At 73.0% G+C, this 43,257-nt stretch carries 42 protein-coding genes, 7 tRNA genes and 2 pseudogenes; 15 read left to right on the top strand and 36 right to left on the bottom strand.

The window, feature by feature from the left end:
• From VIW71_RS06885 to pgsA, 12 genes and pseudogenes are all read right to left on the bottom strand, one after another.
• A pseudogene (locus VIW71_RS06885) lies at window positions 1–209 on the bottom strand (protein translocase subunit SecD); the annotation flags it as partial.
• A gap of 1 nt (window position 210) precedes the next feature.
• The gene (gene yajC / locus VIW71_RS06880) at window positions 211–549 is read right to left on the bottom strand and encodes a preprotein translocase subunit YajC (protein ID WP_331621092.1); all 339 of its coding nucleotides are present in this window, start codon (window positions 547–549) and stop codon (window positions 211–213) included.
• Between the two features lie 132 nt (window positions 550–681).
• The gene (ruvB, locus tag VIW71_RS06875; RefSeq protein ID WP_331621091.1) at window positions 682–1,740 is read right to left on the bottom strand and encodes a Holliday junction branch migration DNA helicase RuvB; all 1,059 of its coding nucleotides are present in this window, start codon (window positions 1,738–1,740) and stop codon (window positions 682–684) included.
• A gap of 106 nt (window positions 1,741–1,846) precedes the next feature.
• Window positions 1,847–2,461: a Holliday junction branch migration protein RuvA gene (ruvA, locus tag VIW71_RS06870; protein ID WP_331621090.1), complete on the bottom strand. Its 615-nt coding sequence runs from the start codon at window positions 2,459–2,461 to the stop codon at window positions 1,847–1,849.
• Complete coding sequence (gene ruvC, locus VIW71_RS06865) at window positions 2,458–2,997, bottom strand: crossover junction endodeoxyribonuclease RuvC (RefSeq protein WP_331621089.1); 540 nt, start codon at window positions 2,995–2,997, stop codon at window positions 2,458–2,460. Before ruvC ends, ruvA begins: the two co-directional genes overlap by 4 nt.
• Window positions 2,998–3,183: 186 nt before the next feature.
• Window positions 3,184–3,933 carry a YebC/PmpR family DNA-binding transcriptional regulator gene (locus VIW71_RS06860; protein ID WP_331621088.1) on the bottom strand — a complete coding sequence of 250 codons (750 nt, stop codon included), beginning with the start codon at window positions 3,931–3,933 and terminating at the stop codon, window positions 3,184–3,186.
• A 57-nt stretch (window positions 3,934–3,990) separates the two neighbouring features.
• Window positions 3,991–4,614, bottom strand: coding sequence for a pyridoxal 5'-phosphate synthase glutaminase subunit PdxT (gene pdxT, locus VIW71_RS06855; RefSeq protein ID WP_331621087.1), 624 nt, complete (start codon window positions 4,612–4,614; stop codon window positions 3,991–3,993).
• A 7-nt stretch (window positions 4,615–4,621) separates the two neighbouring features.
• Window positions 4,622–5,533 (bottom strand): pyridoxal 5'-phosphate synthase lyase subunit PdxS, encoded by a 912-nt coding sequence (gene pdxS / locus VIW71_RS06850; protein ID WP_331621086.1) that lies wholly within the window; start codon window positions 5,531–5,533, stop codon window positions 4,622–4,624.
• Between the two features lie 161 nt (window positions 5,534–5,694).
• Window positions 5,695–6,246, bottom strand: coding sequence for a hypothetical protein (locus VIW71_RS06845; protein ID WP_331621085.1), 552 nt, complete (start codon window positions 6,244–6,246; stop codon window positions 5,695–5,697).
• 51 nt (window positions 6,247–6,297) lie between these two features.
• On the bottom strand, window positions 6,298–7,458 hold the full coding sequence (locus VIW71_RS06840; protein ID WP_331621084.1) for a glycosyltransferase family 4 protein: 1,161 nt from the start codon (window positions 7,456–7,458) through the stop codon (window positions 6,298–6,300).
• Window positions 7,455–8,483 (bottom strand): phosphatidylinositol mannoside acyltransferase, encoded by a 1,029-nt coding sequence (locus tag VIW71_RS06835; RefSeq protein ID WP_331621083.1) that lies wholly within the window; start codon window positions 8,481–8,483, stop codon window positions 7,455–7,457. Before VIW71_RS06835 ends, VIW71_RS06840 begins: the two co-directional genes overlap by 4 nt.
• The gene (gene pgsA / locus VIW71_RS06830) at window positions 8,480–9,157 is read right to left on the bottom strand and encodes a phosphatidylinositol phosphate synthase (protein ID WP_331621082.1); all 678 of its coding nucleotides are present in this window, start codon (window positions 9,155–9,157) and stop codon (window positions 8,480–8,482) included. The genes VIW71_RS06835 and pgsA overlap by 4 nt, the downstream gene beginning before the upstream one ends.
• A 319-nt stretch (window positions 9,158–9,476) precedes the next feature.
• Here pgsA and VIW71_RS06825 point away from each other — a divergent pair, with 319 nt between their 5' ends.
• Both VIW71_RS06825 and VIW71_RS06820 read left to right on the top strand, forming a co-directional pair.
• Complete coding sequence (locus VIW71_RS06825) at window positions 9,477–11,696, top strand: elongation factor G-like protein EF-G2 (protein ID WP_331621081.1); 2,220 nt, start codon at window positions 9,477–9,479, stop codon at window positions 11,694–11,696.
• Window positions 11,697–11,870: 174 nt separating this feature from the next.
• A complete protein-coding gene (locus VIW71_RS06820; RefSeq protein ID WP_414720680.1) occupies window positions 11,871–13,553 on the top strand; it encodes a hypothetical protein in 1,683 nt (560 codons plus the stop codon).
• A gap of 79 nt (window positions 13,554–13,632) precedes the next feature.
• On the opposite strand, the gene VIW71_RS06815 is transcribed toward VIW71_RS06820, so the two are convergent.
• Window positions 13,633–14,190, bottom strand: a complete 558-nt coding sequence (locus tag VIW71_RS06815) for an HIT family protein (RefSeq protein ID WP_331621080.1) — start codon at window positions 14,188–14,190, stop codon at window positions 13,633–13,635.
• Window positions 14,191–14,256: 66 nt separating this feature from the next.
• Here VIW71_RS06815 and VIW71_RS06810 point away from each other — a divergent pair, with 66 nt between their 5' ends.
• Entirely contained in the window at window positions 14,257–14,916 is a 660-nt protein-coding gene (locus VIW71_RS06810; RefSeq protein WP_331621079.1) for a potassium channel family protein, read from the top strand.
• 39 nt (window positions 14,917–14,955) lie between these two features.
• Here the strand turns inward: VIW71_RS06810 and thrS are convergent, their stop codons facing one another.
• The 5 genes from thrS to VIW71_RS06785 form a co-directional block, all read right to left on the bottom strand.
• On the bottom strand, window positions 14,956–16,938 hold the full coding sequence (gene thrS / locus VIW71_RS06805; protein WP_331621078.1) for a threonine--tRNA ligase: 1,983 nt from the start codon (window positions 16,936–16,938) through the stop codon (window positions 14,956–14,958).
• A 227-nt stretch (window positions 16,939–17,165) separates the two neighbouring features.
• Window positions 17,166–17,237: transfer RNA gene (locus tag VIW71_RS06800), tRNA-Val, on the bottom strand.
• A 38-nt stretch (window positions 17,238–17,275) separates the two neighbouring features.
• Window positions 17,276–17,743 carry an SRPBCC family protein gene (locus tag VIW71_RS06795; protein WP_331621077.1) on the bottom strand — a complete coding sequence of 156 codons (468 nt, stop codon included), beginning with the start codon at window positions 17,741–17,743 and terminating at the stop codon, window positions 17,276–17,278.
• A 112-nt stretch (window positions 17,744–17,855) separates the two neighbouring features.
• Window positions 17,856–17,927, bottom strand: a tRNA-Val gene (locus VIW71_RS06790).
• Between the two features lie 75 nt (window positions 17,928–18,002).
• The gene (locus tag VIW71_RS06785) at window positions 18,003–18,401 is read right to left on the bottom strand and encodes a TIGR02611 family protein (protein WP_331621076.1); all 399 of its coding nucleotides are present in this window, start codon (window positions 18,399–18,401) and stop codon (window positions 18,003–18,005) included.
• 190 nt (window positions 18,402–18,591) lie between these two features.
• Between VIW71_RS06785 and VIW71_RS06780 the strand changes: the two genes are divergently transcribed.
• Window positions 18,592–19,005: an SsgA family sporulation/cell division regulator gene (locus VIW71_RS06780; protein ID WP_003959770.1), complete on the top strand. Its 414-nt coding sequence runs from the start codon at window positions 18,592–18,594 to the stop codon at window positions 19,003–19,005.
• Between the two features lie 208 nt (window positions 19,006–19,213).
• Window positions 19,214–19,774 carry a CGNR zinc finger domain-containing protein gene (locus VIW71_RS06775; protein WP_331621075.1) on the top strand — a complete coding sequence of 187 codons (561 nt, stop codon included), beginning with the start codon at window positions 19,214–19,216 and terminating at the stop codon, window positions 19,772–19,774.
• A gap of 41 nt (window positions 19,775–19,815) precedes the next feature.
• Here VIW71_RS06775 and VIW71_RS06770 read toward each other — a convergent pair whose 3' ends face one another.
• Together VIW71_RS06770 and VIW71_RS06765 are read right to left on the bottom strand one after the other, a co-directional pair.
• Window positions 19,816–20,085 carry a hypothetical protein gene (locus VIW71_RS06770; protein WP_331621074.1) on the bottom strand — a complete coding sequence of 90 codons (270 nt, stop codon included), beginning with the start codon at window positions 20,083–20,085 and terminating at the stop codon, window positions 19,816–19,818.
• A gap of 149 nt (window positions 20,086–20,234) precedes the next feature.
• Complete coding sequence (locus VIW71_RS06765) at window positions 20,235–20,669, bottom strand: hypothetical protein (RefSeq protein ID WP_331621073.1); 435 nt, start codon at window positions 20,667–20,669, stop codon at window positions 20,235–20,237.
• 135 nt (window positions 20,670–20,804) lie between these two features.
• On the opposite strand from VIW71_RS06765, the gene VIW71_RS06760 reads away from it, so the two are divergent.
• A complete protein-coding gene (locus tag VIW71_RS06760; RefSeq protein ID WP_331621072.1) occupies window positions 20,805–21,314 on the top strand; it encodes a DsbA family protein in 510 nt (169 codons plus the stop codon).
• A gap of 185 nt (window positions 21,315–21,499) precedes the next feature.
• Here the strand turns inward: VIW71_RS06760 and VIW71_RS06755 are convergent, their stop codons facing one another.
• The 3 genes from VIW71_RS06755 to VIW71_RS06745 form a co-directional block, all read right to left on the bottom strand.
• Complete coding sequence (locus VIW71_RS06755) at window positions 21,500–22,330, bottom strand: GNAT family N-acetyltransferase (protein WP_331621071.1); 831 nt, start codon at window positions 22,328–22,330, stop codon at window positions 21,500–21,502.
• A 107-nt stretch (window positions 22,331–22,437) separates the two neighbouring features.
• Window positions 22,438–23,259 (bottom strand): aminotransferase class IV, encoded by an 822-nt coding sequence (locus tag VIW71_RS06750; protein ID WP_331621070.1) that lies wholly within the window; start codon window positions 23,257–23,259, stop codon window positions 22,438–22,440.
• The gene (locus VIW71_RS06745) at window positions 23,256–24,323 is read right to left on the bottom strand and encodes a chorismate-binding protein (protein WP_331621068.1); all 1,068 of its coding nucleotides are present in this window, start codon (window positions 24,321–24,323) and stop codon (window positions 23,256–23,258) included. The genes VIW71_RS06750 and VIW71_RS06745 overlap by 4 nt, the downstream gene beginning before the upstream one ends.
• A gap of 212 nt (window positions 24,324–24,535) precedes the next feature.
• Between VIW71_RS06745 and VIW71_RS06740 the strand changes: the two genes are divergently transcribed.
• The 5 genes from VIW71_RS06740 (at window position 24,536) to VIW71_RS06720 (ending at window position 24,986) form a co-directional block, all read left to right on the top strand.
• A tRNA-Gly gene (locus VIW71_RS06740) sits at window positions 24,536–24,608 on the top strand.
• 35 nt (window positions 24,609–24,643) lie between these two features.
• A tRNA-Cys gene (locus VIW71_RS06735) sits at window positions 24,644–24,717 on the top strand.
• Window position 24,718: 1 nt separating this feature from the next.
• Window positions 24,719–24,790 (top strand) — tRNA-Val (locus VIW71_RS06730).
• A 32-nt stretch (window positions 24,791–24,822) separates the two neighbouring features.
• Window positions 24,823–24,894: transfer RNA gene (locus VIW71_RS06725), tRNA-Val, on the top strand.
• Between the two features lie 20 nt (window positions 24,895–24,914).
• Window positions 24,915–24,986 (top strand) — tRNA-Val (locus VIW71_RS06720).
• Window positions 24,987–25,104: 118 nt separating this feature from the next.
• On the opposite strand, the gene VIW71_RS06715 is transcribed toward VIW71_RS06720, so the two are convergent.
• The 4 genes from VIW71_RS06715 to VIW71_RS06700 all read right to left on the bottom strand — a co-directional run bounded on the left by VIW71_RS06715 (window position 25,105) and on the right by VIW71_RS06700 (window position 27,474).
• Window positions 25,105–25,404 carry a zf-TFIIB domain-containing protein gene (locus VIW71_RS06715; RefSeq protein WP_331621067.1) on the bottom strand — a complete coding sequence of 100 codons (300 nt, stop codon included), beginning with the start codon at window positions 25,402–25,404 and terminating at the stop codon, window positions 25,105–25,107.
• Window positions 25,405–25,437: 33 nt separating this feature from the next.
• Window positions 25,438–26,457: a phosphotransferase family protein gene (locus tag VIW71_RS06710; RefSeq protein ID WP_414720679.1), complete on the bottom strand. Its 1,020-nt coding sequence runs from the start codon at window positions 26,455–26,457 to the stop codon at window positions 25,438–25,440.
• Window positions 26,458–26,729: 272 nt separating this feature from the next.
• Window positions 26,730–26,906 carry a hypothetical protein gene (locus VIW71_RS06705; protein ID WP_331621065.1) on the bottom strand — a complete coding sequence of 59 codons (177 nt, stop codon included), beginning with the start codon at window positions 26,904–26,906 and terminating at the stop codon, window positions 26,730–26,732.
• 331 nt (window positions 26,907–27,237) lie between these two features.
• On the bottom strand, window positions 27,238–27,474 hold the full coding sequence (locus VIW71_RS06700; protein ID WP_331621064.1) for a hypothetical protein: 237 nt from the start codon (window positions 27,472–27,474) through the stop codon (window positions 27,238–27,240).
• Between the two features lie 255 nt (window positions 27,475–27,729).
• Between VIW71_RS06700 and VIW71_RS06695 the strand changes: the two genes are divergently transcribed.
• A complete protein-coding gene (locus tag VIW71_RS06695; RefSeq protein ID WP_331621063.1) occupies window positions 27,730–29,052 on the top strand; it encodes a serine/threonine-protein kinase in 1,323 nt (440 codons plus the stop codon).
• Window positions 29,053–29,122: 70 nt separating this feature from the next.
• On the opposite strand, the gene VIW71_RS06690 is transcribed toward VIW71_RS06695, so the two are convergent.
• The 5 genes from VIW71_RS06690 to VIW71_RS06670 all read right to left on the bottom strand — a co-directional run bounded on the left by VIW71_RS06690 (window position 29,123) and on the right by VIW71_RS06670 (window position 37,675).
• Entirely contained in the window at window positions 29,123–29,932 is an 810-nt protein-coding gene (locus VIW71_RS06690; RefSeq protein ID WP_331621062.1) for a TrmH family RNA methyltransferase, read from the bottom strand.
• A complete protein-coding gene (gene cobA, locus VIW71_RS06685; RefSeq protein ID WP_331621061.1) occupies window positions 29,925–31,157 on the bottom strand; it encodes a uroporphyrinogen-III C-methyltransferase in 1,233 nt (410 codons plus the stop codon). Before cobA ends, VIW71_RS06690 begins: the two co-directional genes overlap by 8 nt.
• Before the next feature lie 466 nt (window positions 31,158–31,623).
• Window positions 31,624–35,322 carry a nicotinate-nucleotide--dimethylbenzimidazole phosphoribosyltransferase gene (cobT, locus tag VIW71_RS06680; protein ID WP_331621060.1) on the bottom strand — a complete coding sequence of 1,233 codons (3,699 nt, stop codon included), beginning with the start codon at window positions 35,320–35,322 and terminating at the stop codon, window positions 31,624–31,626.
• Window positions 35,323–35,657: 335 nt separating this feature from the next.
• Window positions 35,658–36,860, bottom strand: a complete 1,203-nt coding sequence (gene cbiE / locus VIW71_RS06675) for a precorrin-6y C5,15-methyltransferase (decarboxylating) subunit CbiE (RefSeq protein WP_331621059.1) — start codon at window positions 36,858–36,860, stop codon at window positions 35,658–35,660.
• A gap of 149 nt (window positions 36,861–37,009) precedes the next feature.
• The gene (locus VIW71_RS06670) at window positions 37,010–37,675 is read right to left on the bottom strand and encodes a GNAT family N-acetyltransferase (RefSeq protein WP_331621058.1); all 666 of its coding nucleotides are present in this window, start codon (window positions 37,673–37,675) and stop codon (window positions 37,010–37,012) included.
• 187 nt (window positions 37,676–37,862) lie between these two features.
• Here VIW71_RS06670 and VIW71_RS06665 point away from each other — a divergent pair, with 187 nt between their 5' ends.
• Window positions 37,863–38,666 (top strand): class I SAM-dependent methyltransferase, encoded by an 804-nt coding sequence (locus tag VIW71_RS06665; protein WP_331621057.1) that lies wholly within the window; start codon window positions 37,863–37,865, stop codon window positions 38,664–38,666.
• 86 nt (window positions 38,667–38,752) lie between these two features.
• Here the strand turns inward: VIW71_RS06665 and VIW71_RS06660 are convergent, their stop codons facing one another.
• Complete coding sequence (locus VIW71_RS06660; RefSeq protein ID WP_331621056.1) at window positions 38,753–39,811, bottom strand: methionine ABC transporter ATP-binding protein; 1,059 nt, start codon at window positions 39,809–39,811, stop codon at window positions 38,753–38,755.
• 453 nt (window positions 39,812–40,264) lie between these two features.
• Here VIW71_RS06660 and VIW71_RS06655 point away from each other — a divergent pair, with 453 nt between their 5' ends.
• Together VIW71_RS06655 and VIW71_RS06650 are read left to right on the top strand one after the other, a co-directional pair.
• Window positions 40,265–40,633, top strand: a complete 369-nt coding sequence (locus VIW71_RS06655; RefSeq protein ID WP_331621055.1) for a hypothetical protein — start codon at window positions 40,265–40,267, stop codon at window positions 40,631–40,633.
• Window positions 40,626–41,105, top strand: coding sequence for a hypothetical protein (locus VIW71_RS06650; protein ID WP_331621054.1), 480 nt, complete (start codon window positions 40,626–40,628; stop codon window positions 41,103–41,105). The genes VIW71_RS06655 and VIW71_RS06650 overlap by 8 nt, the downstream gene beginning before the upstream one ends.
• Window positions 41,106–41,197: 92 nt before the next feature.
• On the opposite strand, the gene VIW71_RS06645 is transcribed toward VIW71_RS06650, so the two are convergent.
• The 3 genes and pseudogenes from VIW71_RS06645 to VIW71_RS06635 form a co-directional block, all read right to left on the bottom strand.
• Complete coding sequence (locus VIW71_RS06645) at window positions 41,198–41,704, bottom strand: GNAT family N-acetyltransferase (protein ID WP_331621053.1); 507 nt, start codon at window positions 41,702–41,704, stop codon at window positions 41,198–41,200.
• A 204-nt stretch (window positions 41,705–41,908) separates the two neighbouring features.
• A complete protein-coding gene (locus VIW71_RS06640) occupies window positions 41,909–42,514 on the bottom strand; it encodes an RNA polymerase sigma factor (RefSeq protein WP_331621052.1) in 606 nt (201 codons plus the stop codon).
• Window positions 42,515–42,637: 123 nt separating this feature from the next.
• A pseudogene (locus tag VIW71_RS06635) lies at window positions 42,638–43,048 on the bottom strand (glycerophosphodiester phosphodiesterase family protein); the annotation flags it as partial.
• Window positions 43,049–43,257 lie beyond the last annotated feature (209 nt).

Genomic DNA, 43,257 nt, shown 5'->3' with positions numbered 1-43,257 from the left:
CGGTTGTCGATGATGTCCGCAGCCTCGCGGAGCGACTCGGCGGTGACGTCGTTGCCGGTGGCGGCGAGGCGGATCCGGGTGCCTCCCTCGAGGTCCAGGCCGAGCGCCGGCTTCCACGAACCAGCCAGCGCGACGAGCCCGTACAGCACCGCGACGGAGATGAAGAAGATCGTCAGGGTGCGCGCAGGGCTGCCGGGGCGACGGGCCATCTCAGCGCTCCTCGGTGGTGGTGTCGGGGTGGTCGGGGAGCGTCTCGGGCTCGTCCTGGTCGTCGGCGAGGGACTCCGCGGCCGGAGGGACCTTCGATCCCACGGCTCCGCGGACGACCTCGACGACGACGCCCGGAGCGAGCTCGACGCTGATCCTCTCGTCGTCCAACGATCGGAGCACGCCATAGATCCCCGAGGACAACATCACCTCGTCGCCGACCTCGAGGGACGACTGCATCTGGCGCAGCTCACGCTGGCGACGCTGGGCCGGCCGGATCATCAGCGCCCAGAACAGGACGGCAATGGCCAGGAGGGGCAAGAGGGAGGCAAGCTCCGACACGACAACAGACCTCTTCACAAGGGGTACATGGGATGCCAGTCCTGTGTGTGGTCACGCAGGACCGGCTCGACCAACGGTGAAGTGTAACCGCGGGTGCTGCACGTCACGGCATCGCCATGGCCTGCCCCCGGATCACTCCTCGAAGAGGGTCGCCTCGGCGGTCGGTGACGGCGGTGCGTCGAGCCCCAGGTGGCGCCACGCGGCGGGGGTGGCGACCCGGCCACGCGGCGTACGGGCCAGGAAGCCGATCCGCACCAGGAACGGCTCGGCGACCTCCTCCACGGTCTCCCGCTCCTCCCCCACGGCGACGGCGAGAGTGGAGACGCCGACGGGTCCACCACCGAAGTGCCGGCACAGCACCTCGATGACGGCACGGTCGAGGGAGTCGAGGCCCAGCTCGTCGACCTCGTACAGCTCGAGGCCGCGGCGGGCCACGTCGTGGGTGACCACGCCGTCGGCCTTCACCTGGGCGTAGTCGCGGACGCGGCGCAGCAGCCGGTTGGCGATGCGCGGCGTACCTCGCGAGCGCGAGGCGATCTCCGCGGCGCCCTCGTGGGTCAGGTCGACACCGAGCAGGCCGGCCGACCGGTGCACGATGCGGTCGAGGTCGGCGGTCTCGTAGTACTCCAGCCGGGCGGTGAACCCGAACCGGTCGCGCAGCGGGCCCGGCAGCAGCCCGGCGCGGGTGGTGGCGCCGACGAGGGTGAACGGTGGGATCTCGAGCGGGATCGCCGTGGCACCTGGGCCCTTGCCGATGACGACGTCGACGCGGAAGTCCTCCATCGCCATGTAGAGCATCTCCTCGGCGGGCCGGGACATCCGGTGGATCTCGTCGAGGAAGAGCACTTCGCCCTCGCCGAGCGAGGAGAGGATCGCGGCCAGATCGCCCGCGTGCTGGATGGCGGGGCCGGAGGTGATGCGGATGGGCACGCCCATCTCCGCGGCGATGATCATCGACAGGGTGGTCTTGCCGAGGCCGGGGGCGCCGGAGAGCAGCACATGGTCGGCGGTGGCGCCGCGCTGGCGCGCGGCCTTCAGCACGAGGTCGAGCTGCTGCCGTACGCGCTCCTGCCCGATGAACTCCCCCAGGTCCTTCGGGCGCAGCGCCGCCTCGACCGCCTGGTCCTCGCGGTCTGCGGCGGCGCCGACCAGTCGCTCCGGCGTCTCGTCGGTGGCGTCGTCCCAGTTCATGAGTGATCTCTCGGGTCAGCGGGTCGGTCGGCCGTACGGGTCCCGGCCGGGGCGGGTGCGGGTCGGTCGGCGGTACGGGTCAGCGGCCGGGGGCGGGTCGGGGGGATCAGCGCGTGCGGTTGAGGGTCTGGAGGGCGGAGCGCAGCAGCGCGCCGATGTTCGGCTGGCCGGCGGCCTCGGCCTGCGGCGTGACCGCGGTGACCGCCTCGTCGGCCTCGCGGGTGGCGTAGCCGAGGCCCAGCAGCGCCGCGTGCAGTTGCTCGCGCCACGACGCGCCCACCGGGGAGCCGACCCCGCGGTCGGCTCCCGCCGTGCCCACCGGCTCGCCCAGCCGGTCCTTGAGTTCGAGCAGCAGCCGCTGGGCGCCTTTCTTCCCGATGCCGGGCACGGCGGTGAGCGCTTTCTCGTCCCCCGAGGCAACCGCGGCCCGCAGCGCGTCCGGGGAGTGCACCGCCAGCATCGTCTGGGCCAGCCGCGGCCCGACCCCACTGACGGTCTGGAGCAGTTCGAAGACCTGCCGCTCGTCGTCGTCCGCGAATCCGTACAGCGTGAGCGAGTCCTCGCGCACCACCAGCGACGTGGCCAGCCGCGCGGGCTTGCCGATCCGCAGCGACGCCAGCGTGCCGGGGGCGCACTGGACGGCCATGCCGACGCCGCCGACCTCGATGACCGCGGCGTCCGGGGCGAGGGCGGCGACCTGGCCGCTGACGAAGGCGATCACGGGGTGGGCTCCTGGGCTCGTACGGTCCGGTGGGCGGCGACCGCCTGCTGGAGGCGGGTGGTGGCGGTGCCGCGCCAGATGTGGCAGATGGCCAGTGCCAGCGCGTCGGCCGCGTCGGCGGGCCTGGGCGGGGCGTCCAGCCGCAGCAGCCGGGTCACCATCGCGCCGACCTGGGCCTTGTCGGCCCGGCCGCTCCCGGTGACGGCGGCCTTCACCTCGCTGGGGGTGTGCAGGTGGACCGGCAGGCCGCGCCGTGCCGCGCAGAGGATGGCCACCGCGCTGGCCTGGGCGGTGCCCATCACGGTTCGCACGTTGTGCTGGCTGAACACGCGCTCCACGGCGACCGCCTCGGGCCGGTGCCGGTCCAGCCAGGCGTCTATGCCCTCCTCGATGAGGACGAGCCGGCGGCCGATCTCCGCGTCGGCGGGCGTGCGGACGACCCCGACACCGGCCATCGTCAGCGGACGGCCCGGCGCGCCGTCCACCACGCCGATACCGCACCGGGTCAGCCCGGGGTCCACTCCCAGCACGCGCACGCCTCGCCCCCTCCTCGGACCACCTGTTCCCGCAGGCTATCGGTCGGTACTGACAACGGCGGTGGGCCGGCGGGGTGTGTTCACCTCGCCGGCCCACGGATGGCCTGGGGACAGCAGCCATCGATGGAGAAACCACGACGGCGGGCGACCACCTCCGCGAGAGCGGCGGCGGTTCAGCCGCACAAGTCAGCCGACCTTCTCCATGACCTCGTCCGACACGTCGAAGTTGGCGAAGACGTTCTGCACGTCGTCGCTGTCCTCGAGCGCGTCGATCAGCTTGAAGATCTTCCGCGCGCCCTCCTCGTCCAACTCGACCTGCATCGTCGGCAGGAAGTTCGCGTCGGCCGAGTCGTAGTCGATGCCGGCGTCCTGGAGGGCCTTGCGGACCGGGACCAGGTCGGTGGCCTCGCTGATCACCTCGAAGGAGTCGCCGAGGTCGTTGACCTCCTCCGCGCCGGCGTCCAGCACCGCGCCGAGCACGTCGTCCTCGGTCAGCCCGCCCTTGGGGACGATGACGACGCCCTTGCGGTTGAACAGGTACGACACCGAGCCCGGGTCGGCCATCGAGCCGCCGTTGCGGGTCATGGCGACCCGGACGTCGGACGCGGCGCGGTTGCGGTTGTCGGTGAGGCACTCGATGAGGACCGCGACGCCGTTGGGGCCGTAGCCCTCGTACATGATCGTCTGGTAGTCGGCGCCGCCGGCCTCGAGTCCCGCGCCGCGCTTGACCGCGCTGTCGATGTTCTTGTTCGGCACCGAGCTCTTCTTCGCCTTCTGGATGGCGTCGAAGAGGGTCGGGTTGCCGTCCGGGTCGGCGCCGCCGGTCCGGGCCGCGACCTCGATGTTCTTGATCAGCTTCGCGAAGAGCTTGCCGCGCTTGGCATCGATCACGGCCTTCTTGTGCTTCGTCGTAGCCCATTTAGAGTGGCCGGACATCCGACTGTCTCCTTCGCGTCACCATTACCGAACGCCGCCGATCCTACCGGGAGGTCATCAGCTCCCGGTGCGCACCGTGTGCACGAACAGTTCATGTACGCGGTGGTCGCCGGTCAGCTCCGGGTGGAAGGAGGTGGCCATCACGTTGCCCTGCCGGACGGCGACGACATGACCGTCGTACTCGGCCAGCACCCGGGTCTCCGCGCCGACCGACTCCACCCACGGGGCGCGGATGAAGACGCCTTCGACCGGACCGCCCTCGATGCCGGTCACGTCCACGGACGCCTCGAAGGACTCGTTCTGGCGGCCGAAGGCGTTGCGGCGGACGATCATGTCGATGCCGCCGAAGGTCTCCGGCCCGCTGCTCGGGGTCTCCCCGGGCCCCCAGGGCCCGGGGGAAGGGTCGAGGATCTTGTCGGCGAGCATGATGAGTCCGGCGCAGGTGCCGTAGACCGGCAGGCCGTCGCGGATCGCCTCGCGCACCGGTTCCATCAGACCGAAGAGCACGGCGAGTTTGGAGATGGTGGTGGACTCGCCGCCGGGCAGGACCAGTCCGTCGAGCCCGGCCAGTTCCTCGGGGCGCCGCACCGGCCTGGCCGCGGCGTCCGCCGCGGCCAGCGCCGCAAGGTGCTCCCGTACGTCGCCCTGGAGGGCCAGGACGCCGATGGTGGGAATGCTCATGGCTGGACTACCAGCCCCGGTTCGCGTAGCGCTCGGTCTCCGGGAGGATGTCGACGTTGATGCCGACCATGGCCTCGCCGAGGTTGCGGGAGGCGTCCGCGATGACCTTCGGGTCGTCGAAGAAGGTGGTGGCGCGGACGATGGCCGCGGCGCGCTTGGCCGGGTCGCCGGACTTGAAGATGCCCGAGCCGACGAAGGCGCCCTCGGCGCCGAGCTGGCGCATCAGCGCGGCGTCGGCGGGGGTGGCCACACCGCCCGCGGAGAACAGCACGACGGGCAGCTTGCCCAGCTCCGCGACCTCCTTGACCAGCTCGTACGGGGCGCGCAGCTCCTTGGCGGCGGCGTACAGCTCGTTGTTGTCCAGGCCCCTGAGGCGGGATATCCCGCCCCTGATCTGGCGCAGGTGGCGTACCGCCTCGACGACGTTGCCGGTGCCGGCCTCGCCCTTGGAGCGGATCATGGCCGCACCTTCGGCGATCCGGCGCAGGGCCTCACCGAGGTTGGTGGCGCCGCAGACGAAGGGCGTGGTGAAGGCCCACTTGTCGGAGTGGTTGACCTCGTCGGCGGGGGTCAGCACCTCGGACTCGTCGATGTAGTCGACGCCCAGCGCCTGGAGGACCTGGGCCTCCACGAAGTGGCCGATACGGGACTTGGCCATGACGGGGATGGAGACGGCGTTGATGATGCCGTCGATCATGTCCGGGTCGGACATCCGGGCCACGCCGCCGTCCTTGCGGATGTCGGCGGGCACCCGCTCCAGGGCCATCACGGCCACGGCCCCCGCGTCCTCGGCGATCTTCGCCTGCTCCGGGGTGACGACATCCATGATCACGCCGCCCTTGAGCTGTTCGGCCATGCCGCGCTTGACGCGTACGGTGCCGGTCTCCGGGGTCGTGGCGGTGGACGCGGTGGTGGACAAGGTGACCTCACTCCTGACGAAACTGGGCTTTTCTCTTATGGTCCGGCGGCCCGCCGGTGGCGGAAAGGGCCAATCCGTCGCGGGTGGCTCCCCACAGCGGCCCGGTGGCCTGTGATCCGCGGCCGGACCTGTGCGCCGGTACTTGCCGGACCCGTGCCCCGTCACTGCCCGCCCGCGGTGAGCGCCGGCGGCGGTTCGTCATCCATCTCGAAGGCGAGCGGGAAGGGCGCGTGGCCCGCCAGCCGGAACCAGCGCACCACCCGGTGCCTGCGGACCGCGCGCGCGGCGCGTACCGCGTCGTTGTGGAACCGCCGGGCCATCGGCACCCGGCGTACCGCCTGCGTCAGTTCGCCGATCGCCGCGGTACCGCCGGGCGCCGCCCGTACCTCTGTCACGGCTCCCGCCTCGGAGAACACCGCCCGCAGCGCCTGGCTCAAGTCGCTCTCGGCGACTTCCCGTTGCTCAGGCTCCGCCTGCCGGGCCGCGTGCGCGGACTCGTACAGCACGATCGAGGCGGCCGGATCCAGGACGCCGGCGGTCGCCAGCTCCTGCGCGACCGAGGCCCGGCGCAGCAACTGCGCGTCCAGCGCCGCCCGCGCCGCGTCGATCCGCGCGTGCAGCCGGTCGAGCCGCCCCGCCGTCCAGCTCAGATACAGCCCGATGGCGATGATCGCTACCGCGACCCAGATGAAGGTGGTGGTCACGGGCGGCAAGGCTACCGAAGCCGGTGCCGCGCCGGGGCGCGGCAGGGGCGCGGTGGCCCGTCACTCCCGGGCGAGCCCGAACCGCGCGCGCAGGCTGGTGCGTTCGTCCGTCACCACGTGGGCGGCGCCGTCGGTGACCGTCTCGTAGACGGCGAGGATGTCGCCCGCGACCACGGACCAGTCGAAGCGGCGGACGTGGGCGCTGCCTCGGGTACGCAGTTCGGCGCGGCGGGCGGGGTCGGCGAGCACGCGGATCGCGGCGGAGGCGAGCGCGTCGGCGTCCTCGTTGGTGAACAGCTCGCCGGCCGCGCCCTCGTCGAGCACCTGGACGAACGCGTCGAGGTCGCTGGCGAGTACGGGGGCGCCCGCGGACATCGCCTCGACCAGGATGATCCCGAAGCTCTCGCCGCCGGTGTTGGGCGCCACGTACAGGTCGACGCTGCGCAGCAGCCGCGCCTTGTCCTCGTCGCTGACCATGCCGAGGAACTCCACCCGGTCCCGCAGGGCGGCGGGCAGCGGGGCCAGCGCCTCCTCGGCGTCGCCGCGTCCGGCGACCAGCAGCCGGGTGGCGGGCCGTTCGGCGAGGATCCGGGGCAGCGCCCGCATCAGCACGGGCAGTCCCTTGCGGGGTTCGTCGATCCGCCCGATGAAGCCGATCGTCCCTCCCTGCCACTCCTTCTTGGGCTCGGCGCGGGCGAAGAAGGAGACGTCGACGCCGTTGGGAATGACCACCGCGTCGCCGCCGAGGTGTTCCACGAAGGTGCGCCGCGCGTACTCGGAGACCGCGATCCGGGCCCGGATCTTCTCCAGCGCGGGTTGCAGGATCGGATACGCGGCGATCATCGCGCGCGAGCGCGGGTTGGAGGTGTGGAAGGTGGCCACGATCGGCCCCTGGGCGGCCCAGCAGGCGAGCAGGCCCAGCGAGGGGGAGGCGGGCTCGTGGATGTGGATGACGTCGAAGTTGCCGTCGTGCAGCCAGCGCCGGACCCGCGCGGCGGACAGGAAGCCGAAGTTGAGCCGCGCCACGGAGCCGTTGTAGGGCACGGGCACCGCCCGCCCGGCCGAGACGACGTACGGCGGCAGCGGCGTGTCGTCGTCGGCCGGCGCGAGCACGGACACCTCGTGGCCGAGGCCGGTCAGGTGCTCGGCGAGGTCCCTGACGTGGAACTGGACACCGCCCGGCACGTCCCAGGAGTACGGGCAGACGATCCCGATCCTCACGGTGTCTCCGTTCCGGGGGTTTCAGCGGCTCCGGCCGCGCCGGGGAGCCCGCCGGGCCCGGGGATTCCGGGGAGCTCGCCGGGCCCGGGCGTCCCCGGAAGCTCGCCGGGAGCCGCCCCCGCACCGTCCGCGTCCCGGCGCGGCACCAGATCCGCCAGCCACAACCGCTGGAGCATGTGCCAGTCCTCCGGGTGCTCGGCGATACCGGAGGCGTACGCGTCGGCGAGCGCCTGCGTCATGACGCCGGTACGGTACGCGCGGCCGTCGCCCTCGGGGATCCCGATCGGCGGATGCACCCGTCCGTGCATGACGGGCGAGTCGTCGTACCACAGGGTGACCGGGAGCAGCAGCGCCCCGGTCTGCTGGGCGAGCATCGCGGGTCCGGCGGGCATCCTGGTCTTCTCGCCGAAGAACTCCACCTCGACGCCCCGGGCGGACAGGTCCCGGTCGGCGACCAGGCAGACCAGGCCGCCGGCCCGCAGCCGCCGGGCGAGGGTGCCGAAGGCGGCGGCCCCGGTGTGCGGCAGCACCTCCATGCCCAGGCCCTCGCGGTAGGCGACGAACCGGTCGTACAGCGTCTCGGGCTTGAGCCGCTCGGCGACCGTGGTGAACGGGGTCTCCAGCGTGGTGGTGACCCAGGCGCCGGCCAGGTCGTAGTTGCCCATGTGCGGCAGGGCGAGGATGACGCCGCGCCCCGCGGCCAGGCCCTCCACCAGGTAGTGCACGTCCTCGGGGTCGAAGCCGCCGCGGATACGGTCCTTGCTCCAGGCCGGCAGCCGGAAGGACTCCATCCAGTACCGCAGGTACGAGCGCATGCCCGCCCTGGACAGTGCGCGCAGCCGCTCCGGGTCGGCGTCCGGCACGACCCGCGCGAGGTTGGCCTCCAGGCGCTGTACGCCCTTGCCGCGCCGCCGCCATGCCAGGTCGGCGACGGTACGGCCGAGGGTGCGGGCGGCGGGTTCCGGCAGCGTCTTGACGGCGCTCCACCCGAGGCCGTACAGACCGTCGGTCAGCCGTTCCCTCACGCGCCGCTCCCGTGACCGACGGCGGTGGTGGTGGCCGCCGCCGCGGCGTCCGCCTCCGCGGCCTCGCGGCGGACGGTCACCATCCGCTGGATCAGGGTGACCAGGCTGCCCGCGGCCACCACCCACAAGGCGATCGGCAGCAGCCACTGGATTCCGGGCACCCCGAACTCGTGCAGTCCGGAGAGGCCGCACAGCACCAGGGTGATCACCAGCCGCTCGGCCCGCTCGACCAGGCCGTTGACGTTGACCGGCAGGCCGATCGCCTCGCCGCGCGCCTTGGTGTACGACACCACCTGGCCGCTGGCGAGGCAGAAGACCGTCACCGCGCACAGCACCAGGTTGTCGCCGCGGCCCGCGTACCACATGGCCAGGCCCGCGAAGATGCCCGCGTCGGCGACCCGGTCCAGGGTGGAGTCCAGGAAGGCGCCCCAGCGGCTGGAGACTCCGGCCTGCCGGGCCATGTTGCCGTCGACCAGGTCGGAGAAGACGAACAAGGTGATGGTGACCGTGCCCCAGAAGAACTCACCTCTGGGGTAGAAGACCAGGGCCCCCGCCAGGACGCCCGCGGTGCCGATCAGGGTCACCGTGTCGGGGCTGACCCCCTTGCGCAGGAGAAAAGCGGCGAACGGCGTGAGAACACGCGTGAAGAACGCACGCGCGTACTTGTTCAGCATGGCCTTCCCGACGGGTCGGAGGGTTCGGATCACCGAATACCGGCGGCCGGGCCGGCCACCGGATGGCCCATCGTAGCCAGCCGCCGCATACCGGACGCGCCAGGCACCGTCCGGTACCGATCACCCTACCGGCCCCCGCGCGACGTATGGACGCATCGTGAGCCTCGTGGGAAGGTCGAAGGACGGGGTGCGCCGCCGAAGCATCCCCCTCGGCCCCGCCCGGGGCACTCCCGAGCGGTTTCCCGTGGCGCCGCCTCGTTCGCGCGCCCGCCCCGCGGGCGCGGTCCCCATGCGGTGACGGACCGGGAGGCGAGAGCACATGGGTGGTGCATCCGACAGGAGAGACATACAGCCCGGAGCCGCCGGAGGCGCACCGGCGGCCGGCCGCCCCGAGCACGTGCGCAATGTGGTGCTGGTCGGCCACAGCGGAGCGGGCAAGACGACTCTGGTGGAGGCGCTGGCGCTGGCCACCGGAGCGGTGAACCGGGCGGGCCGGGTCGAGGACGGCGGCTCGGTCTCCGACCACGACGAGATCGAGCAGCGGCAGCAGCGGTCCGTTCAGTTGTCGCTCGTCCCGGTGGAATGGGACGGCATCAAGGTCAATCTGCTGGACACCCCCGGCTACGCGGACTTCGTCGGGGAGCTCAGGGCGGGGCTGCGCGCCGCGGACGCGGCCCTCTTCGTCGTCTCGGCCTCGCAGGACGGCGAGGGCATCGGCGGCGCGACCCGCATCGTGTGGGACGAGTGCGCGGCCGTCGGTATGCCGCGGGCCGTGGTCGTCACCCACCTGGAATCGGCCCGGGCCGGCTTCGAGGAGATGGCCGCGCAGTGCGCCCGGGAGCTGGGCGGCGACGACCCGGACGCGGTGCTGCCGCTCTACCTGCCCGTACACGGCTCGCAGGGCCCGGACGGCCACGCCCCGGTGACCGGCCTGGTAGGGCTGCTGTCGCAGCGGGTGTACGACTACTCCTCCGGGAAGCGCACCGACGCCGCACCCGGCGCGGAGCTGCTGCCGCCGCTGGAGCAGGCACGCAACCGGCTCATCGAGGGCATCATCGCCGAGAGCGAGGACGAGACCCTGATGGACCGCTACCTGGGCGGCGAGGAGATCGACCTCAAGACTCTGGTCACCGACCTGGAGCGGGCGGTGGCCCGCGGCACGTTCCATCCGGTGCTGCCCGCCGCTCCGGCCGCCGACGGCGCGAAGCAGGGCCTGGGCACGCTGGAGCTGCTGGAACTGGTGACCCGCGGTTTCCCGACCCCGCTGGAGCGCGAGGCGCCGCCGGTGACCAGTCCGGACGGCCACCGGGAGCCCGCGCTGGCCTGCGACCCCGACGGGCCGCTCGCCGCCGAGGTGGTGAAGACCTCCTCCGACCCCTACGTCGGCCGGATCAGCATGGTGCGGGTCTTCTCCGGCACCCTGCGGCCCGACGAGACCGTGCACGTGTCGGGGCACGGTCTGGAGGACCGCGGGCACGAGGACCACGACGTGGACGAGCGGGTCGGCGCGCTGTCCTCACCGTTCGGCAGACAGCAGCGCCCGGTGCCGTCCGCGACCGCCGGTGACCTGGTGTGCGTGGCCAAACTGACCCGCGCGGAGACCGGCGACACGCTCTCCGCGAAGGACCACCCGCTGCTCATGGCGCCCTGGCAGATGCCCGACCCGCTGCTGCCGATCGCCATCGAGGCGCACAGCAAGGCCGACGAGGACAAACTGTCGCAGGGCCTGGCGAAGCTGGTCGCCGAGGACCCGACGATGCGGCTGGAGCAGAACCAGGACACCCGGCAGGTCGTCCTGTGGTGCCTGGGCGAGGCGCACGCCGACGTGGCGCTGGAGCGGCTGCGCACCCGCTACGGCGTGCAGGTCGACGCCGTCCCGTACCGGGTGCCGCTGCGCGAGACGTTCGGCGAGGGCGCGACCGCCCGCGGCCGGCACGTCAAACAGTCCGGCGGGCACGGCCAGTTCGCGATCTGCGACATCGAGGTGGAGCCGCTGCCGGTCGGCTCCGGCATCGAATTCGTCGACAAGGTGGTCGGCGGCGCGGTGCCGCGGCAGTTCATCCCCTCGGTCGAGAAGGGAGTTCGGGCCCAGGCCGCCCGCGGGGTCGCGCTCGGCTTCCCGGTGGTGGACATCAAGGTCACCCTGACCGACGGCAAGTCGCACTCGGTGGACTCCTCCGACGCCGCCTTCCAGACCGCTGGCGCACTGGCCCTGCGCGAGGCGGCGGCGACCAGCCGTATCCACCTGCTGGAACCGGTCGCCGAGGTCGGGGTGCTGATCCCGGACGCCTACGTGGGCCCCGTGATGAGCGACCTGTCCAGCCGCCGCGGCCGGGTGCTGGGCACCGAACCCACCGGCGCCGGACGCACTCTGGTACGGGCCGAGGTTCCCGAGGCCGAGATCAGCCGCTACGCGGTGGACCTGCGGTCGCTGTCGCACGGCACGGGCCGGTTCAGCCGGCGCTACGCCCGGCACGAGCCGATGCCGTCCCAACTCGCCGCGAAACTGAGGCAAAAGGAGGAGGAGCACGCCAAGTAGGTGTCAACCCGGCGCCAAGTAGGCGCACTCCACGGCCAATCGGCGGCTCGCGGCCACCCCGCGGGCCGCCTCGCCGCTACTGTGGACACTGCTCCGAACGTGTGACCCGGCAGCCGGCGGGGAATTGGGCTGGTGGGAGCCGGTGCACCGGCGGAGTGTGCGGGCTTGGCGAATGTGGCGGACTTGGCGGGCGGACTGGGGGCTGCGGTGACGAACGGGTTCGATTTCAGCCCAGGGGCACAGATCCCGCTGACGGGCACCGACGGAGGCACCGCCGCGAGCCAGGCGCTGGCCTCCGCCGCGTACCGGGACTCCTCCGTCACCGCTCTGGTGGACATCAACGGCGCCGCCTCGGTGAAAGCGCCCCGCCTCTCGCTGTTCCAGCCCAACCTCGGCGAGGCGTTCTCCCGGGCGGTGCAGGTCCGCATGCTGGGCGGCGGGCGCAACGAGTTGGTCCAGTCCTTCGGCGTCGAACCACAGACCGTCGTCGAGCACTGCCTGGCCGCCAACCGCATCCGGCAGGAGCGCGACACCCGGCTGACCGTGATCACGGCGGTCTCCGGGCTGCTCTTCCTGCCCGGCACGCTGCTGTGGCTGGGCGCCTTCCAATTGCGCAAATCGCTGGCGACGCTGAAGGCGGGCGGCAACCGGGCCGGGGCGCTCGGCGGCGTGGTGCTGGGCGTGGCGGTCGCCTTCACGCTGCTGCTCGTCGTCAGGCCGCCGTTCACCGGCTTCTGGCGCGAGTACTTCCGGGTGGTGATGATCGCCCCGGTCATCGGCTGGTACTACGCCAAGCGGATCTGCGAGCACACCGCGAAGGACCTGCGGGACCGATGGAGCGGCCTGGTGGCCGGCAGCGGCGTCGGCGCGAAGATCCCCGAGGCGGTCCCCCGCCACCCCGGCCAGATCCGCGCCGAGACCCTCCGTCAGAGCCTGGTCAAGCTCTCCGCCGAGCAGCGCAGCAACGTCGTCTTCTACGCGGGCCCCAAGGGCATACTCGGCATGGGCAGCCGCTGGGCCAGTTGGCAGATGGCCGAGGAGCTCATCCCCCGCGAGGGCCTGGCCGAGATCAACCCGTTCCGGAGCTGGGACGTGATTCGCGCCATCCATGACAAGCTCCGCATGCTGGAGCGCGGCCCCCTGCACACCGGCGGCTTCCCGACCCCGTCCATACGGCACTGGGTCGTGGTGCCGGTCGGCGAGGGTGCCTCCAAGATCTCCCGCCCCACCGGCTCGGAGGTCGATGCGTACACCGTCAAGGACTTCGAGATCCAGCGGATCTGCAACGAGCAGCAGTTCGGCAAGGGCAACCGCCACTATCTGGGCACCCAGTTCGTGCTGTGGGACGGCAACCTCGTCATCACGCTGATGGTGACGGTGACCGTGCTGGCCAACACCCTCCGCGTCGAGGTCACCGGGTACGCGCTCGGCCCGGTGGACGGTCTGTTCACCTCCGGGCCGTCGGCGAAGCAGAAAACGGTCAGCAAGTCGGTCAAGTTCTGGGAGACCAAGACCGTTTCGCTGCCGCTGATCGACGCCGGCGAGGTGGTACGGCTGGCCGCCCGCGCACCGCTGACCTGGTTCCCGCCGCTCCTGGACTACTTCGGTGGCACCCTGAAGCTTCCCGAGCCGTTCGGTCTGCGCCACACCTGGGCCGGCAAGCCGTGGGCGCACCGCTTCATGGCCGACGACGCACTGCGCGCCGCCACCCCCGTACTGCGCGCCGTGCACTCCGCCGCGATCCAGGTGATGGCCGAGAACGGCGTCGACACCTCGCACTTCACCAGCCGTTCCATGGCCCTCAGCGGCCTCGTCCAAAGCGTGGAGCCGGGCAAGGCCGACGCCTACGACGCGTAGCCCGCCGGGGCTGCGCGAACCCGGGGCACGGCGCCCCGGGTTCGCGGGTACGAGGCGCCCCGCCCCTGAGGGCTTCGCGTCAGGCGGGCCAGACGTCGGCGAGCATCTTGCGGGTGTCCGCGAGGAGCTGCGGCAGCACCTTCGTGTGGCCGACGACCGGCATGAAGTTCACGTCCCCGCCCCAGCGCGGCACCACGTGCTGGTGCAGATGCGCGGCGATCCCGGCCCCCGCCACATCGCCCTGGTTCATGCCGATGTTGAAGCCCTGCGCGCCGGACGCGGTACGCAGCGCCGTCATCGCCCGCTTGGTCTGGTCGGCCAGCTCCGCCGTCTCGTCGCCGTCCAGCTCCGTGTAGTCGGCGACGTGCCGGTAAGGCACCACCATGAGATGGCCGCTGTTGTACGGGTAGAGGTTGAGCACCACGTACACGTGCTCGGCGCGCGCGATGATCAGGCTGTTCTCGTCGGGCTCCGCCGGGACCGCGCAGAATGGACATCCGTCGGCGGCGCCGGGACCGGTGGGCTTGTTCTCACCCTGGATGTACGCCATCCGGTGCGGGGTCCACAGCCGCTGAAACGCGTCCGGCACCCCCGCTCCGATCCGCTGCTCCGGCTCACTCGTCATGCGGATCAGCATAGGACTTCCGCGCAACCGCGCGTGTCGCCGGGCCCGGTCCGCGGCCTGTGCGGCGATCCTGGCCGGATGGACGCCGACAGCCGTCTTGCCCGGTGGGAGAACCGCAGCGAAGTCCCGCTGTTCCTGGCGTCGCTGCTCTACCTCGGCGCGTACGCCGCCCATGTGCTCCGCCCCGGACTCCCGTCGTGGGCGCACGACCTGCTCCTCACCGTCGTCGCGGCCGCCTGGGCCGCCTTCCTCCTGGACTACCTCGTCCGCCTGCGGATCAGCGGACGCCGCTTCGGCCCGCGCTACGTACGCGACCACTTGCTGGACACCACGGTCCTCGTCCTGCCGCTGCTGCGCCCGTTGCGGATGGTCCGGCTCTACCAGGTGATGCAGCGACGCCGCGAGCAGGCGCGGCTGAGCCTGTACGGCCGCGTCATCGCGTACGCCGGTTTGTCGGCCCTCCTCCTCGGCTTCGCCGGCTCGCTCGCCGTCTACCAGCAGGAGCGGTACGCCCCCGGCGCCACCATCCGTACCTTCGGCGACTCGGTGTGGTGGACCTGTTCGACCCTCACCACGGTCGGCTACGGCGACGTGGTCCCGGTCACCGGCGGCGGCCGGACGATCGCGGTCGTCGTGATGTTCCTCGGCCTGGCGCTGCTGGGCGCGGTGACGGGCTCCTTCTCCTCCTGGCTGATCCAGACGTTCACCAGGGACGACGAACGGCCCCCGGCACGCTGAGAGCGCGCCGGGGGCCGGACCGTCCTGCCGGGGATCGGATCACACCTGAACGCGGCGCTCCACCACGTCGACGAGCTTCGCCAACGCCTGGTCACGCGCGACCCCGTTCTCCTGCGAGCCGTCGCGGTAGCGGAAGGAGACGGTGCCGTTCGACATGTCCTCGTCGCCGACGATGATCATGAACGGCACCCGCAGCTTCTGGTGCGTCCTGATCTTCTTCTGCATACGGTCCGAGGACGCGTCCACCTCGACCCGCAGTCCCTGCCGCTTCGCCTCCGCCGCGAACTCCTGGAGGTACGGCACATGTGCGTCGCCGACCGGGATGCCCACCGCCTGGACCGGCGCGAGCCAGGCCGGGAACGCGCCCGCGTAGTGCTCGAGCAGCACCGCGAAGAAGCGCTCGATCGACCCGAAGAGCGCCCGGTGGATCATGACCGGCTGCTGCCGCGAACCGTCCGCCGCGGTGTACTCGAGACCGAACCGGGCCGGCTGCTGGAAGTCGACCTGGATGGTCGACATCTGCCAGGTCCGCCCGATCGCGTCGCGCGCCTGCACGGAGATCTTCGGGCCGTAGAAGGCCGCGCCGCCCGGGTCCATGACGAGCTCGAGACCCTGCTTGCCCGCCGCCTGCCGGAGCTGTTCGGTGGCTTCGGACCACTCCTCGTCGGAACCGATGAACTTGTCGGAGTCGCCACGGGTGGACAGCTCCAGGTAGAAGTCGCTCAACCCGTAGTCGCGGAGCAGGTTGAGCACGAAGGTGAGCAGCGAGTCCAGCTCGTCCGGCACCTGCTCCCTGGTGCAGTAGATGTGCGAGTCGTCCTGGGTGAAGCCGCGGGCCCGGGTCAGGCCGTGCACCACACCGGACTTCTCGTACCGGTACACGGTGCCGAACTCGAACAGACGCAAGGGCAGTTCACGGTACGACCGCCCGCGCGCGTCGAAGATCAGGTTGTGCATCGGGCAGTTCATGGCCTTGAGGTAGTACTCCTGGCCCTCGAACTCCATGGGGGGGAACATGCCCTCCGCGTAGTGCGGAAGGTGGCCGGAGGTCTCGAAGAGCTTGGCCTTGGTGATGTGCGGGGTGTTGACGAACTCGTAGCCCGCCTCTTCGTGGCGGCGGCGCGCGTACTGCTCCATCTCCTTGCGGATGATCCCGCCCTTGGGGTGGAAGACCGCGAGACCCGACCCCAACTCGTCCGGGAAGGAGAACAGGTCCAGTTCTGCGCCGAGCTTGCGGTGGTCGCGCTTCTCGGCCTCCGCCAGGAAGTCCAGATACGCCTTGAGCTCTTCCCTGGTGGGCCACGCGGTGCCGTAGATCCGCTGGAGTTGCGCGTTCTTCTCGCTGCCGCGCCAGTACGCGGCAGCGTTCCGCATCAGCTTGAACGCCGGGATGGTGCGGGTGCTGGGCAGGTGCGGACCGCGGCAGAGGTCCTTCCAGCACAGCTCGCCGGTCTTGGCGTCGATGTTGTCGTAGATGGTCAGCTCGCCCGCGCCCACCTCGACGTCGGCGCCGTCCTCCGCACTCGCGGAGGAGCCCTTGAGGCCGATCAACTCCAGCTTGTACGGTTCGGCGGCCAGTTCCTCGCGGGCGGCCTCGTCGGTGACGACCCGCCGGGAGAAGCGCTGGCCGCGCTTCTGGATCTCCTGCATGCGCTTCTCGATGGCCTTGAGGTCATCGGGCTGGAACGGCTTGTCGACGTCGAAGTCGTAGTAGAAGCCGTCCTTGACCGGCGGGCCGATGCCGAGCTTGGCCTCGGGGAAGAGCTCCTGCACGGCCTGGGCCATGACGTGCGCGGTGGAGTGGCGCAGGATGTTCAGGCCGTCCTGGCTGGTGATGTCCACCGGCTCGACCTGGTCGCCGTCGGCGATCTCGTACGCGAGGTCCTTGAGCTCGCCGCCGACCCGGGCCGCGACCACGGACCGCTCGCCCTCGAACAGCTCGGCCGCGGTCGTGCCCGTCGTGACCACCCGCTCTTCCCGTTCAGCGGAATCGCGTTCGATGATCACTCGGAGGTCTGACACCGGTCTGCTCCTGACTGCGGTCGTACGGATACGGTGCGGCGACAGCCGCACGCTGAATCGTACCGAGCCGCCGGGGCTGCCTGCGAAGTCGTATGTCACCGCTCGGACCGGAGAGGGGGCGGACACCCGTCGGGCCGCAGGCGGGCGAGGGGTGGCGAGGCCGCGTACGAACGACGAGGCCGACACGGGCCCGCGCTTGTCGCGGATCCATGTCGGCCTCGGTCTTGTGGGCGATACTGGGATCGAACCAGTGACCCCTTCGGTGTGAACGAAGTGCTCTCCCGCTGAGCTAATCGCCCGGGACGCCATGAACCTTACCGCCCAAGGGGCGTGCCGTTCAAACGACATGTCCCGCGTCGGCGGCGAGCCGGGCCAGCAGTCCGAGGCGGCCGGCGCGCATCATCAGCGCGTGGTTGACGATGAAGAACGGCCGGCCCGGCACCGACAGCAGCCGCATCAGGAGCTTGCGGACCACGACCTCCTGCTCGAACTCCAGCCGGGTGCCGGTGGCGCGGTCGCCGGCGCGGATCGTCCACCGCACCCAGCCCTCCAGGTCACCGGTCATGGCGACCTCCAGGACCCGGTTGCCGGGGTCGTGCCGGGTGGAGCGGGCGGTGACGATCAGGTCGTACGGGAGCATGGAGCGAAAGCGCAGGATCCCGCTGGTCTCACCGGTCTGCCGCACTTCGCGTACCTGCGGCCACCACAGGGGGTAGTGGTCGGGCCGTTCCAGGACGCGGTAGACGGCGTCGGGTTCCGCGTCGAGGTGCCACGCGCTACGGAATCGGTAGTGACTCCAGTCCATACGGCAAGTGTGCGCGAGGACCGGGTCGCACGGGGGCAGAACGTGAAGGTGTGACGCACAACGCGAGGATCCCGGAGACCGGTGACACGGTCTCCGGGATCCTCGACCCGGGTGGGCGATACTGGGATCGAACCAGTGACCCCTTCGGTGTGAACGAAGTGCTCTCCCGCTGAGCTAATCGCCCCGGCGTGCGGACAACATTACCGCACCCGATCACCGCTCCCGACCACGTCACCGGTCGGCGGGCGCCCCCGCCGGCTCACTCCTTGCCCCGGGTCGCCGCGCCGTCCTTGAACCGCCGCCTGGCGGCCTTCGCCGCAGCGCCCGCCTTGTGCTTGGTCCACGACAGCGCCCGCTGGGCCCAGTGGAACTCGGTGCCCCAGATCGCCACGCCCCCGAAGATGACCAGCCAGCCGGGTCCGGGCAGCGGCAGCAGGATGATCCCGCCGATCACGACCGCGAGGCCGACGACGAAGACACCGCACTGCCAGGCCAGGTGCAGCGACCGGGTCCGCCGGATGAAGGCGGGCGCCCGCGAGCCGATACCGGAACCCCCGGCGTCCTCGGGGCCGCCGGGATGGTGGGAATCGGCGACGCCCCCGGAATCACCGGAATCCGTGGCCACGACTCCGCCGCTGTCGTCACTCTCCGCAGTCATGCATCCCAAAATACCGGATGCCAGGCGCTCACCGAAATGGCCGTCCCGCAGGTCCGCGCGCTGGGCCGGACGAGGTACCAGAAGCCGCACAAACCCCTCAGAGGGGTTTACAACGTCCGCGCAGGTGGCATGTCGATTTCGCCGACGTGCGAATCCCCGAGCGCACACTGAGCGAAAGGCCTTGGCGCTTATGAACACCACGGTCAGCTGCGAGCTGCACCTGCGCCTCGTTGTGTCGAGCGAATCCTCACTGCCTGTACCCGCGGGCTTGCGGTACGACACGGCCGATCCGTATGCCGTGCACGCCACCTTCCACACCGGAGCCGAAGAGACGGTCGAATGGGTGTTCGCCCGCGACCTGCTCGCCGAGGGGCTGCACCGCCCCACCGGTACCGGCGACGTCCGAGTCTGGCCGTCCCGCAGCCACGGTCAGGGCGTCGTGTGCATCGCCCTCAGCTCCCCGGAGGGCGAAGCTCTGCTCGAAGCCCCGGCGCGGGCCCTGGAGTCCTTCCTGAAGCGGACGGACGCCGCGGTGCCGCCGGGCACCGAGCATCGTCACTTCGATCTCGACACCGAGCTCTCGCACATCCTCGCGGAGAGCTGAGCCCGTATCCCCGTCGTCCGCGGCCGTCCTACTCGGGGGGACCGCCCGGACCGCAAGCCAGCCGCACCGGACCGGGGCCCGTCTCGCCCCACCGTCCGGCGCCGACCGGCCGGAGCCGTCACTGTGGACCAGAACCCGCGGTGGCGGCTCTCGCACGCTAAAGTCACCGGAACCGCAGCCGCCACACCCCGCCGGCAGGGAGCGTTCCGTGCTGATCAACCATGACACCAGGTGCGCGCTGGACAGCGTGGTGGACCTGGTCAACACCCAGCCGCAGATCGAGGGGCGCGAATCGCTCGGCGACGTCGCGGCCCTGCGCGGCTTCGTGGAGCGCAACCGGGTCAGCGAGGTCGGAAGGCTCGACCAGCGCGACGTGGCCGCCGTACAGGCGGTACGGGCCAGGTTCACCGAGGTGTTCGCCGCGACCGACGACGCCGGGGCGGCCACCAAGCTCAACGCGATGATCGCCGAGGCCGGCACCACGCCGCGGCTGACCGACCACGACGGCTACGACTGGCATGTGCACTACTTCGCGCCGGGCGCCTCGCTCGCCGACCACCTCGCCGCGGACTGCGGCATGGCACTGGCCTTCCTGATCGTCGGAGGCGAACGGGAGCGGCTGCGCCGGTGCGACGCCCCGAACTGCCGCCGCGCCTTCGTGGACCTCTCCCGCAACCGCTCCCGCCGCTACTGCGACAGCCGCACCTGCGGCAACCGGCTGCACGTCGCCGCGTACCGGGCCCGGCGCCGCGAGGCCGCCGCCTCCTGATCCGGGCCGCCGCGGACGCCGCTCCCCGACCGCCGCGCGGCTCACAGACAGAGCAGGTCCCACGCGGCTCCTCCGCCGATCAGCCCGCCGATCACCGACAGGAAGAGCATCAGCGGCGGCTGCGACAACGCGTACAGGCATCCCTTCGGCTGCTCGCCGTCGGCGGCTTCGGGGTGCTCCGGAGGGACGGCTGAGCAATCCCCTCCACCGACCACCGTCGGCCCCGCGGCGCGGGCGACGGTGGCCGGTGAAGGTGGTTCGGCACGGTCCGCCGCCGTGGTGGCGAGGCGGTCCCCAGAGGTCTGCAGCACAGCCAGATGATCGCGCAGCCCAAGATCGCGTGTGGCCCAACACGCGGAGTTTACAAGCCTGTTTACCTGCGTCTCGGATACCGGAATCCGAGAGCTGAGACGCACTGTCTCAGATACCGTGCGCAGTTTGCGGTCCGCGGGTCCACCGGTCAGATTCCCCGGCGGCGGAGGATCTCCTCGACGTCGGCGAAGTCCGAGAGGCCGATCTCCGAGTCGGCGCCGCGCTGGACGGCGGGGCGGGCGGTGGACGCCCCGGGCACGCCGGCCGGGGGCTGGGCGGCGCCCTTGCGGACCGATGCGCGGGCGGCGATCAGGCGGGTGATGCCGTAGAGGAGGGCCGAGCAGGCGAGCACGGCGAAGCCGAGCCAGACCGTGGGATCGAAGACGAGATCGGCGGCCCAGTCGCCGAACGCCGTGCCGATCCTGCGGGCGAGGGTGACCAGTCCGGCCAGGGCCAGGCCGAGCGGGAGCAGGGCGAGCGCGGCGATCCGGGTGGCCCGCAGGTAGCGGCTCCGGTAGGCGGTCCGGAAGGCGACAGCCAGCCCCACCGCGGACAGTACGGCGCACAGTGTCGTGGTCAGCATTCGGCGACTCCCCAGGGCCGGTCGGGCACTCCTTGTCCCCCATCGTCCCTCGCCGCCCCTGGCACCGGCCACGGGCCCGGGATGGGTTCCGGGGTATTTCGGGGCCGCCTCCTCCGCGAGTGGGAGACTGACCGCATGACTCACCCCGCTCCCCCCGTCGTACTCGAAGTCTGGTGCGAGTTGCAGTGCCCCGACTGCCGGACCGCCCTGGCCGATCTGGCCGCGCTGCGCGCGCGGTACGGGGACGCGCTCGACATCCAGTTGCGCCACTTCCCGCTGGAGAGGCACCGGCACGCCCTCGCGGCGGCGCAGGCGTACGAGGAGGCGTACGCGCAGGGGCAGGCGTGGCCGTACGCGGAGGCGGTGCTGGCACGGGTCGAGGAGCTGGCCGGGCGCGGCGAGCCGGTGCTGGTGGAGGTGGCGCGGGAGCTCGGCCTGGACGCGGACGAGGTGGACACCGCGCTGATCGACGGCCGCCATCTGCTGGTGGTCGACTCCGACCAGGCCGAGGGCAAGGCGATCGGCGTGACCGGCACGCCGACGTACGTGATCGGCGGCGAGGTGCTGGACGGCTCGAAGAGCCAGGCGGGGCTGCGCGAGCGGATCGAGGAGATCGCGGACGGGCTGCTGGCCGGGCGTACGTGAAGAGGCCCGCGGGACAAGGGGCCGGCGGGACAGCACCGCCGTGAAATGCCCGCGGGGGCGGGGCCCGGCGGGAAAAGACCGGCGGGAAGGGCTGGCGGGAAAAGGCCCTGCGGGACAGGGCCCCCAGGAGAGGGCCGGTGCGAAAAGGCCTGCGGGACAGGGCCGCGCCCAAGAGCCCGCGTGCCTCACCGGAACACGTCGAGCGTCTTCGCGAAGTACCGCTCGACCGTCCGGTACCCCAGCGACTCGTACAGCCGCACCGCGGGCGTGTTCGCGACGAAGACGTTGAGGCCGAGCGTGGTGGTGCCCGCGTCCAGGCAGGCGTTCTCCGCGCCGAGCATCAGCGTCCTGCCGTGGCCGCGGCCACGGTGCGCGGTCTCGACGTCGACGGCGAGCACCCAGGCCGGTTCCAGGGTGCGCACCAGCAGGCAGCCGACGGTCCGGCCGTCGTGGTCGAGGGCGAGCAGCGCGGTGCCGGGGGTGGCCAGGCCCTGCGGCAGCACCTCCCGCAGCGCGGCGGACTCCCGGGCCTCGGCCTGGTCGCGGGGGACGCCGCGGTCGGTCAGGGCGGCGATGAACTCCTCGCGTTCACGCTCCCGCCAGGGGCCGAACCCGGCCTCGCTGAGGGGGCGCAGCACGCTGCCGGGCGGCAGGGCGCGGCGGGCGCCGTCGAGTTCCTTGGCCAGGTGGCGGTTGCCTTCGACGTAGCCGAGCGAGGCGGCGAGCCGCAGTGCGTACGTCGCGTCGGCCGGCACCGCGATCTCCACTCGCGTGCAGCCCCAGGAGCGCAGCACCTCCTCGCCGGCCAGCGCGGCGACGGTGCCCCGGCCGCGCCGCCGTTCCCCCTCGTCGACGGCGAGCCCCTCGATACGGCCGACGGTCGGGCCGAACCGCGGGTCCGTGGTCAGCTCCACACGGCCGACCGGGCGGCTGTTGACGCACACGGAATACGTACGGGCCCGCGCCCCGTCCACCGTGCGCCGCTCGGGCCCGTCGGGTCTCAGCGTCGTCGTCATGGTCACGCTCCCCGGGATGGTCGCCGCACCGGTCATGTGACGTTCTACCCTGCCCGGGCCGCCCCGGGCAGCGTGGTCAGGAATGACGGGGCGGCGGTCCCGGCCGGTTACGGGTTCGGGTCCGCCGCCGACCGCTCGGCGAAGACCTGCATCGCCTTGGCGGTGACCGGACCCGGGGCGCCGGACAGTTCGCGCGCGTCCACCCGCCGTACCGCCTGCACGTCGCGCAGGGAGGAGGTCAGGAAGATCTCCTCGGCCTCGGCGAGCACGCCGAGCGGCAGGTCGGCCTCCTCGGCGCCGGCCCAGTCGATGACCAGTTCGCGGGTGATGCCGGCCAGGCAGCCGGAGCTGAGCGGCGGGGTGAGCAGCCGCCCGCCGAGGACCACGAAGACGTTGGAGCCGGTGCCCTCGCAGAGCCGGCCCTGGGTGTTGCCGAACAGCGCCTCGGAGGCGCCCTGCTCGCGGGCGCGGGCAAGCGCGACGACGTTCTCCCCGTAGGAGGTGGTCTTCAGTCCGGTGAGGGCGCCGCGTTCGTTACGGGTCCAGGGCACGGTGACGACGGCGGAGGGCCCCGTGCCGAGGGTGGCCGTGCCGAGGGCGACGACCAGTGTGGCTCCCGCGTCGCCGCGCTCGGAGCCGAGCGGGGACGGGCCGCCGGTGTAGGTGACGCGCAGCCGGCCGGCGGGCATCGGGTTGGCGTCGATCACGGCCTCGCAGGCCCGGGCGACCTCGTCCAGGTCCGGCTCGGGCAGGCCGAGGCCGCGGGCGGACCGGGCCAGCCGCTTGAGATGGCGGGTCGTCGCGAAGGCCCGGCCGTCGACGACCTTGACGGTCTCGAAGACTCCGTCGCCGACCGTGAGTCCGTGGTCGAGCACCGAAACCGTGGCGTCCCCGGTCTCCCGCAGCCCGCCGTCCACCCAGATCCTCACCGCAGCATCCCTCCGCTTGCCTCGTGTACCTCCGACGCTACCGCCAGCAGCCGGGCGGCCTTCAACCGCGTCTCCGCCCACTCGCCGGCCGGGTCGGAGCCCCAGGTGATGCCGGCCCCGGTGCCGAACCGCAGCACCGGGCCGGGCCCGGTGCGGTCGATCCAGAACGTGCGGATGCCGACGGCGAGTTCGGCGGTGCGCCGGTCGGCGTCCACCCAGCCGATCGCGCCGCAGTACGGGCCGCGGGGCGCCGTCTCCAGCTCGCCGATGATCCGCAGCGCGCTGGACTTGGGCGCGCCGGTGACCGAGCCGGGCGGGAAGGCGGCGGCGAACAGCTCCGGCCAGCCGGCGTCCGGGCGCAGCTCGCCGCGGACCGTGGAGACCAGGTGGACCAGGCCCGGGTGCGCCTCCACCGCGCACAGCGCGGGCACGGTCACCGTGCCGGTGGCACAGACCCGGCCCAGGTCGTTGCGGACCAGGTCGACGATCATGACGTTTTCCGCGTGGTCCTTGGGGAGCAGGTCGGCGGCGGTGCGGCCGGTGCCCTTGATCGGGCCGGACTCGACGGTACGGCCGTCGCGGCGGAGGAAGAGCTCCGGGGAGGCGGTGGCGATCTCGACGCCGTGCGCGGGCAGGCGGATCGTTCCGGCGTACGGGGCCGGGTTGCCGTGGGCCAGGGCGGCGGTCAGCGCGTCGATGTCGTGGGCGTCGCCGCCGGGGCCCTGTTCGGGCAGCGGCGCGCCGAGTACGCGGCAGAGGTTGACCTGGTAGACCTCGCCGGTCGCGATCCGCTCGCGGATGGTCCGCACGCCCCGCTCGTACGCCGTCCGGTCCATGGACGAGGTCCAGGCGCCCGGGTCGGGGCCGCGCCAGCGGGGGCCCGCGGCCGGGCCCGCGGAAGCCCGGCGGACGTCCCCGAAGCGGGCGCAGACCGTACGGCCCTCGAAGCCGGCGGCGACCGCCCAGAAGCCGGAGGAGTCGAGCGCGCCGAGGTCGGTGGTGACATCGCGCAGGTCGGAGGCGACGAGGCCGCCGAAACGGGCCATGGGGGCGAGGTCGCGCACGCTGCTTCCCTGGTGAGGTGAGAGGGCTTCCCCCGTGGATGGGGCAGGCCACGGCCGAGTCTAGGCGTGGTCCGGGCGGGGGTGTCCGGCGGCGGCCCGCCCGTCAACTGCGCGTCATTGCCCCGGCACGCTGCGGAAACCGGTTTTTGAGCTGGACCCGGAATCCGCTAGAGTTCAACCCGTCGCCCCGGAACATGTTTCGAGGCAGCCCTGCGGACGTGGCTCAGTTGGTAGAGCATCACCTTGCCAAGGTGAGGGTCGCGAGTTCGAATCTCGTCGTCCGCTCGATGTGGGGGATCTTCCCGAACCCCCGCTGTGTTGGTGGAGTGGCCGAGAGGCGAGGCAACGGCCTGCAAAGCCGTCTACACGGGTTCAAATCCCGTCTCCACCTCCAAGGACGATTAGCTCAGCGGGAGAGCGCTTCCCTGACACGGAAGAGGTCACTGGTTCAATCCCAGTATCGTCCACTGGACCCCTGCGGGTCCTGGCAGGAAACCCCGCGCGATTAGCTCAGCGGGAGAGCGCTTCCCTGACACGGAAGAGGTCACTGGTTCAATCCCAGTATCGCGTACGCGGCACCCGCAGCACGGAGGACGATTAGCTCAGCGGGAGAGCGCTTCCCTGACACGGAAGAGGTGACTGGTTCAATCCCAGTATCGTCCACGCACGGCGCGTAGCCCGGAGGGCCGGAAGCGATCAGCTTCCGGCCCTCGGTCGTGTCCGGGCTCCCGGGAGCCGGACCCGCCTCCCGGGAGCCCGGCTGGGCTCGCGGGGGTCGTGGCTACGAGGAGAACAGCATGCGGGCGAAGCCGTGCCGCCCGCCGTGGCCGTAGTGCCCGCCGCCGTGGTGCCCGCCGTGCTGCGGGGCGCCCCAGGCGGGCTGGGCGGGCTGCGGGTACGCGGGCGGCGCGGGGTACGCCTGCGGCGGCGAGGCGGGCTGGGTCCACTTGCCCTCGAGCTGGGTCAGCGCCTCCAGCTCGCCGTAGTCCAGGAAGATGCCGCGGCAGTTGCCGCACTGCTCGATCTGGACGCCGTTGCGGTTGTACGTCTGCATGTGGCCGTGACACTTGGGGCAGACCATGGTCGGTTCGTCTCCTCGCGATAAGGGGTGCAATCACTGTAGTTGGGCGATACGGGCGCAGGCGCCGATCAGTTGCGACTCGGCCTCGTCCGGTTCCCGCCCGTCGCGGGCGGCCTTGGCGACCGCGGTCGCCGCCGACTGTACGGCGAGGGCCCGGGCGGGCACGTCCAGGTCCCGCCACGGATCGCCCGCGGCGGCCACCGCGCGGCCACCGGCCGCCCGGTACGCGTCCAGGAACCGCGCCCACGTGCCCGGTGCCAGCAGCCCGGCGCCGAACCACATCGCCGGCCGCGCCAGATCCCACGCGGGGTCCCCGACCCCCAGATCGTCCACGTCGATCAGCCGCCACCCGGCGGGCGCGGGAGGGTACGCGCGAGGGCCCGGAAGCGGACCGTCCCCGGCGGGCGGCGGGGGAACCCGTCCCTCCGCCTGCGCGTGGACGAGCTGACCGAGGTGCCAGTCGCCGTGGCAGAGGGCGGAGCGGCCCTCGTACGGGGCCTCGTCGCGGGCCCAGGCGGGGAGGCGGCGCCAGGCCCGCCGTACGGTTCGGGCGGCGGCGGAGTCCGGTGCGCCCCGCAGCCGGGCCATCGCCCCGGCCACCTTCGCGGGTCCCCGCATCGGTGGCAGCGGCCCCGGGAGGTCGTCCGGGGGAATCGCGTGCAACCGTGCCAGCAGCGTGGCCGCCTCCTCCCAGGGCGCGGCCTCCGGCTCCCCCGGATCGACGGGCACGCCGTACGGCCACACGCTCACGGCCCGCCCCTCCAGCACGGCGGGCTCGACCCCGTACGGCGGCAACAGGACGCCCCGCGACAGCGGGTGCGCCGCGACACCGAGCCGCACCCGCAGCGCCCCGGTGTCCGTACCCGGCGGGTGGGCCTTCGCGACCGCGCCGCCGACCCGTACGACCGTGGCGTCGGCCCGCCGGGCCAGCACGGCGACCGCGCCGCCGTGGACGCCGGCAGGCCCCGCCTCGACCGGCCCCGCGCCGGCACGCGCGGCCGACGACGTCCCGCCCGGCACTCCGCCGCACGCGCCCGCAGGCTCGCCCGCCAGAGCCGCCAGCCCCCCGAGCCGCGCCACCAACCGGTCATCCGCGCCGTGGACCTCCCCCGGTGCCCCGCGCGCCCCGCCCACGTTCACCACGTCCTTCCCACGGCGCCGCTCCCGCGGGCGCGCGCCCCCCGCACCGGGGGTACCGGGACAGCGTAATGCCCGGGTATCGGCTGATACCCGGGCAACCGCAGTCGTCCGCCGTACCCCCGTCCCCACGGGGTGGTGCCGGTTGGTCCTGACCCGGACCGCTCTTCCGGGGTGGGGTGCTGGCTTCAGCGTCCCATCAGGCCGGCTACGGACGACACTTGGGTGACCACCGCGTCCACACCGCCGAAGAGGTAGACGAGGGGAGCGGCGAGCGGCAGCACCATGGCCGCCGCCACCAGCGGATGCCGGGTGGTGCGTGGGCGGGTGGCGGCTCGCGCGGTGCGCTGTGCCGTGTTCGCCATCGCTGACTCCCGACGTCCGCTGTGGTCAGGTCTTCTGTTGTTGTCCCGGTGTTCGCGCTGGTGGCGCAGCCGGAACCGGGCAGCGGCGGACGTTTGACCTCGGGGGACGAGTGCTTCGTCCGCCGCCTGAACTCAACAGTAGGTGCGCCCGAAGCTCCGGTCGTCACCCCCTCGTACCTCTTGACAGGCCTCCCGGAGGATGACTGCGGGCACCCCGGATACTCCCCTGGGTGGAGGGCGGGACCAGGTCTGGACGGGCTCCGGGTCCTCCCTGAGAGGGTTCCCGGCCCGGCCGAGCTCAGCCCACTACCCTGGCGCCCCGCGCCCGCCGTCAGCCCGCTTCCTGCCCGACCTCCCTCGGCACCGGCTGCTCGACCAGCGCGAGGACCCGGTTCGCCATGAAGCGCGCCGTGCGCACCACCGTGCCGCTGCGGGTCACTTCGCTCACCTCGACCACTCCGCGCCGCACCGCTGTCTCGACTCTGCCGCCGGCCCGGGTGGCCACCACTTCGTAGGTGCGGGTGGTGTCCCCCGCGTCGACGACTATCTCCACACGATCACCTTTCACGGCGTCACTCCCCCTTCGTGGAAGGACCGTTGGCGCATCGTGAGCGGGACTCCCGCACGTGGTCGGTCTTCCTGCTCGCTCCCTCCGAGCGCCGGTCCCGCTCCCTCCTCTCCAGGTTCCCACCCACCACTGACAATTCACGGCCCGTCGCCTGCGGGCCTTCAGCACGGACCGGGACCGGAGTCCGTAAGCTGTGGGCGGCCGACCGGTCAGTCAGCGGAGTGGAGTGGGGCCTCCCCACGGGAGGTAGGGGACATGGCGATGATGCGGCTCCGGCGAGAGGATCCGCGGGTCGTCGGCGCGTTCCGGCTGCACCGCCGGCTCGGCGCGGGCGGCATGGGCGTTGTGTACCTGGGCGCGGACAAGCGCGGGCAGCGAGTGGCGTTGAAGGTCATCCGGCCCGAACTCGCCGAGGACCAGGAGTTCAGATCGCGCTTCGCCCGCGAGGTGTCCGCCGCCCGGCGCATCCGCGGCGGGTGCACGGCCCGGCTGGTGGCCGCCGACCTGGAGGCCGAACGGCCCTGGTTCGCCACGCAGTACGTGCCCGGGCCCTCGCTGCACGACAAGGTGGCCGAACGCGGGGTGCTGCCCGCCGCCGAGGTCGCCTCGATCGGCGCGGCGCTGGCCGAGGGCCTGGTGGCGGTGCACGAGGCCGGCGTCGTACACCGTGACCTCAAACCGTCGAACATCCTGCTGTCACCCAAGGGTCCGCGCATCATCGACTTCGGCATCGCATGGGCGACCGGCGCGAGCACGCTCACCCACGTGGGTACGGCGGTCGGTTCGCCGGGGTTCCTCGCGCCCGAGCAGGTGCGGGGGGCGGCGGTGACACCGGCCACGGACGTGTTCGCGTTCGGCGCCACGCTGGCGTACGCGGCCACCGCCGACTCCCCGTTCGGCCAGGGCAGTTCCGAGGTGATGCTCTACCGGGTGGTGCACGAGGAGCCGGATCTGGCCGGTGTCCCGGACGCGCTGGCGCCGCTGGTGTACGCGTGCCTGGCCAAGGACCCGGAGGAACGGCCCAGCACCGCACAGCTCTCCGGGCGGCTGGCCGAGATCGCGGCCCGCGAGGCCCGCGGCATCGCCGCCCCGCGACGCGAGGGCGCCCCGAAGGCGCCGGGGCCGCACCCGGAGCGGCCGACCGGGCGGCGCGCGGACGAGTACGCGCAGCAGCGCACCGAGCGCCGTACGGCGTCCGGCCCGTCCACGGGCGGCGGCGCGCAGCGGTCCGGCGCGCGCACGCCGGCCTCGCGCCCGGCGGGCGCCCGCTCCTCGCAGCAGGACCGTTCACCGCGGCACACCTCCGGCTCGTACCAGGACCGCGCCGCGCGTCAGGACCGCCCCACGCATCCGTCACCGCGCACACCGGCCCGTACGCCGGCCGGGCGTCGTCCCGCGACCCGTTCCGGTCGGCTGATGCGGCAGCGGATCGTCGTCTTCGTGATCGTGACGCTGCTGGCGGCGGTGTGCATCGCGGCGTTGCAGGGGTGCCACCGGCTCACCGGCGCCATCGGCACGCCCGGCGCGCCGTCCGCCGCCCGCCTCGACGGCGGCGCGGGACCCGGCTCCGCCCGCTGACGCCGGCGAGGTCGCGTGCGGCACCCCGGGCAGACAACGGGCCCCGCCGGGCGAGGCGTGGCCGCACTCTCTACGCGCGGCGGGTGTTCACCGCGTAGAAGGCGACCGCCGCCGCGGCGGCGACGTTGAGGGAGTCGATGTCGTGGGACATCGGGATGCGGACCCGGGTGTCGGCGGCGGCGAGGGCGTGCGGGGTGAGGCCGGAGCCTTCCGCGCCGAGGAGGAGGGCGAGACGGGGGGGCGGGGTGAGGGTGGTGAGATCCGTCGCGTCCGGGGCCGGGGTGAGGGCGAGCACCGGGAAACCGGCGACGCGCACCACCGCGGTGAGATCCTGCGGCCAGGTGGTGAGGCGGGCGTAGGGGACGGAGAAGACCGCACCCATGGAGACCTTGACCGAGCGGCGGTACAGGGGATCGGCGCAGTCCGGGGAGAGCAGGACGGCGTCCATGCCGAGGGCGGCGGCGCTGCGGAAGATCGCGCCGATGTTGGTGTGGTCGTTGACCGCCTCCATCACCACCACCCGCCGCGCGGCGGCCAGCAGGTCCGCGGGGAAGGGCAGCGGTTTGCGGTGCATCGACGCGAGGGCGCCGCGGTGCACGTGGTAGCCGGTCACCTCCTCCGCCAGCGCGGGCGTGACCTCGTAGACCGGGGCCGTGGCCCCCTCGATGACGTCGCGCATCGGGTCGGTCCACTTGGGGGACAGCAGCATGGAGCGCATGCGGTAACCGGCGGCCAGGGCGCGGCGGATGACCTTCTCGCCCTCGGCGATGAAGAGACCTTCGGCGGGTTCGCGGCGGCGGCGCAGTTCGACGTCGGTGAGGGAGGTGTAGTCGGCGAGCCGCGGGTCGGCGGGGTCGTCGACGGTGATCGGTTCAGGCACGGTCCGCCGCCGCCGGGCCGACGGTGACCACCTCGCCGACGACGATGACGGCGGGCGGCCGTATGCCCTCCTCGGCAACGGTCCGCGCGACGGTGGCGAGCGTGGCGTCGACGCGGCGCTGCGCGGCCGTGGTGCCCTCCTGGATGACGGCGACCGGCGTGCCGGCGGACCGTCCGCCCGCGACCAGGGTGTCGGCGATGGCGCCGACCCGTTCGACGGCCATCAGCAGGACGAGGGTGCCGCGCAGCTTGGCCAGGGCCGTCCAGTCCACCAGGGAACGCGGGTCGTCGGGGGCGACGTGGCCACTGACCACGGTGAACTCGTGCGCGACGCCCCGGTGCGTCACGGGGATACCGGCGGCCCCGGGGACGCTGATGGAGCTGGAGATGCCGGGTACGACGGTGAAGGGGATACCGGCCTCGGCCAGCGCCTCGGCCTCCTCCATCCCGCGCCCGAAGACGTACGGGTCGCCGCCCTTGAGCCGTACGACGGCCTTGCCCGCCTTCGCGTGCTCGATCAGGGCCTCGTTGATCGCCTCCTGGGCCATGGCCCGGCCGTACGGTATCTTCGCCGCGTCGATCACCTGGACGTGCGGCGGGAGTTCGTCCAGCAGGTCGCGCGGGCCGAGGCGGTCGGCGATCACCACGTCGGCCTCGGCGAGCAGCCGCCGGCCGCGGACGGTGATCAGGTCGGGGTCGCCGGGGCCGCCCCCGACCAACGCGACGCCCGGCGTCCGGGCCCGGTGCTGCGGCGCCACCAGGGTGCCGTCCCGCAGCCCGGCGACCACCGCGTCCCGTACCGCGGCGGACCGGCGCGGGTCACGGCCGGTGAGTACGGCCACGGTCACGCCCTCGGTGCGGCCGGTCGCGGGGGTCCAGGCGGTTGCCGCGTCGGCGTCGTCGCTGCGTACACACCACACGCGCCGCGCCTCGGCTTCCGCGGAGGCGGCGGCGTTGGCGACCGGGTCGGTGGTGGCGATCAGGGCGTACCACGCCTCCGCGAGGTCGCCGTCCCGGTACGCGCGCCGTTCCCAGCGCAGCTCGCCGGCTGCCGCCATGGCCTCGACGGACGGTGTCGCGGACGGTGACAGCACGACGATGTCGGCTCCCGCCGACACCAGCGCGGGCAGCCGCCGCTGCGCCACCTGCCCGCCCCCGAGCACCACCACCCGCCTCCCGGCCAGCCGCAGTCCTACGGGGTACGCGGGCGCGTCATGACGTTCCATGGTGCGGCGGCTCCTTGCGAATTTCTTTTCCACGGTACGGGGGTGCCGGGCGTGCGCGGCCGGCACGCTCTTCCCGGGCTGGCTCCCAGGTTACGGTGCGGTGCGCCGCGCGGCTGCGGCGGGAACAGGGGCGCACCCGGGAGAAGGGGGCCGGCCCCCGCTCCTCGGTTCCGGGGCTCACGCCTCGGCGCGCACCGTTTTCCCGCCGTGGCGGCGAGAAGCCGCGCAGCTCACGGCTCGCGGGACCGGTTGCGGTCGGCGCTGCGCTGCCGGAGCGCGCCGTCCCGCTCGCCGCTTTGCGGTCGGTCTTGCTGCTCGCTCCTGGAGCGGGCTGCCTCGTTCCTCGGCCGCTCGCTCCAGGAGCTCGGGCGTCAGCCCGTCGCGGCGGGAAAACGGGTGCGCCGGACGAGGGGCCCCGTGCGGGACAGGGGCCCCTCGTGCGGTGCCGGACATGCCGGACAGGGTCCTACGACTTCTCCGTCACCCCGGCGGAGTCGAATGTGGCGACCTCGTGCATGACCCGGGCCGCGCTCTGGACCAGGGGAAGCGCCAGCAGGGCGCCCGTGCCTTCGCCGAGGCGGAGGTCGAGGTCGACGAGGGGGCGCAGGCCGAGGGTGGTGAGGGCCGCGACGTGGCCGGGTTCGGCGCTGCGGTGGCCGGCGATGCAGGCGGCGAGGACTTCCGGGGCGATGGCGCGGGCGACCAGGGCCGCGGCGCCCGCGCTGACCCCGTCGAGGATGACGGGGGTCCGCAGCGCTGCGGCGCCGAGGAGCAGGCCGACCATCGCTGCGTGTTCGAGGCCGCCGATGGCCACGAGGACGGCGATCGGGTCGTCCGGGTCGGGCCGGTGCAGGTCGAGTGCGCGGCGCACCACGTCGACCTTGCGGGCGTGCATCTCGTCGTTGATGCCAGTGCCGCGCCCGGTGACCTCGGCCGGGTCGGCTCCGGTGTACACGGCGATGAGCGCCGCGGACGTCGTGGTGTTGGCGATGCCCATCTCACCGGTGAGCAGCGCCCTGTTGCCCGCCGCCACCAGGTCGCGTGCCGTCTCGATGCCCACCTCGATGGCCCGTAGCGCCTCCTCGCGGGTCATCGCGGGACCGGCGGTGAAGTCGGCGGTGCCCGGCCGTACCTTGCGCGGCAGCAGCCCGGGAGTGCTGGGCAGTTCGGCGGCGACACCGACGTCGATGACACACACCTCAGCGCCCACCTGGTTGGCGAACGCGTTGCAGACCGCGCCGCCGCCGAGGAAGTTGGCGACCATCTGCCCGGTGACCTCCTGCGGCCACGACGTCACGCCCTGGGCGTGCACGCCGTGGTCGCCAGCGAAGATGGCCACCGCGGCGGGCTCCGGGATCGGCGGCGGGCAGATCCGCGACAACCCGCTGAGCTGCGCGGAGATGATCTCCAGCATGCCCAGCGCGCCGGCCGGCTTGGTCATCCGCTTCTGCCGTTCCCACGCCTCGCCGAGCGCCTTCGCGTCCAGCGGGCGGATACCGCGCAGGGTCTCGTCGAGCAGGTCGTGCGGGTCCTCACCGGGCAGCGCCCGGTTGCCGTACTCCTCCTCGTGCACCACCCACGACAGCGGGCGCCGCTGCGACCAGCCGGCCTGCGTCAGCTCCGGCTCGTCCGGGAACTCGTCCACGTACCCCACGCACAGGTAGGCGACGACCTCCAGGTGCTCGGGCAGGCCGAGTTCGGCGACCATCTGCCGCTCGTCGAAGAAGCTGACCCAGCCGACGCCGAGCCCCTCGGCCCGCGCGGCGAGCCACAGGTTCTCCACGGCGAGCGCGGAGGAGTAGGGGGCCATCTGCGGCTGGGTGTGGCGGCCGAGGGTGTGGCGGCCACCGCGTGTCGGGTCCGCGGTCACCACGATGTTCACCGGCGTGTCGAGGATCGCCTCGATCTTCAGCTCGCGGAACTGCCGGGCTCGGCCCTTCGGCAGTGTCCTGGCGTACGCGTCGCGCTGGCGCATGGCCAGGTCGTGCATCCGCTCGCGGGTCCGCTCGGAGCGGATCACCACGAAGTCCCACGGCTGCGAGTGGCCCACGCTGGGCGCGGTGTGCGCGGCTTCCAGCACCCGCAGCAGCACGTCGTGCGGGATCGGGTCGGGACGGAAGCCGTTCCGGATGTCCCGCCGCTCCCGGATCACCCGGTGCACGGCGTCCCGCACGGCCGGCTCGTACGCTTCCGCCGCCGCGGTCTCCGGCACGTCCGCCTCGGCGGCGGCCGGTTCCGCGGCGGGGAGTACGGCTTCGGGTACGCCGCCGGGTGCGGGGGGCGGGGCCTGCGCCGGGAGCGGCGTTCCGGTCGGGGGCGTGCCCGCGGCCGGGTCCCACCGGGCGGGGTCGCCGACCGGCGTGCCGGCGGGCGGCGTTCCCGTGGTGGCTGGCGCTTCGGCGGCGACCGCCTGCGGCTGCACCGTGACGGCGGAGGGGGCGGACGTGTCCCCGGCGGGGACCGGCCCGTCGGCCGGGGCGTCGTCGGGCGCCGGGACCGTCCGGCCCGGCGAAGGGTCACCGGGGGCGGGTACGGGGGTGCCTGCGCTCGGTGTTCCGTCCTGCGGCACGACCGGCACCGGCGGGTCGGCGGCGGGGGTGTCCGTGGGCACCGCGTGCTCCGTCGGACCGTCCGCCGGGTCCGGCTGAAGGCCCGGAGTGGCGAACCGCGGTCCGTCGGCGGGCGGCGGCAAGGGCGTGGGCTCCGCCGCGACCGGGGCGGCCGGGGTGGCCCTAGCCGCGACGGCGGCCTCGACGGGGGTCGGGCCGCCCGACCCGAGGGGTTGGGCGGCGCCCTCCTCCACCAGCGCGGGGGCGTCGGACCCGAAGGGGTGGGGGGCCCCCTCCTCCACCAGGGCCGGGGCGCCGGCCCCGGCGGGGTTCGCAGGGGCGGTCCCGGCCGTATCCGGAGCGACGGCTCCGGCCGGGTCGGGGGCGCCCGCGCCCGCCTCCACCGGAGCCGGGGAAGCCGCCTCGGCCGGATTCGGGACACCCGACTCGACAGGGGCAGAGGCGTCCCCCTCGGCCGGGGCCGCAGCGCCGGTCGCGGCCGGATACGGGGCATCAGGCCGCATCGGGGCCGGAGGGCCCGCGTCGGCGGGATTCGGGACTCCGGCCTCGACCGGAGCCGGGGCACCCGCCTCAGCCGCGTCCGGTGCGCCAACCAGGTCCGGCGCACCGGCCCCGCCCAGGTCCGGGGCGGCCGGATCCGGCGCATCCGCCGCTGCCGGCTCCGGGGCAGCCGCGATCGGGTTCGCCGACGCCGCCTCATCGGGGCTCGGGACTCCGTCCGGAGCCGGGGTATCCGCCTCAGCCGTGTTCGGGGCGGCAGCCGCGTTCAGCGCGGCCCCCTCGCCGGGAGCGCTTTGCGGGCCTGCATCCGACGGCACCGAGGGGAAACCGCCGTGCGGCGGGACCACACTGTCCGCGTGCGGAATGAGTGACTGCTGGGAGGCGGCAGGCGCCACCGGCCAGGCGCTGCCGGGGACCGGGACGGCGGGCCCGGCCTCGCCGGTCTGCTGGGCGGGGATCGCCGTGGAGCCGTCCGCGGGCACGTCGAGGTATTCGGGCCCCGAGGTGGGCGGTCCGGAGGCGGGCGGTACGGAGGCGGGTACGGCCGGGCCGCGATCGGCGAGGGACCGTACCGACACTCCCCCGGTGGGGGTCTCCGGGAGGGGCGGGCCCAGGTGCAGCGGGCGGCGCGGCGCGGGCGGGGACGGCGGCTGGCTGCCCGCGGCCTCGGCGGGTCCGGAGCCGGACGCCGGGGAGACCGTGGCCGGAACCGGAGCGGCCCCCGGCAACGGCCCCGTCCCCGTCCCGCCGGCCGGAACCGGGGCCGGCCCCTCGGCCGGCATCGCGATCGGCGGCTGCGGCGGCACCGGCTGCGGGTCGCTCCAGCTTCCCTGCGGACCGGGCATGAGGAGGACGTCGTCCTCGTCGTCCAGGCCGGTGCCGGGGGCGGCGGGGTGGTCGAGGTCGAGGTAGGTGTACGCGGAGTCGTGGGCCGCGCCGCCGAAGCCGGAGGGTGCGTCGGCCTGCGGCTGCGCTCCCCATCCGGACTGCTGCGGTACGCCGTTGCCGGGAAGGCCGGTGTGCGGCCGCTGAACCGCTTCTCCGACGCCGTTCTCCGGCAGCCCCTCGCCGGGGATCTGACCGGTGTCCGTCATGCGTGCCCCTCGCCCATCGGTTTCGCTCCTTCCAGCGCTGTGCCCTTCCCCCAGCATCGCTGGGGACCCCCGCTCCTGGCCGCGCCGGGGGACCCGGCGCGATCCCCACCATCAAGAACGAGCGTGCGGGGCATGCGGCACGTCGGTGCGCGGCGCCGGGAGATCTCGACGCCCCGTCAACGCACGACGACAGCACAACGATCGGTCAGCCTACCCTCCGGGACCGCACCGGAAGTCCGGTAGTCCGTACCTCGGGACGCATCTCACACCGCCCGGCGGACACCACCGCGACCGGCGCAAACGTGCTAGCCGCGACCACTTTGATCATGTCCGGATCAGCGTCGGGTGCCGCACAGGGCGAACGTCACGGACCTCTCGCGCTCGGTCCAGTCGGTGTCCAGTTCGACGGATTGCAGGAGCGCGCGTTCGACCTCGTAACCGCCTTCGGTCAGCGCCCTGCTGATCGCCTCGGCCTCGTCCCGGGTCGCCACGGCGGTCACGATCCGCTCGGGTCGGCGGGCGGCGCAGGCGGCGGTCACCTCGGCGTCGGGGCACCCGATCCGGACCACGTCGGGTTCGGGGAGGTCCTCCAGGGCCTGCGGTGCGGTGCCGTGCACGACTTGCAGCGGTACGCCGACGCGGCGGGCGGTGGCGGTGATCCAGTCGCAGGCGTCGGCGTCCCGGTCGACGGCGATCACGGCGGCGCCGAACCCGGCCGCCTCGACCGCGACCGCGCCGTCCGCGGCGCCGATGTCCCAGACCAGATCCCCGGTACGGGGCCCGAGCCGGGCCAGTTGGAAGGCGCGCATCTGTGCCGGGAGGTGACCGCCGTACTCCGAGGGGGGCAGCGCCCAGCCGCGTACCGGCCCGGGGAAGCCGGGGTCGCGCCCGGCGATCCAGCCGCCGCGTCCGGCCACTCCGGGCGCCGAGGAGGTCATGCCGCCGACGACGAGGACGACGTTCGGGTCGCGCCAGATGTGGTCGGCGACCTTGTCGGAGGTGAGCACGGTGACCTGTTCCTGCTCGGTGCCGAGTGCCTCGCAGATGACGAAGGTGCGGTGGACTCCGGTGAGCAGCAGGGCGAGTTCGGCGGGGCCCGCGCCGGGCGAGGTGAGCACGGCGACCTTGGGGTGGGCGCGGCAGACGTTGACCGCGCGGCGCAGGGTGCGGCTGTGCGCCACGACCACCCGGGCGTCGTCCCACGGCATCCCGGCGCGGGCGAAGGCCTGGGCGACGGCGGAGACGCCGGGGACGACCTCGACCTCCAGGCCGTGTTCGGGCGCCCGCAGCGCGCGGACCACGCCGAAGAACCCCGGGTCGCCGTCGGCGAGCACGACGGCGGTGCCCCGGTGCCCGGCGATCCGCCGGGCGGCGATCTCTATGCTGCCCAGGACGATCCGCTCGGCGTCCTCCGGAACATACGGCAGGGCCAGGTGGCGGCGGGTGCCGGCCACCAGGGTCGCGGCGCTCAGCGCGGCACGGGCGGGCTCGGACGGAGGTGAGCCGTCCCATCCGATCACGGTGACCCGGTCGGCCATCGTCGTCTGCCTCCATCGCGGGTGCGGATCGATGCGGCCCCGGTCACGGCCGGCGCGGTCGCTGCGCGCGCGGTCACGAGGTCGTGAGCCGCGGCACGGTCCCGGGGTGAGAACCCTAACGCGGAGCGGTCCGCCGTGTGCGGCCGAGGTCAGCGCCAGTCGGCGTAGGCGGTGTAGTTGTCGTACGCGTCGTCCCGGGCCTTGCCGCCCAGCGCCTCGTCCCCCTCGTCGAGGTCTTCCGGCAGCAGGCTCCACACCAGCAGGTCGGTGCGGATCTCGGACCACCGGCCGTCCGGGTCGTCCTCGGGCCGGCTGCGGACGATGCCGGCGTTGCGCAGCACGCCCTCGCTGACGCAGCCGATCTTCTGCGCGACCTGCTGCGAGGCGGTGTTGTCCGCGGCGGTGCGCAACTCGACGCGCTCGAAGCCCTGCTGCTCGAACAGCCAGCGGCACACGGCGAGCACCGACTCGCTGGCGTAGCCCTCGCCGCGCGCCCAGGCAGCGGTGAGGTAGCCGATCTCGGTGGCGCGGATCCGCCAGTCGGTGCGCTGCAGGTGGACGGTGCCCACCAGCCGCTGGGTGAGGAACTCGGTGACGGCCAGGACGAGGCCGCGGCCTTGCGTGCGTTCGTCCGCGGCGGCCTTGGTGACGAACTCGCGGGCGTCCTCGGCGGTGTACGGCTGCGGTACGCCGGTCCACGCGACGACCAGTTCGTCGTTCATCATCTCCGCGAGCGCCGGGATGTCGGCCTCCTCGTACGCGCGCAGCACCAGTCGCTCCGTACTGATGGAGATGTCCGGAAAGATGGCGGTCATTCGCTGCTCCGTAACCAGGGCATGTGTGGATTGCACAGCATGCAGCATCAGGCGCGGCGTGCGCCGGGCAGGGTCCCGCGGCGGGTTCAGCGGGCAGCGGGACGGCGAACGCCCTTCCAGAGTAGGGGGAATGCCGGTCAGGACGGGTATCGGTGGACGTCATCCGATGCTGCTACCGTCAGCGCGCGTGACAGTGCACCACGCAGCAGGAGTCGGCTATCAGCGGGCCGCGGGGGTCTACGAGCGCTCCCGGCCCTCCTATCCGCTCGCCGCGCTCGCCGCGCTGGCGGACGCGTTGCCCCTGGAGTCGGGCCGTACGGTGGTCGACCTGGGCGCGGGGACCGGCAAGTTCACCCGGCTGCTGGCGCTGACCGGCGCCGAGGTGCTGGCGGTGGAGCCGGTCGAGGAGATGCGCGAGCGGCTGGCGGAACTGCTGCCGGGCGTGGCGGCGACGGACGGCACCGCGGAGGACACCGGGCTGCCCGGCGGGTGCGCGGACGCGGTGGTGGCGGCGCAGTCCTGGCACTGGTTCGAGCAGGACGCGGCGCTGGCCGAGGTGGAGCGGCTGCTGCGGCCGGGCGGCGCGCTGGCGCTGGTGTGGAACACGTACGACACCTCGGTGCCATGGGTGCGGGAATTCCAGGACATCTACTTCCGGCTCGCGCCCCGCGACCTGCCGAGCCCGCCGCTCGCCTCCGGCCTCGGCGACCATCCGGCGGGCGGCGGCTGGCGGGAGGCGTTCGCCGCGCGGAAGGGCTGGGGCACGATCGAGGAGCGGCACTGGCCGAACCCGCACACGACGACCGTCGCGGACGTCGTGGAACGCATGATGTCGTCCAGTCACATCGCCGTACTGGACCCGGCCGCGCAGGCACGCGTCCGGTCCGAGGTGGAGTCGGTCCTGGCATCGCTCGACGCGACCGGCCGCGGTGGCGGCGGCGCGATCGAACTGCCGTACATGACGGACGTCTACTGGCTGCGCTACGGCTGACCGCCCGGACGGCGACCGCCGCCCGGATCACCGTCCGCGGGTCTCCCCGCACACCCGGGTGAGCAGCGGGTGCGTCCGCGGCCAGGTCACCGCACGGCCTCCCGGACCGTCGTACGGCCGGCGGTCGTCCGCACGCCGGCGGGCCCGGCCACGTCGACCTGGATGCCCTGCTCGCGCAGGAAGCCGATGGGCACCACGTTGTCCTCGAACCGCCCCGGCAGTTCGATCCGCATCCGGCCGAGCTGCCTGCCGCGGTAGGTCTCCACGGCGGCGTCCAGGATGGCGATGTCGACGTTGTACGTGCGCGCGAGCTGCGAGATCACCGGCCGGGTCGCGCTCTCGCCGTGGAAGGTGAGGTCCACCACCGTACGGTCGGGGCCGGACGCCCGGACGCCGAGCGGGAAGAGCTCCTCGGCGAGTTCCGAGCCGGGGGTTGCGAGCAGTTCGGCCACGGTGCCGGATTCCACGATGCGTCCGCCTTTCATGAGTGCCGCCGAGTCGCAGACCGCCTTGACGACGTCCGTCTCGTGTGTGACGAGCAGTACGGTCAGACCGAGCTGCCGGTTGAGTTCGCGCAGCAGCCCCAGCACCGAGCGGGTGGTCTGCGGGTCCGGCCCGGGGGTGGCCGCGTCGGACAGGAGCACCCTGGGGTCGCAGGCCAGCGCGCGGGCGATGCCGATCCGCTGCTTCTGGCCGCCGGAGAGCTGCGCGGGGTAGGCGCGGGCCTGGTCGGACAGGCCCACCATGTCCAGCAGGTCACGGGCCCGGCGGGCCCGCTCGCGGCGGCCCGCGACGCCCAGGATTTCCAGCGGCAGTTCGACGTTCTCCTGCGCGGTGCGCGAGGAGAGCAGGTCGAAGCGGCGGCAGACCATGCCGATGCCGGTCCGGGCGGCGCGCAGCGCGGCGGGCACCCGGTCGGTACGTCCGGCCAGCGCGGTCAGGTCCCGGCCGTTCACCTCGACGGTGCCGGAGGTGGGGCGTTCCAGCAGGTTGAGGCAGCGGATCAGGGTGCTCTTGCCGGCACCGCTGCTGCCGACGACGCCGTAGACCTCGCCTTCGCGTACCGACAGGTCCACCCCGTCCAGGGCGGTGACCTCACGGTCGCGCGAGCGGTAGACCTTGGTCAGGCCGGTGGTGGTGATCACTGATCGCGTCCATCGTTCGTGGGCGCGCGGCGGTGCATGGCGGTAGCTGTCGGCATGCCGACACACCGACACACCGCCGCGCGGGGGGGCGTTCTTGCGGGAGAGGGGCACGAGAGCATCCCCGTTCAGGCCGTTACGGGCCGGTGGCGCGATCCGCGCTCTACCGGGTCGTGACGCCGGGGCTCGCTTCGGGCGCGAGGCTCAGATGTCGTGGACCTTCTGGTCGTCACACATGCGACAGGCACGACGAACACCGGGCGTGGTCGCCCCGGTCGCGGAGCAGCGGCGGTTCGTCGTGGTCATGAGTCCCAGTAAAGCAGAGATCCGTCCTCGGCCCGGGTTCCGGCCGGATTGTTCACTGTGCGGACATGTTTCCGATTCCGACGGGGGCGGCACGGCGGCGGCCCGGGGGTGGGAGACGGCGGGTGTTTCCGCCCGTAATACAGTCTTCGCATGCTCGACGCGGTCATCATCACGGTCTCCGTCACGGCGCTGCTGCTCGCCGCGTGGTGCGGCCTGGCGGCGTACCGTGACTCGCCGACGAAGGACTGGCACTTCGGCGGGATGGCCGTGGTGACACTGGCCACCCTGGTCCAGTTGGTGGTGTCCGTGGTGCAACTCGCCCGCGGCGACCGCCCCGAGCAGGGCATGGCGGTCTTCGTCGCGTACCTGATCGGCGCGGCCTGCACGATTCCGGCGGCGGCCTTCATGTCCCTGGCCGAGCGCAGCCGTTGGGGCTCGGCGATCGTCGCGGCCGGCGGCGTGATCCTCGCCGTCCTGGAACTGCGCCTGCACGACATCTGGGGAGGCGGACATGGCTGAGGACTCTTCCCGCCCCGCGGCGAAGGCGGAGCCGGTGCCCGCGGGCCGGATCGGGGCCGGGCCCGGGCGGCTGCTGCTGTCGTTCTACGGGGTGTTCACCGTGGCCGCGCTGTCGCGGTCGATCGTGCAGATCAGCACGAAGTACCACGAGGCGCCACTGGCCTACGTACTCTCGGCCGTGGCGGGCGTGGTCTACGCGGTCATCACGGTCGCACTGTGGCGAGGCGGCGAGGCGGCCCGCAAGGTGGCGTTGGCGTGCTGTTCGGCGGAGCTGGCCGGGGTGATCGCGGTGGGCACCGTGACGGTGGTGGACTCCTCCGCCTTTCCCGACGCGACGGTCTGGTCCGACTTCGGGGTCGGCTATCTCTTCCTGCCGATCGCTCTCCCGGTCGCCGGTCTGCTGTGGCTGCGCCGGACCGCCCGTACGGAGGCGGAGGCGGGAGCACAGCAGACCGGCGGCGTCGGAGTGTAGCTCCGCGAAGTCGGCCGGGACGGTCCGGGCCGTGTGCGAGAGGTAGCGCCGGCCGCCGGGAGGGCGGAGCAGGCTGGACTTCCAAAAACGGTCTAGGCGCTGGCCGCGTAGGTCTCGGTGCCCGCGGGCTTCTCCATGGTGACCAGGCTCAGCCTGCGGCTGACCGGCTTGGCGACGCCCACCTGCTCGTACCCCAGCTTGCGGTACATGCGGAGGTTGACCTGGCTGCGGTGGCCGGTGAACAGCCGGTACCGCTTGGCCTCCGCCTCGGCGGCGAGCCGTCCTTCGAGAGCGGCCAGCAACCGGCCGCCGAGCCCGTGCCGTTGCAGCCGGGGGTGGACGATCAGCTTGCCGATGCGCGCGGTGCCGTCGTCGTCGACCGCGCCGCGTACCGAGCCGACGACCTCCTCGCCGAGCCGCGCCACGAGGACGACGCCCTCGGAGAGTTCGGCCCGCAGCTCGTCCAGGGTCTGGGTGAGCGGTTCGATGGTGTAGTCGCCGTACAGTTCGGCCTCGCCCTGGTAGCAGAGGTACTGGAGTTTCAGGATCTTTTCGGCGTCGCTGTGCTCCGCCGTAGAGATGGTCACGCTCATGCCCATGCGCGCAGGCCTCCCCTTCGAATCCGTCCAGGCAGTTGAGAGTGACGTGATCGCCCGGGACGTGTGCCTGAGTGGAGTTGGTGCGGATGTGCGCCGCCTCCGTGGCGCCGATGATCGCACAAACAATCCGACCGGGTACCGGTACGACGCCACCCGACTCAGTCACGTCCGGGCGCGCCGAGCTTGCCCACTGCCGCTGACTGTTTACCGTGCCTTACCCCGTCCTACCGGGGATCCAACCCTCGAATTCAGGATCGTCCGAAGACAGCCGAAACAGCGCGAGCGCAGCGGCCCGAGGCTGCCCTGTGAGATTCCCAACTCACGGGAGATTTCCCGATAAGTAGGATCAGAAGAGGACATCATGGCCGCGACGAGCTGCGGACAGCGGCCGGGCAGCAGTCGCACCGCGGTCCTGACCGTTCGGAGCTGCTCGGCGGTGACCACCTCGTCCTCGACACCGCCGGGGTACGCGACCGGTGGTCCGCCACCGGCCGGATCGTCGTACGAGAGCTCGCCGCGGCTGCGGAGGGCGGCGGCGCGGGCCTCGGCGCGTACCGCCCGGCGCACCCAGTGGCCGGGCTCGGCCGGCGGGGAGCCCAGCTCCAGCAGCCGCAGCCAGACGGCCTGTTCGAGGTCGTCGGCCTCGATGCCCGCGCCGGGCGGCGCCTCCGCGGCGGCCTCGGCGGCAAGCAGCGGGCGGAGCGGGGCGTAGGTGCCGTCGTACGGGCCCGTGCGCCGGCCGGGGTCGGGGCGCGGGTCGGAAGGGCCGGCGTGGCAGCAGTCCTGGCGTGCGTCCGTGGAGGTCTGCATGTCCCCGGGCACGGGCCGGCCGCCCCGGGCGGTTGCCCGGGGCGGCCGGTTTCACCTCATCGTGTGGCGCCGGGGGGTACAGCGGTTTCCGGCCGCCCGGAGGTGGGGACGCCCACCGTACGGTCACGCGTTCCGGAAGTCATCGCGGGCCAGCACGCCGGTGTCCGGGTTGTCGGTGAACAGGCCGTCGATGCCGGTGGCGAGCCAGGTCCGGTAGGCGGCGAGCGGATCGCCGTAGGCGTTCGGGTCGGTGCCGACCTTGAAATCCGAGGGCAGGAACTGGTTCTCGTTGCGCCCGGTGAACGGGTGGACGACCGGACCCGCCCGGTGGGCGTCCGCGACCAGCGGGGTGGGCGCCTGCAGCCGGCCCGCGGCGTCGCGCGGGATGACCAGGTCGGTGGTCGGGCCGATGCCCTGCGCGAAGCCGGCCGTCCAGGCCAGGCCGGCCGGAGTGACCAGGTCGGCGACGGTGCGCTGGTCGCCGGAGACCACGAAGTCCCAGGGCCGCGAGGTGGGGCCGGACAGCAGGAGGATCTTCGGGGCGGCCACGCCGAGCCGACCGAATGATCGCCGGGTACGGCAGCCCGTGCACGCCGCCGCGCCGGGTGCCGCCCGCGCCGCCCGCCGTGTCCTGCGCCCGCGCGGTGCCGGCCGCGCCGAGGACCGCGCCGCCGGCACCGAGGGCGGTCGCGCACAGCGCGCCGCGGAGAGACGGCTCGCCTGCCGAGCCCGGTCTTGTGCTG

Source organism: Streptomyces sp. (assembly GCF_036524955.1).
Classification (GTDB): Bacteria; Actinomycetota; Actinomycetes; order Streptomycetales; family Streptomycetaceae; genus Actinacidiphila.
This window is presented reverse-complemented; position numbering and strand designations above follow the sequence as displayed.

What these genes read in the sequence shown, in the direction of transcription:
- ruvB (WP_331621091.1), bottom strand. Translation starts at nt 1,740, where the DNA reads ATGAACTGGGACGACGCCACCGACGAGACGCCGGAGCGACTGGTCGGC.
- VIW71_RS06860 (WP_331621088.1), bottom strand. Translation starts at nt 3,933, where the DNA reads ATGTCCGGCCACTCTAAATGGGCTACGACGAAGCACAAGAAGGCCGTG.
- pdxT (WP_331621087.1), bottom strand. Translation starts at nt 4,614, where the DNA reads ATGAGCATTCCCACCATCGGCGTCCTGGCCCTCCAGGGCGACGTACGG.
- pgsA (WP_331621082.1), bottom strand. Translation starts at nt 9,157, where the DNA reads ATGCTGAACAAGTACGCGCGTGCGTTCTTCACGCGTGTTCTCACGCCG.
- VIW71_RS06825 (WP_331621081.1), top strand. Translation starts at nt 9,477, where the DNA reads ATGGGTGGTGCATCCGACAGGAGAGACATACAGCCCGGAGCCGCCGGA.
- VIW71_RS06815 (WP_331621080.1), bottom strand. Translation starts at nt 14,190, where the DNA reads ATGCTGATCCGCATGACGAGTGAGCCGGAGCAGCGGATCGGAGCGGGG.
- VIW71_RS06810 (WP_331621079.1), top strand. Translation starts at nt 14,257, where the DNA reads ATGGACGCCGACAGCCGTCTTGCCCGGTGGGAGAACCGCAGCGAAGTC.
- VIW71_RS06795 (WP_331621077.1), bottom strand. Translation starts at nt 17,743, where the DNA reads ATGGACTGGAGTCACTACCGATTCCGTAGCGCGTGGCACCTCGACGCG.
- VIW71_RS06785 (WP_331621076.1), bottom strand. Translation starts at nt 18,401, where the DNA reads ATGACTGCGGAGAGTGACGACAGCGGCGGAGTCGTGGCCACGGATTCC.
- VIW71_RS06780 (WP_003959770.1), top strand. Translation starts at nt 18,592, where the DNA reads ATGAACACCACGGTCAGCTGCGAGCTGCACCTGCGCCTCGTTGTGTCG.
- VIW71_RS06765 (WP_331621073.1), bottom strand. Translation starts at nt 20,669, where the DNA reads ATGCTGACCACGACACTGTGCGCCGTACTGTCCGCGGTGGGGCTGGCT.
- VIW71_RS06760 (WP_331621072.1), top strand. Translation starts at nt 20,805, where the DNA reads ATGACTCACCCCGCTCCCCCCGTCGTACTCGAAGTCTGGTGCGAGTTG.
- VIW71_RS06755 (WP_331621071.1), bottom strand. Translation starts at nt 22,330, where the DNA reads ATGACGACGACGCTGAGACCCGACGGGCCCGAGCGGCGCACGGTGGAC.
- VIW71_RS06715 (WP_331621067.1), bottom strand. Translation starts at nt 25,404, where the DNA reads ATGGTCTGCCCCAAGTGTCACGGCCACATGCAGACGTACAACCGCAAC.
- VIW71_RS06705 (WP_331621065.1), bottom strand. Translation starts at nt 26,906, where the DNA reads ATGGCGAACACGGCACAGCGCACCGCGCGAGCCGCCACCCGCCCACGC.
- VIW71_RS06695 (WP_331621063.1), top strand. Translation starts at nt 27,730, where the DNA reads ATGGCGATGATGCGGCTCCGGCGAGAGGATCCGCGGGTCGTCGGCGCG.
- cobA (WP_331621061.1), bottom strand. Translation starts at nt 31,157, where the DNA reads ATGGAACGTCATGACGCGCCCGCGTACCCCGTAGGACTGCGGCTGGCC.
- cobT (WP_331621060.1), bottom strand. Translation starts at nt 35,322, where the DNA reads ATGACGGACACCGGTCAGATCCCCGGCGAGGGGCTGCCGGAGAACGGC.
- cbiE (WP_331621059.1), bottom strand. Translation starts at nt 36,860, where the DNA reads ATGGCCGACCGGGTCACCGTGATCGGATGGGACGGCTCACCTCCGTCC.
- VIW71_RS06670 (WP_331621058.1), bottom strand. Translation starts at nt 37,675, where the DNA reads ATGACCGCCATCTTTCCGGACATCTCCATCAGTACGGAGCGACTGGTG.
- VIW71_RS06655 (WP_331621055.1), top strand. Translation starts at nt 40,265, where the DNA reads ATGCTCGACGCGGTCATCATCACGGTCTCCGTCACGGCGCTGCTGCTC.
- VIW71_RS06650 (WP_331621054.1), top strand. Translation starts at nt 40,626, where the DNA reads ATGGCTGAGGACTCTTCCCGCCCCGCGGCGAAGGCGGAGCCGGTGCCC.
- VIW71_RS06645 (WP_331621053.1), bottom strand. Translation starts at nt 41,704, where the DNA reads ATGGGCATGAGCGTGACCATCTCTACGGCGGAGCACAGCGACGCCGAA.
- VIW71_RS06640 (WP_331621052.1), bottom strand. Translation starts at nt 42,514, where the DNA reads ATGCAGACCTCCACGGACGCACGCCAGGACTGCTGCCACGCCGGCCCT.